General features: G+C 38.4%; 66 protein-coding genes and 2 riboswitches (1 of these 68 only partly in view). Of the genes, 25 read left to right on the forward strand and 41 right to left on the reverse strand.

All coding sequences use genetic code 11. From position 1 onward, the window contains the following. The 3 genes in view from ggt to allC are tightly spaced (at most 43 nt apart) and all read right to left on the reverse strand, a layout consistent with a single transcriptional unit that may run on beyond the window. Positions 1-1,059, reverse strand: partial view of a gamma-glutamyltransferase gene (ggt, locus tag ACO1DI_RS27375; protein WP_115654275.1) — the 5' portion only. It extends 552 nt beyond the left edge of the window; 1,059 of the gene's 1,611 nt are visible here — the first part of the coding sequence; it begins with the start codon at positions 1,057-1,059; its stop codon lies beyond the left edge, outside the window. Positions 1,060-1,102: 43 nt separating this feature from the next. Further along, entirely contained in the window at positions 1,103-2,353 is a 1,251-nt protein-coding gene (locus ACO1DI_RS27380) for a pyridoxal-phosphate-dependent aminotransferase family protein (protein WP_423145775.1), read from the reverse strand. Positions 2,354-2,365: 12 nt separating this feature from the next. Further along, complete coding sequence (allC, locus tag ACO1DI_RS27385) at positions 2,366-3,607, reverse strand: allantoate deiminase (protein ID WP_226555592.1); 1,242 nt, start codon at positions 3,605-3,607, stop codon at positions 2,366-2,368. 306 nt (positions 3,608-3,913) lie between these two features. Between allC and ACO1DI_RS27390 the strand changes: the two genes are divergently transcribed. Next, entirely contained in the window at positions 3,914-5,497 is a 1,584-nt protein-coding gene (locus ACO1DI_RS27390; protein WP_423145776.1) for a PucR family transcriptional regulator, read from the forward strand. Positions 5,498-5,562: 65 nt separating this feature from the next. On the opposite strand, the gene ACO1DI_RS27395 is transcribed toward ACO1DI_RS27390, so the two are convergent. Further along, entirely contained in the window at positions 5,563-5,877 is a 315-nt protein-coding gene (locus ACO1DI_RS27395; RefSeq protein WP_014459445.1) for an MTH1187 family thiamine-binding protein, read from the reverse strand. A gap of 124 nt (positions 5,878-6,001) precedes the next feature. After that, a complete protein-coding gene (locus ACO1DI_RS27400; protein ID WP_182420928.1) occupies positions 6,002-7,177 on the reverse strand; it encodes a peptidoglycan-binding protein in 1,176 nt (391 codons plus the stop codon). 451 nt (positions 7,178-7,628) lie between these two features. Between ACO1DI_RS27400 and ACO1DI_RS27405 the strand changes: the two genes are divergently transcribed. Further along, positions 7,629-9,323, forward strand: a complete 1,695-nt coding sequence (locus ACO1DI_RS27405) for a catalase (protein WP_423145777.1) — start codon at positions 7,629-7,631, stop codon at positions 9,321-9,323. Positions 9,324-9,370: 47 nt separating this feature from the next. Here ACO1DI_RS27405 and ACO1DI_RS27410 read toward each other — a convergent pair whose 3' ends face one another. Further along, on the reverse strand, positions 9,371-9,772 hold the full coding sequence (locus ACO1DI_RS27410; protein WP_013057709.1) for a hypothetical protein: 402 nt from the start codon (positions 9,770-9,772) through the stop codon (positions 9,371-9,373). Positions 9,773-10,077: 305 nt separating this feature from the next. Then, positions 10,078-11,415, reverse strand: coding sequence for a sodium-dependent transporter (locus ACO1DI_RS27415; protein WP_014459442.1), 1,338 nt, complete (start codon positions 11,413-11,415; stop codon positions 10,078-10,080). 172 nt (positions 11,416-11,587) lie between these two features. Here ACO1DI_RS27415 and ACO1DI_RS27420 point away from each other — a divergent pair, with 172 nt between their 5' ends. Then, a complete protein-coding gene (locus ACO1DI_RS27420; protein ID WP_013057711.1) occupies positions 11,588-12,040 on the forward strand; it encodes a hypothetical protein in 453 nt (150 codons plus the stop codon). Positions 12,041-12,082: 42 nt separating this feature from the next. On the opposite strand, the gene ACO1DI_RS27425 is transcribed toward ACO1DI_RS27420, so the two are convergent. Next, positions 12,083-12,508, reverse strand: a complete 426-nt coding sequence (locus tag ACO1DI_RS27425) for a DUF6843 domain-containing protein (protein WP_014459441.1) — start codon at positions 12,506-12,508, stop codon at positions 12,083-12,085. A 189-nt stretch (positions 12,509-12,697) separates the two neighbouring features. Here ACO1DI_RS27425 and ACO1DI_RS27430 point away from each other — a divergent pair, with 189 nt between their 5' ends. Further along, entirely contained in the window at positions 12,698-12,844 is a 147-nt protein-coding gene (locus tag ACO1DI_RS27430) for a hypothetical protein (protein ID WP_014459440.1), read from the forward strand. A gap of 18 nt (positions 12,845-12,862) precedes the next feature. On the opposite strand, the gene ACO1DI_RS27435 is transcribed toward ACO1DI_RS27430, so the two are convergent. From ACO1DI_RS27435 to ACO1DI_RS27515, 17 genes are all read right to left on the reverse strand, one after another. Continuing rightward, complete coding sequence (locus ACO1DI_RS27435) at positions 12,863-13,279, reverse strand: DUF350 domain-containing protein (RefSeq protein WP_013057713.1); 417 nt, start codon at positions 13,277-13,279, stop codon at positions 12,863-12,865. Between the two features lie 14 nt (positions 13,280-13,293). Further along, on the reverse strand, positions 13,294-14,553 hold the full coding sequence (locus ACO1DI_RS27440; protein ID WP_209366954.1) for a glutathionylspermidine synthase family protein: 1,260 nt from the start codon (positions 14,551-14,553) through the stop codon (positions 13,294-13,296). After that, on the reverse strand, positions 14,553-14,873 hold the full coding sequence (locus ACO1DI_RS27445; RefSeq protein WP_013057715.1) for a hypothetical protein: 321 nt from the start codon (positions 14,871-14,873) through the stop codon (positions 14,553-14,555). Before ACO1DI_RS27445 ends, ACO1DI_RS27440 begins: the two co-directional genes overlap by 1 nt. Then, positions 14,873-15,331, reverse strand: coding sequence for a hypothetical protein (locus ACO1DI_RS27450; RefSeq protein ID WP_115654282.1), 459 nt, complete (start codon positions 15,329-15,331; stop codon positions 14,873-14,875). The genes ACO1DI_RS27445 and ACO1DI_RS27450 overlap by 1 nt, the downstream gene beginning before the upstream one ends. Before the next feature lie 115 nt (positions 15,332-15,446). Next, positions 15,447-15,908, reverse strand: coding sequence for a hypothetical protein (locus ACO1DI_RS27455; protein WP_013057717.1), 462 nt, complete (start codon positions 15,906-15,908; stop codon positions 15,447-15,449). Between the two features lie 374 nt (positions 15,909-16,282). Further along, positions 16,283-17,170 carry a sulfite exporter TauE/SafE family protein gene (locus ACO1DI_RS27460; RefSeq protein WP_014459435.1) on the reverse strand — a complete coding sequence of 296 codons (888 nt, stop codon included), beginning with the start codon at positions 17,168-17,170 and terminating at the stop codon, positions 16,283-16,285. Between the two features lie 246 nt (positions 17,171-17,416). Beyond that, complete coding sequence (locus ACO1DI_RS27465) at positions 17,417-17,848, reverse strand: hypothetical protein (protein ID WP_423145778.1); 432 nt, start codon at positions 17,846-17,848, stop codon at positions 17,417-17,419. A gap of 27 nt (positions 17,849-17,875) precedes the next feature. Then, entirely contained in the window at positions 17,876-18,511 is a 636-nt protein-coding gene (locus ACO1DI_RS27470) for a hypothetical protein (RefSeq protein WP_423145779.1), read from the reverse strand. Between the two features lie 90 nt (positions 18,512-18,601). After that, positions 18,602-19,156, reverse strand: a complete 555-nt coding sequence (gene lepB / locus ACO1DI_RS27475) for a signal peptidase I (protein ID WP_014459433.1) — start codon at positions 19,154-19,156, stop codon at positions 18,602-18,604. Between the two features lie 254 nt (positions 19,157-19,410). After that, complete coding sequence (locus ACO1DI_RS27480) at positions 19,411-19,845, reverse strand: CBS domain-containing protein (RefSeq protein WP_014459432.1); 435 nt, start codon at positions 19,843-19,845, stop codon at positions 19,411-19,413. A gap of 29 nt (positions 19,846-19,874) precedes the next feature. Beyond that, the gene (gene kdpDN, locus ACO1DI_RS27485; protein ID WP_014459431.1) at positions 19,875-21,023 is read right to left on the reverse strand and encodes a KdpD-like non-kinase potassium sensor; all 1,149 of its coding nucleotides are present in this window, start codon (positions 21,021-21,023) and stop codon (positions 19,875-19,877) included. Between the two features lie 53 nt (positions 21,024-21,076). Beyond that, positions 21,077-21,643, reverse strand: a complete 567-nt coding sequence (gene kdpC / locus ACO1DI_RS27490; protein WP_014459430.1) for a potassium-transporting ATPase subunit KdpC — start codon at positions 21,641-21,643, stop codon at positions 21,077-21,079. Positions 21,644-21,656: 13 nt separating this feature from the next. Further along, positions 21,657-23,732 (reverse strand): potassium-transporting ATPase subunit KdpB, encoded by a 2,076-nt coding sequence (kdpB, locus tag ACO1DI_RS27495; RefSeq protein WP_406866357.1) that lies wholly within the window; start codon positions 23,730-23,732, stop codon positions 21,657-21,659. Between the two features lie 21 nt (positions 23,733-23,753). Further along, positions 23,754-25,415 (reverse strand): potassium-transporting ATPase subunit KdpA, encoded by a 1,662-nt coding sequence (gene kdpA / locus ACO1DI_RS27500; RefSeq protein WP_182421063.1) that lies wholly within the window; start codon positions 25,413-25,415, stop codon positions 23,754-23,756. Positions 25,416-25,439: 24 nt separating this feature from the next. Next, a complete protein-coding gene (kdpF, locus tag ACO1DI_RS27505; protein WP_423145795.1) occupies positions 25,440-25,520 on the reverse strand; it encodes a K(+)-transporting ATPase subunit F in 81 nt (26 codons plus the stop codon). A 297-nt stretch (positions 25,521-25,817) separates the two neighbouring features. After that, a riboswitch (cyclic di-AMP (ydaO/yuaA leader) is annotated at positions 25,818-25,958 on the reverse strand. A 15-nt stretch (positions 25,959-25,973) separates the two neighbouring features. Continuing rightward, on the reverse strand, positions 25,974-26,111 hold the full coding sequence (locus tag ACO1DI_RS27510; RefSeq protein WP_014459426.1) for a hypothetical protein: 138 nt from the start codon (positions 26,109-26,111) through the stop codon (positions 25,974-25,976). A 72-nt stretch (positions 26,112-26,183) separates the two neighbouring features. Then, a riboswitch (cyclic di-AMP (ydaO/yuaA leader) is annotated at positions 26,184-26,326 on the reverse strand. Positions 26,327-26,485: 159 nt separating this feature from the next. Further along, on the reverse strand, positions 26,486-27,553 hold the full coding sequence (locus tag ACO1DI_RS27515) for an undecaprenyldiphospho-muramoylpentapeptide beta-N-acetylglucosaminyltransferase (protein ID WP_042992053.1): 1,068 nt from the start codon (positions 27,551-27,553) through the stop codon (positions 26,486-26,488). 178 nt (positions 27,554-27,731) lie between these two features. Between ACO1DI_RS27515 and ACO1DI_RS27520 the strand changes: the two genes are divergently transcribed. Continuing rightward, positions 27,732-28,067, forward strand: a complete 336-nt coding sequence (locus tag ACO1DI_RS27520) for a CHY zinc finger protein (RefSeq protein WP_014459424.1) — start codon at positions 27,732-27,734, stop codon at positions 28,065-28,067. Positions 28,068-28,086: 19 nt separating this feature from the next. On the opposite strand, the gene ACO1DI_RS27525 is transcribed toward ACO1DI_RS27520, so the two are convergent. Next, entirely contained in the window at positions 28,087-28,401 is a 315-nt protein-coding gene (locus ACO1DI_RS27525; RefSeq protein ID WP_013083811.1) for an ArsR/SmtB family transcription factor, read from the reverse strand. A 203-nt stretch (positions 28,402-28,604) separates the two neighbouring features. On the opposite strand from ACO1DI_RS27525, the gene ACO1DI_RS27530 reads away from it, so the two are divergent. The 4 genes from ACO1DI_RS27530 to ACO1DI_RS27545 all read left to right on the forward strand — a co-directional run bounded on the left by ACO1DI_RS27530 (position 28,605) and on the right by ACO1DI_RS27545 (position 30,982). Further along, complete coding sequence (locus tag ACO1DI_RS27530) at positions 28,605-28,889, forward strand: putative quinol monooxygenase (RefSeq protein ID WP_014459423.1); 285 nt, start codon at positions 28,605-28,607, stop codon at positions 28,887-28,889. Between the two features lie 29 nt (positions 28,890-28,918). Continuing rightward, the gene (nfsA, locus tag ACO1DI_RS27535) at positions 28,919-29,656 is read left to right on the forward strand and encodes an oxygen-insensitive NADPH nitroreductase (RefSeq protein ID WP_014459422.1); all 738 of its coding nucleotides are present in this window, start codon (positions 28,919-28,921) and stop codon (positions 29,654-29,656) included. A 92-nt stretch (positions 29,657-29,748) separates the two neighbouring features. Further along, positions 29,749-30,186 (forward strand): hypothetical protein, encoded by a 438-nt coding sequence (locus tag ACO1DI_RS27540; RefSeq protein ID WP_014459421.1) that lies wholly within the window; start codon positions 29,749-29,751, stop codon positions 30,184-30,186. Between the two features lie 115 nt (positions 30,187-30,301). Then, positions 30,302-30,982: a DUF4397 domain-containing protein gene (locus ACO1DI_RS27545; RefSeq protein ID WP_014459420.1), complete on the forward strand. Its 681-nt coding sequence runs from the start codon at positions 30,302-30,304 to the stop codon at positions 30,980-30,982. A 35-nt stretch (positions 30,983-31,017) separates the two neighbouring features. On the opposite strand, the gene ACO1DI_RS27550 is transcribed toward ACO1DI_RS27545, so the two are convergent. After that, positions 31,018-31,551, reverse strand: coding sequence for a GrpB family protein (locus tag ACO1DI_RS27550; RefSeq protein WP_014459419.1), 534 nt, complete (start codon positions 31,549-31,551; stop codon positions 31,018-31,020). A gap of 557 nt (positions 31,552-32,108) precedes the next feature. Between ACO1DI_RS27550 and ACO1DI_RS27555 the strand changes: the two genes are divergently transcribed. Next, positions 32,109-33,860: an SH3 domain-containing protein gene (locus ACO1DI_RS27555; protein ID WP_423145780.1), complete on the forward strand. Its 1,752-nt coding sequence runs from the start codon at positions 32,109-32,111 to the stop codon at positions 33,858-33,860. A gap of 29 nt (positions 33,861-33,889) precedes the next feature. On the opposite strand, the gene rpsN is transcribed toward ACO1DI_RS27555, so the two are convergent. Then, positions 33,890-34,162 (reverse strand): 30S ribosomal protein S14, encoded by a 273-nt coding sequence (gene rpsN, locus ACO1DI_RS27560; protein WP_423145796.1) that lies wholly within the window; start codon positions 34,160-34,162, stop codon positions 33,890-33,892. A gap of 410 nt (positions 34,163-34,572) precedes the next feature. Here rpsN and ACO1DI_RS27565 point away from each other — a divergent pair, with 410 nt between their 5' ends. From ACO1DI_RS27565 to ACO1DI_RS27575, 3 genes are all read left to right on the forward strand, one after another. Beyond that, entirely contained in the window at positions 34,573-34,848 is a 276-nt protein-coding gene (locus ACO1DI_RS27565) for an AbrB/MazE/SpoVT family DNA-binding domain-containing protein (RefSeq protein ID WP_013057736.1), read from the forward strand. Positions 34,849-34,968: 120 nt separating this feature from the next. Beyond that, positions 34,969-35,430, forward strand: coding sequence for a DinB family protein (locus ACO1DI_RS27570; protein WP_014459413.1), 462 nt, complete (start codon positions 34,969-34,971; stop codon positions 35,428-35,430). 188 nt (positions 35,431-35,618) lie between these two features. After that, the gene (locus ACO1DI_RS27575) at positions 35,619-36,386 is read left to right on the forward strand and encodes a class I SAM-dependent methyltransferase (RefSeq protein WP_014459412.1); all 768 of its coding nucleotides are present in this window, start codon (positions 35,619-35,621) and stop codon (positions 36,384-36,386) included. A gap of 15 nt (positions 36,387-36,401) precedes the next feature. On the opposite strand, the gene ACO1DI_RS27580 is transcribed toward ACO1DI_RS27575, so the two are convergent. Further along, the gene (locus ACO1DI_RS27580) at positions 36,402-37,082 is read right to left on the reverse strand and encodes an FHA domain-containing protein (RefSeq protein WP_014459411.1); all 681 of its coding nucleotides are present in this window, start codon (positions 37,080-37,082) and stop codon (positions 36,402-36,404) included. 288 nt (positions 37,083-37,370) lie between these two features. Here ACO1DI_RS27580 and ACO1DI_RS27585 point away from each other — a divergent pair, with 288 nt between their 5' ends. Beyond that, positions 37,371-37,535, forward strand: coding sequence for a hypothetical protein (locus ACO1DI_RS27585; protein ID WP_155727968.1), 165 nt, complete (start codon positions 37,371-37,373; stop codon positions 37,533-37,535). Between the two features lie 59 nt (positions 37,536-37,594). On the opposite strand, the gene cobT is transcribed toward ACO1DI_RS27585, so the two are convergent. Further along, positions 37,595-38,632, reverse strand: a complete 1,038-nt coding sequence (cobT, locus tag ACO1DI_RS27590; RefSeq protein ID WP_014459410.1) for a nicotinate-nucleotide--dimethylbenzimidazole phosphoribosyltransferase — start codon at positions 38,630-38,632, stop codon at positions 37,595-37,597. Positions 38,633-38,794: 162 nt separating this feature from the next. On the opposite strand from cobT, the gene ACO1DI_RS27595 reads away from it, so the two are divergent. Together ACO1DI_RS27595 and ACO1DI_RS27600 are read left to right on the forward strand one after the other, a co-directional pair. After that, positions 38,795-39,661 (forward strand): YitT family protein, encoded by an 867-nt coding sequence (locus ACO1DI_RS27595; protein ID WP_423145781.1) that lies wholly within the window; start codon positions 38,795-38,797, stop codon positions 39,659-39,661. Between the two features lie 66 nt (positions 39,662-39,727). Continuing rightward, positions 39,728-40,084: a hypothetical protein gene (locus tag ACO1DI_RS27600; RefSeq protein ID WP_014459408.1), complete on the forward strand. Its 357-nt coding sequence runs from the start codon at positions 39,728-39,730 to the stop codon at positions 40,082-40,084. Positions 40,085-40,412: 328 nt separating this feature from the next. Here ACO1DI_RS27600 and ACO1DI_RS27605 read toward each other — a convergent pair whose 3' ends face one another. Then, positions 40,413-40,859, reverse strand: a complete 447-nt coding sequence (locus tag ACO1DI_RS27605; protein WP_014459407.1) for a GNAT family N-acetyltransferase — start codon at positions 40,857-40,859, stop codon at positions 40,413-40,415. 186 nt (positions 40,860-41,045) lie between these two features. Beyond that, positions 41,046-42,215, reverse strand: a complete 1,170-nt coding sequence (locus tag ACO1DI_RS27610; RefSeq protein ID WP_042992052.1) for an MFS transporter — start codon at positions 42,213-42,215, stop codon at positions 41,046-41,048. A 23-nt stretch (positions 42,216-42,238) separates the two neighbouring features. Here ACO1DI_RS27610 and ACO1DI_RS27615 point away from each other — a divergent pair, with 23 nt between their 5' ends. Together ACO1DI_RS27615 and ACO1DI_RS27620 are read left to right on the forward strand one after the other, a co-directional pair. Next, the gene (locus ACO1DI_RS27615) at positions 42,239-42,421 is read left to right on the forward strand and encodes a hypothetical protein (RefSeq protein WP_014459405.1); all 183 of its coding nucleotides are present in this window, start codon (positions 42,239-42,241) and stop codon (positions 42,419-42,421) included. Positions 42,422-42,572: 151 nt separating this feature from the next. Continuing rightward, positions 42,573-43,136: a YitT family protein gene (locus tag ACO1DI_RS27620; RefSeq protein WP_014459404.1), complete on the forward strand. Its 564-nt coding sequence runs from the start codon at positions 42,573-42,575 to the stop codon at positions 43,134-43,136. Between the two features lie 28 nt (positions 43,137-43,164). Here the strand turns inward: ACO1DI_RS27620 and ACO1DI_RS27625 are convergent, their stop codons facing one another. After that, positions 43,165-44,049, reverse strand: coding sequence for a diacylglycerol/lipid kinase family protein (locus tag ACO1DI_RS27625; RefSeq protein ID WP_042992051.1), 885 nt, complete (start codon positions 44,047-44,049; stop codon positions 43,165-43,167). Positions 44,050-44,237: 188 nt separating this feature from the next. On the opposite strand from ACO1DI_RS27625, the gene ACO1DI_RS27630 reads away from it, so the two are divergent. Beyond that, positions 44,238-44,702 (forward strand): DUF4306 domain-containing protein, encoded by a 465-nt coding sequence (locus tag ACO1DI_RS27630; protein WP_223260182.1) that lies wholly within the window; start codon positions 44,238-44,240, stop codon positions 44,700-44,702. Positions 44,703-44,756: 54 nt separating this feature from the next. Here ACO1DI_RS27630 and ACO1DI_RS27635 read toward each other — a convergent pair whose 3' ends face one another. Then, a complete protein-coding gene (locus ACO1DI_RS27635) occupies positions 44,757-45,860 on the reverse strand; it encodes a citrate synthase/methylcitrate synthase (RefSeq protein WP_014459401.1) in 1,104 nt (367 codons plus the stop codon). Between the two features lie 409 nt (positions 45,861-46,269). On the opposite strand from ACO1DI_RS27635, the gene ACO1DI_RS27640 reads away from it, so the two are divergent. Then, complete coding sequence (locus ACO1DI_RS27640) at positions 46,270-47,184, forward strand: LysR family transcriptional regulator (protein WP_014459399.1); 915 nt, start codon at positions 46,270-46,272, stop codon at positions 47,182-47,184. 239 nt (positions 47,185-47,423) lie between these two features. On the opposite strand, the gene ACO1DI_RS27645 is transcribed toward ACO1DI_RS27640, so the two are convergent. The 3 genes from ACO1DI_RS27645 to ACO1DI_RS27655 all read right to left on the reverse strand — a co-directional run bounded on the left by ACO1DI_RS27645 (position 47,424) and on the right by ACO1DI_RS27655 (position 49,516). Further along, entirely contained in the window at positions 47,424-48,248 is an 825-nt protein-coding gene (locus ACO1DI_RS27645) for an STAS domain-containing protein (protein WP_014459398.1), read from the reverse strand. Further along, positions 48,235-48,900, reverse strand: a complete 666-nt coding sequence (locus ACO1DI_RS27650; protein ID WP_014459397.1) for a cobalamin B12-binding domain-containing protein — start codon at positions 48,898-48,900, stop codon at positions 48,235-48,237. Before ACO1DI_RS27650 ends, ACO1DI_RS27645 begins: the two co-directional genes overlap by 14 nt. Positions 48,901-49,252: 352 nt before the next feature. Then, entirely contained in the window at positions 49,253-49,516 is a 264-nt protein-coding gene (locus ACO1DI_RS27655; RefSeq protein ID WP_014459396.1) for a hypothetical protein, read from the reverse strand. Between the two features lie 152 nt (positions 49,517-49,668). On the opposite strand from ACO1DI_RS27655, the gene ACO1DI_RS27660 reads away from it, so the two are divergent. Next, on the forward strand, positions 49,669-50,451 hold the full coding sequence (locus ACO1DI_RS27660; RefSeq protein ID WP_014459395.1) for an STAS domain-containing protein: 783 nt from the start codon (positions 49,669-49,671) through the stop codon (positions 50,449-50,451). Between the two features lie 237 nt (positions 50,452-50,688). Then, on the forward strand, positions 50,689-51,522 hold the full coding sequence (locus ACO1DI_RS27665; protein ID WP_014459394.1) for an STAS domain-containing protein: 834 nt from the start codon (positions 50,689-50,691) through the stop codon (positions 51,520-51,522). A 36-nt stretch (positions 51,523-51,558) separates the two neighbouring features. Here the strand turns inward: ACO1DI_RS27665 and ACO1DI_RS27670 are convergent, their stop codons facing one another. The 3 genes from ACO1DI_RS27670 to ACO1DI_RS27680 form a co-directional block, all read right to left on the reverse strand. Beyond that, positions 51,559-52,041, reverse strand: coding sequence for a hypothetical protein (locus tag ACO1DI_RS27670; RefSeq protein ID WP_423145782.1), 483 nt, complete (start codon positions 52,039-52,041; stop codon positions 51,559-51,561). Positions 52,042-52,179: 138 nt separating this feature from the next. Next, entirely contained in the window at positions 52,180-52,656 is a 477-nt protein-coding gene (locus tag ACO1DI_RS27675) for a hypothetical protein (RefSeq protein WP_014459392.1), read from the reverse strand. A 141-nt stretch (positions 52,657-52,797) separates the two neighbouring features. Further along, a complete protein-coding gene (locus ACO1DI_RS27680; RefSeq protein ID WP_115654295.1) occupies positions 52,798-53,562 on the reverse strand; it encodes a GNAT family N-acetyltransferase in 765 nt (254 codons plus the stop codon). Positions 53,563-53,760: 198 nt separating this feature from the next. On the opposite strand from ACO1DI_RS27680, the gene ACO1DI_RS27685 reads away from it, so the two are divergent. Together ACO1DI_RS27685 and ACO1DI_RS27690 are read left to right on the forward strand one after the other, a co-directional pair. Then, on the forward strand, positions 53,761-54,024 hold the full coding sequence (locus tag ACO1DI_RS27685; RefSeq protein ID WP_013083841.1) for a GlsB/YeaQ/YmgE family stress response membrane protein: 264 nt from the start codon (positions 53,761-53,763) through the stop codon (positions 54,022-54,024). A 190-nt stretch (positions 54,025-54,214) separates the two neighbouring features. Continuing rightward, a complete protein-coding gene (locus tag ACO1DI_RS27690) occupies positions 54,215-54,367 on the forward strand; it encodes an aspartyl-phosphate phosphatase Spo0E family protein (RefSeq protein ID WP_258873835.1) in 153 nt (50 codons plus the stop codon). A 43-nt stretch (positions 54,368-54,410) separates the two neighbouring features. Here the strand turns inward: ACO1DI_RS27690 and ACO1DI_RS27695 are convergent, their stop codons facing one another. Further along, the gene (locus ACO1DI_RS27695; RefSeq protein WP_014459389.1) at positions 54,411-55,226 is read right to left on the reverse strand and encodes an STAS domain-containing protein; all 816 of its coding nucleotides are present in this window, start codon (positions 55,224-55,226) and stop codon (positions 54,411-54,413) included. Positions 55,227-55,576: 350 nt separating this feature from the next. Here ACO1DI_RS27695 and ACO1DI_RS27700 point away from each other — a divergent pair, with 350 nt between their 5' ends. Then, positions 55,577-55,846 carry a GlsB/YeaQ/YmgE family stress response membrane protein gene (locus ACO1DI_RS27700; RefSeq protein ID WP_013083843.1) on the forward strand — a complete coding sequence of 90 codons (270 nt, stop codon included), beginning with the start codon at positions 55,577-55,579 and terminating at the stop codon, positions 55,844-55,846. Positions 55,847-55,917: the final 71 nt, after the last annotated feature.

Raw genomic sequence — 55,917 nt, forward strand, 5'->3', positions numbered from 1 at the left:
GCTATGAGACGGCTGTCCCGCTTCGGGAATAAGCGCTTTTTCACCAATCAGCCCTCTGCGCTTGTTTGCATAAGAATCATTCAACAAATCTTCAACTGCTACTGTCATTTGATCAGCATCTGTAATGAATTTTTGTCCATCTGCAAACGCTAGCTTCATGGCTTCAATTTGCTTGTGGTATGTATCGACAGAATCTTTGGCATCGAAAGAAAAGCCTTTTAGCGTATTTAAAGCTAAAAGTGCAATAAGGCCTTGGCCGTTAGGCGGAATTTCCCACACATCGTATCCTCGGTAAGAAGTTGAAATCGGCTTTACCCACTCTGCTTTAAAAGCTGCTAAATCTTCTTTTGCTAAAAATCCGCCGTGTTTTTTCGAAAAAGCTGCTATTTTATCAGCTAAATCCCCTCTGTAAAAAGATTCTCCATTCGTTTCGGCAATTTCAAGCAGCGTAGCAGCGTGGTCTGGTGATCGCCACATTTCCCCTACTTTAGGAGCAGATCCATTGTTGGTAAATGTCTCAAACCAGTGCTTATATTCGTCACCTTTTAATGCGTGTGTAAATCGTTCAAACGCTCGTTCCCAATTGTACCCTAAAATCGGGGAGATTGGGAACCCTTCTTGTGCATATGAAATAGCAGGCTGCAGCACTTCTTTTAACGATAACCGGCCAAAGCGTTTTGACAGCTCCGCCCACGCACTCGGGGCACCTGGGACCGTAACAGGAACAAAACCGCGAGCGGGCATCTCTTTTATCCCCATGGCACGCAGCGCCTCAATAGAGATAGAAGCAGGAGCAGGACCGCTCGCGTTGAGTCCGTATAGCTCTTCATTTATCCACACAAGAGCAAATGCGTCTCCGCCAATTCCATTTGACGTAGGCTCTACAACCGTTAAACAAGCCGCGGAGGCAATAGCAGCATCTACCGCATTGCCTCCTTTTTTCAACATTTCAAGACCCGCTTGAGCGGCAAGAGGCTGACTAGTTGCTACCATTCCGTTTTTTCCAAACGTACACGTACGCTGCGATGCATAGGGGTGTGTAAAAAAGTATTCGCTCATAGAAAATCTCCTCTTTTCTTTATATGATGAATAAAACGAATCTTTACAGACTAGACAACGCTACCTCTTCCTCGTAAACTTCTAATGCTGCTTGCAAAGCAGCACCTGCATTCACGCCTGCCCCGTTTCGAATAAGCACTGCTTCAAGACCAGCCAATGTAAATAGAACGTTGTCTTTTCGACAGCTGTATCCCATTGTACCGATACGCCATATTTTTCCATGCATCGGTCCAAAAGAACTTGCAATTTCAATCCCGAATTGTTCAAGAAGCGTAGAACGAACTGCCTCTCCGTCAATACCTGGGGGAATTAAAACACAAGTAACGGTTGGAACTTTTGAATCCTCATCTCCGAATAAAGATAATCCCATTGCTTTAATACCGGCTACAAGTGCTTTTTCATGGAGGCGATGCCTTGCAAATCTTTCCTCTAATCCTTCTTCTAAAACAACGCGCAGCCCTTCTCTTAAAGCATAGAGCATCGACGTTGCTTCCGTGTGATGATTTAGCCTGCGCTCACTCCAATAGTCTTGAAGCTGACTTAAATCGAAATAGTTGCTGATAATATTCGGACGCAGACGAACAGTTTCGGCATCCGCTTTTGTGGCAATTCCTTTTTCAACTTTTTTACGTTCCATGATAATTTTTTCAATACGATCATTGTACGTAATAGGCGCCATACCCGACGGAACAGATAAACACTTTTGTGTGCCTGCAATCAATGCGTCAATGTTCCACTCATCTACTTTTACATCCGTACCGCCAATAGTGGCTACTGCGTCGACGATAAATAAAACATCTTGGTTGCGGCATGCAGCTCCAATTTCTTTAAGAGGCTGCATTCTTCCTGTAGACGTTTCACCATGAACCATTGCAACAATTTTCGGATTTATTTTTTTAATTTCATGGATAACTGTTTCAGGGTCAAACACTTCTCCCCATTCGCATTCAATATTGTGTACAACAGCTCCGTAGCGCTCGGCAATTTCTGTTAATAAATAGCCGAAGCGGCCGAAAATAGGGACGAATACTTTATCGCCAGGCTCAATTACACTTGCAAGAACTGCTTCAATCCCAGCTCTAGACGTTCCATCGACGGGAAAAGCCCATTTGTTTTTGGTTTGAAATAGTTCACGAAGCATTTCCATCGTTTCGTTCATAATGTGCGTAAATGCGGGGTCAAACTGACCTAAAATAGGTGTTCCTAATGCTCTTAAGACGCGTGGATCTGCTTCTACGGGTCCGGGTGTCATAATCGTACGCGGCGGTGTATGAAGCTGTTTTGTTATAGTCATGTCAAATTCCTCCTAGTAGGCAAGTTTATATAATAGTTCTATTAAGACCTTTACTCCTTTTTCTAACTGTTCTCCTTTGGTGAATTCCTTTGGGGAATGGCTGATTCCATCTTGGCTCGGTACGAATAACAAACATGTGGGAACTCTTCGCCCGAATACTTGCGAGTCGTGTCCTGCACCGCTTACTAATTCTCGTGAGGAGATATTCTTTTCCGAGGAAATAATTTTGGAAAGTTCAGATAATTCCTTGCTCATGGCTACAGGTTTTTCATCCATCCAGCAGTTGATATTCACTTCTAAATCCCCCGCTGTTCGCTTTATAATTTCCTTCATTTCTTGTTCTGCTTCTTGTAAAACCTCATACTCATGATGTCTTATATCGACCGTAAATTCTACATATCCTGGTATTACATTCGGTGCATTTGGAGAAAGTGTAATTTTGCCAACCGTTACGTATAAAGCGTTATGATATTTTTCGCTTAATTCAATAAATGCTTTAGCGAGTTTGCAACTCAAATAAAATGCATCTTTTCTGATGTTCATCGGGGTTGTGCCCGCATGGTTACTTTCACCTTTAACAGATACTGTAAATCGTTTCTGCCCGACGATACTAGAAACAATTCCGATATCGCAACGAGACATTTCAAGCTGCTTTCCTTGCTCGATATGCAGTTCAATAAAAGAAGCGATGTCCGTGCGGTATGGCTCGCTGTGGAGGCCTTCTCCGAAATTGAGCTGTTTCATTGCGTCATTCAGCTTAACCCCTTCTTTATTTATAACATGTTTTGCATCACTTTTGCTGTGCAATCCATTCATATTACCTGAACCCCAATACGTCAGCGGAAATCTGCTACCTTCTTCTTCACAAAGCGATACGACCTCTAAGGTTTTTGTAGGGGAGCCGTAATGCGCATATAGGTACTGCAGAGCAATGATACCTGCCACAACACCAAATGCCCCGTCATATTTTCCTCCGTTTATCACGGTGTCGATATGGGATCCTGTTAAAATCACTTGTTGTTCTGAACCCGTTCCTTGCAACCGTCCAAATAAATTTCCTACATCATCGTAATACGTTTTGAGGTGAAGTCCCTTCATTTTTTCTTCCAATGCTTTTTGAGCTGCATTCCACTGTTCCGTATATAAAAGCCTCGTGACGCCTTCTTTTTCATCTAACCCAAACTGCGACAACCAGCTAATGTTTTCTTCGATTTGCTGACAAAGCTTAGATTTTCCCGTCATATCTGCAACCATTGCTATCCCTCCTGCTATCTTCATTTTAAGAAAATGACTGATTGTTTTCATTGACACTTCCTACAATGATTTAGTGTTTTTTTGGCTATTATCGCTAAATGCGTAAAATTTTATATACGTCATTTTTTCTAACATTATATGTTATTTATTTTATCTTACAGGATTAAATACACTTCTTCATTAACAATTTATACATTTTTTTCTGAAAATTTTATTTATTTTAACTAAACTTTCTTATAAAATAAAAGATAGATAAAGATATGCGCAGGGAAATGTGAGAATTTTTAACAAAAGGAGTAATGAATAATGGAACTACAAACTCTTTTACGCATTCCAATTTATGAAAAAGCATCTGTAGTAGCCGGGCAAAAAGGAGTCACCCGCAAAGTACATAACGTCAATATGATGGACGCACCCGATATTTTATCTTTTTTAAAAGAAGGAGAATTTTTAATTACAACGGGTTATCATTTCAAAGAACATGAAGAAAGCTTAGCAAAACTTGTAGAAGGAATGGCTAAAAAGAAGTGTGCAGGATTGGCCATCAAAACAAAGCGCTTTTTCGAACACGTGCCTGCTTCTATTTGTCAGCTAGCTGATGAACTTCACTTTCCAATCATTGATTTCCAAACGGACGAAACGTTAGGCGCGGTTATTAACCAATCTCTCAGCTTTATTTTAGATAAAAAAACAGCTGAGCTTCAGCAAGCGATGGTTACACATCAGCTATTTTCCTCGTACATCTTACAAGGAAAAGGCATTGAGAAAATTATGCAATCTATTCAAACGTTATGCAATGCTCACGTTGCCCTTTTTGATACCCATGGCCATGAACTCTTTTATACAAACAAACGCGAACCTTTTTCACTCCCGATGGAAGAAGCGGTAGCGGGCGCTAAGCAGTTGTTTTTACGAACGTCAAAATATACAACCTTTTCCTTTTTACACACTAAAAAAACCGTTACGCTTTTTCCGATTGCTACTCATACAAGAAAGTACAGTTATTTACTTATTGAACACCAAGTTTCTTTATCCAATTCAGCGCTCCTAACGATTGAACAAGCGACAAACGTTTTATCCTTCGAAATGATGAGACAGCAGGCTTTGTATGAAGCTGAACGACGACGAAAAAATGATTTTTTCAATCAGCTCGTTAACAATTATTATAAAACGCTTGAAGATGCTTCCTTTCAAGCACAGATGATGGGCTTATCAGCAGGAAACAGCTATATTTGCGCCGTTGGGAAAATCCACTCTACATTCACGCCTTACAGCGATGATGATATGATCTATGAGCTCCTTCAATATGAGTTATCTACAGGTCATACAGAGGCCATTTTGTTTTTCTATGACAATCTTTATATTCTTTTGTTTACACCTCATTCTCAACCTATGATTATAGAATGCTTGCATCGCTTGCAGGAAGCTGTTTACCGTCACTACGATAAGCGAATGTCATTTGGAATTGGAAACCAAAGCCAATCCCTACTTACAATCGCTGACTCATATAAAGAAGCTGTTGAAGCTCTTGAAACCATCCATTTTAAAGATCAGTCGAAGCTTATTCAATTTTATCAGCCAAAACAGTTTAAAGAACTGCTGAGGTTGCTTCCAGCAAACGATTTACAGGATTACTATTCTCAAACATTAGAAGGTTTGCTGCAGTACGATAAGAAAGATCGCTCCATCTTACTTGACACGCTGGAAACATATCTAAATTCCAATTGCCAAATCTCAGAGACTGCTAAACAGTTATTCGTTCACCGGAACACGGTGATCTATCGAATCGAAAAATGCGAAGAGTTATTAAAAAGGCCTATTCACACGTCGGAGGAAACTCTTCGGCTGCGCGTAGCTTTTCAAATTTTTTCTCTTGTGCACGCTAATTAAGTATAAATACAATAAAAAAACGCCTGAGTGGATACTCAAGCGTTTTTTATTATAGTGCATATTATTTAGTTCGCTTCTAATTTAGACTGTACTGATTGTAATTTCCCAGCCATCGTATGATTTTCTTTATCACGGCGATCATCAATTCGTAAATTTGTACATACGCGCTGAATACCATTTTCAAAAGGTACTTCATGCATCTCTTGAACAATTTTTAGCAGCGTGCTTAATTCCCCTTCAATCAATGTATTCATAGGGGTTAATTGATATGTAATTTCATCTTCATGCTTGGCCAGCACTTTTTGAATATCCGCTACATACTGACTCACGCTTGGCGTTTCCGTACCAACCGGAATAATGGTTACATCTACAATAGCCATGTTATACACTCCTTTTGTTTATTCCCTAATTATCATACCAAACGGCACAAAAATTTCCTACTTTTACGTTTATGGTGCATAGAAAAAAGGAATAGTTCTACAACTACTCCTTTTTGTTACACTCTTATAGGTAACGCTTTGCTCCTAAGTAACGTTTTGACCAGTAAGAGTTGCTTAGTGATGTGATTGTCACGCCTGTTGAAGAGCCTGCGTGCATGAATTGACCGTTTCCAATATAAATTCCAGCATGACTAGCTCCTGGTTGGTACGTTTCAAAGAAAACGATATCGCCAGGCTGAGGTGAGCTTACACGCGTACCAGTTTGATAGATGCTAGCAACTGTACGAGGAAGACTTACACCTACTGCATTGCGATATACATAGTTAAGGTAACCACTGCAATCAAAGCCTCCAGGCGCAGCCCCACCCCAAACATAAGGTGTTCCCATAAAACGTTTACCATATGAAATAACTTTTGAAGCAGAGCTTGAGCTTGTGCTGCTTCCTGTTGATGTTGAAGGTTTTGAGCTGCTAGAGCTGCTTGAATTTAATTTATTCAGCGTATCTGGACCCGCTTCTCCGTCTACTAATAAACCATTTGCACGTTGAAATGATTTTACTGCACTTGTTGTAATTGAGCCAAAGTAGCCTGTTACACCAGCTGAGAAGTAACCTTTATTTTTTAGTTTTTGCTGAAGGCTGCTTACTGCTGAACCTTTCATACCTTGACGTAAAATAGTTGAGTTGCTAGAGCTAGAACCACCAGTTGAAGCGCTAGAACCGCCATTCTTTAATTTACTTAACGTAGCTGGACCTGCAATTCCGTCCACAGACAGTCCGTTTGCACGTTGAAATGCCATTACTGCATTTTTTGTAATTGAACCGAAGTATTGAGTTGTAGTTCCTTTAAAATAGCCTTTATTCTTTAGCTGCTGCTGTAAAGATTGTACGTTTGCTCCAGTTGAACCAACGCGCAGCAATGAACTTGAGCTAATTGATGAACTTGATGAGCTTCCGCTTCCTAGCAGCTTATTAAATGTAGATGGACCTGCAATACCATCTGCAGATAAGCCATTTGCACGCTGAAACGACTTTACTGCGCTAGTCGTGATTGAACCGTAATAGTTTGTTGTTGTACCGTATGTAAAATAACCTTTGTTTTTTAATTTTTGTTGTAATTCTTTCACATCTGAATTACTTGTTCCTGGGTGCAGCGTAGCATCTCCTAAAGCAGCTTCACTAATTGTAGGTACTACTGTTAAAGATCCACATAACGCTAACGAATATATCAACTTTTTCATAAAAAAAGGTTCCTCCAATGCCATAATCTACTAATCTATAAGACGTTTACATTGTAACAACACATTATTACAAAATAACATCACTAATATTACATTTATGTTACAGGAAACGACAGAAGCATAGCTGTATGGTGTATATTGTCGTAGTTTCTTGTCGTTTAACACTTAATAAGTTCGACAAAAAAGCTAATATATTCCAATTTTATTCCTTTTCCTACACTAATAATAGGTAAAAAATCACCCGTAACATTATCTTTATATTTCAAAAAAAACAATTTATTTTTTTTTGAAATGTGAAACTTTTTTAAAATTTATTCGTTTAGCGGATTTGTTCCCCTCTTTAGTAAAACAGTTTTCTTCTAAAAATTTATATTATTTCCATATTAATGAATAAAAAAGCGAAGGCTGAAAAAAATAGTCTTGTTATGTTTGAAACAAGGAGGATTATTTTATGAGCCATAAAGGCATTCATGGTACAAATATTAGCGGATCAGGTGACTCGGAAGACAAACGCTATGCAGCAGGAGAAAACAAGCAGACGCTTACGACGCGTCAAGGTCACCCCATTCGTGATAACCAAAATTCTCGAACGGTAGGCAACAGAGGACCTGCTACTCTTGAAAATTACCAGCTGATTGAAAAACTTTCGCATTTTGATCGTGAACGTATACCGGAACGTGTTGTTCATGCCCGGGGAACGGGAGCTCACGGATATTTTGAAACGTACGGAAAGCTTGGAGACGAGCCCGTTGAAAAATACACTCGCGCAAAAGTTTTTTCAGGAGCAGGCAAACAGACGCCCGTTTTTGTCAGATTTTCTACCGTAATTCATGGAAAGGACTCTCCAGAAACGATGCGAGACCCAAGGGGGTTTGCTGTAAAGTTCTACACAGAAGACGGAAACTGGGACTTAGTAGGAAATAACCTTAAAATATTTTTTATCCGCGATGCTATTAAATTCCCTGATTTGATTCATGCTTTTAAGCCCGATCCTGTGACAAACCGTCAAGATACCGAGCGTATTTTTGATTTTATTTCTCACACCCCTGAGGCTATGCATATGATTACTTTTTTATTTTCACCTTGGGGTATACCTGCTAACTATCGGCAAATGCAAGGTTCCGGTGTTAATACATATAAGTGGGTAAACAAAGATGGCGATGCGTTTCTTGTGAAATACCATTGGGAACCAAAACAAGGAATTAAAAATTTGACACAAAAGCAAGCAGAAGAAATTCAAGCTAAAAATATCAGTCACGCCACTCAAGACTTGTATGAAGCGATTGAGAGCGGTAACTACCCCGAGTGGGAACTTTGTATACAAATTATGAAAGATGGAGAGCATCCTGAACTAGATTTTGATCCGCTTGATGACACGAAAATTTGGCCGGAAGACCAATTTCCATTTCTCCCAGTAGGTAAAATGGTCCTAGATAAAAATCCAAGCAACGTATTTGCTGAAACGGAGCAAGTCGCATTTGGTACGGGTGTGCTTGTAGACGGGCTAGATTTTTCTGATGATAAAATGCTGCAAGGAAGAACGTTTTCTTATTCCGACACGCAGCGTCACCGGGTGGGAACAAACTACTTGCAGCTGCCTATTAACGCGCCGAAAAAACATGTAGCAACAAATCAACGCGACGGTCAAATGGCCTATCATGTAGATGCTGCTCCGGGTCAGAACCCGCATGTAAATTACGAGCCTTCTTCTCTTGGAGGTCTTCAAGAAGCGCATGACCATCCAAAGCCTCATCAGCCTTATGTTGAAGGAAATGTAAAAAAAGAAAAAATTGATCGTACAAATGACTTTAAGCAAGCTGGTGAACGCTATCGTTTACTAGAGGACTGGGAACGTGATGAGCTTATTCAAAATTTAGTAGACGGCTTAAAATGTTGTCACCATACAGTTCAAACAAAGATGATTAATCTTTTAACTCAATGTGATTTTGACTACGGCAATCGAGTAGCAAATGGCATTGGTCTTCTGATGCATGATGATGGTTCCCTAGAAATTGAAATGGGAGCAGAAATGACTCCTGCATACGGGAAATTGCCAAAAGAAGGCGGTTCACCGTTAGGAAGCAACAAAGCTGCTGATGCGGTAGAAGAAGCTAATGAAAAAGGAAACGATGCTCATCCTTATTAACAAAAAACATCCTGCAGCGACAGCAGGATGTTTTTTGGGTTAAACGCTTATGACCAAGTAACGGCAAACACGTGGTAGTCATTTTTTAACTGTGGCGCATCAATGGGTGTCCCGTGCTGATATCCTTGTTTCACTCTTTTAGGATGTAAGGGTTGAACCCATTCTTTCACTTGCTGTTTTGTACCATTTGCTAAAATATATACACAATCAGAAAATGCCCCGTCATTGTTTGGACTATCAACTTTTAGTACTTCCACTAACACATCTTGGACACACGTTTTTCTCTGAATACACATAAGCGTATGGTAGATAATATCAGCGGACACATCGTTATTTAAACGAAAGCCCACCTTTTTTTGTTCAAAAAAAGACGAGAATGAGACGATTGGTAATGTCTTTTTTTGTTCATACGCTTGAGATAAAATCTTGACAAGAACTTCTCCACTCAAGATGATCCCTCTTTCTAAAAAACGCTTCATCACAACATATGTGAGCATTGATTATGCTCATAGGATAATATATTATCATAGTTTAATTCTGTGGTGTTAGTCTTTTTTGGGGTTTTTACACTGGGAATTATACCCGCCTATTTCTTGCGTTTCCCTGACGTTCTCGCTACTAGCAACAGAATTATTAATAAAATAAATACCCCTGCCCCTACAAACATATCATACAAGAAATCAAGCATCATACTCCTCCTCTTCCTTCAAAAAAAAACGCTGTTAAAACCAAGCGTTTTAACAGCGTTTTTTCGTTAGATAAAGCCTAGCATATTAATAAATACAATGATAATTAAAACAGGTGCAATGTATCGAATGGCAAGAAGCCATAAAGAGAACCAGCGCTTCACATTCGTTGAACCGTGCTTAAATTCTTCAATTAGTACATCTTTTTTCATTTTCCAAGGAACAAAGATGGCAATTAAAAGAGCACCTAGTGGCATAAGGATATTACTTACAAGAAAATCGAAAGCGTCAAAGATGCTTTTTCCAAAGATCGACACGTCACTTAATAAACCATACGATAGCGCTGAAGGTATTCCTACCACGAAGATTAGCAAGCCCGAAATCCAAGATAGCTTTATACGCTTATGCTGCTCTCCTTTGGCTAAAGAAGCAACAATAATTTCTAACATCGAAAACGCAGATGTCAAAGTGGCAAATAAAAATAGCGCCAAAAAGAAAGTTTGAAACACAATTCCGAACGGAAGCTGTTCAAAAATAGAAGGCAATACAATGAATAAAAGACCTGGTCCTTCCGTCGGTTTTACACCCATTGAGAAGACCGCAGGGAAAATTGCCAGTCCTGCTAGTAAGGAAATCAAAATATTTAACGCTGAAATTGAAATAGCCGATTTTGGCAAGTTTTGCTGCTTAGATAGATACGAACTGTACGTAACCATAACTGAAACGCCTACGCTAAGTGAAAAGAATGCTTGTCCCATCGCAAACAAAATGGTTTGGGATGTAAGCTTTGAAAAATCTGGATACAAAAAGAAAGATACGCCTTCCATCGCCCCGTCTAATGTTAAAGAACGAATAATGATAATAATAAATAAAATAAAGAGAGCAGGCATTAAAATTTTGTTTGCTTTTTCAATACCATTTTGAATACCTCTTGCGACTACAACAATTGTTAAAAGAAGAAAAACAAATTGAGAGATAACAGCACTTGTTGGATTAGCAATGGTCGAGTTAAATAAACTCCCGTAGTCACTTACTCCATTCAGCTGACCGGTGACGCTTGCAAAAATATATTGTAAAATCCACCCTCCTACTACACTATAAAAAGATAATAAAATGAAGCATGTAATCACACCTAAATACCCGATTCCTTTCCATAGAGAACCGGGAGCAACTGCATCATAAGCACGAATTGCTTCTTTTTGTGTATGTCTACCTAGTACAAATTCAGCAAGCAAAAGCGGCAAACCAATAATTGCTGTAAACAAGATAAACAGTAAAAAGAAGGCCCCTCCTCCGCTTGTTCCGGCTACATAAGGCAGTTTCCAAATGGCTCCGATTCCAATTGCGGAACCGGCAGATGCCAAGATAAAGCCGAGTTTTGATGTCCATTGTTCGTTTTGACTCATTTTTTCTCACCATTTTTCTTTATTTATTCTGATTTGTCATACTATATCACACAACCCTTCTGTCGAAAAGGGTTTTTGTTGTTTTAACCCCCATCATGTGTTATGAATAGTATGTAGGTTTCATTATTTATTTTCGTAACTAAAAAAAGTTTGACAGTTAGAGGTACAAAAAATGACAAATCAGCAAGTAATACAGCAACAATTTTTAGATAAGTTCCTTGACTTTATCTTAGTAAAATGTCCAAACTGCGAACTATGTGCGCGAGTTGTAAAACTGGATAAAAAATTGAGCGGGTCAACGCACTCATGCACGTGTCCTCACTGCGGTTATCTAGACGTAACCAATGCTGATAGCCAAGGGCCGTTAGAACTTTCTGAAGCAGTAGATCCTTTTTTTCAGCTTCCGCTTTACTTAGAAACGATATGCCCTGAACGTCGACTTTGGGCTTATAACTTAGATCATCTTCAGTATATTGAATCTTATATTGAAGTTAAAACATGCGGGGCTTGTTTCGACGAGCTGTCGGTTGAACATTCATTGCCAGATTGGGTAATTCATAAGCAGAAAGAAGCATTAAACGAAATTCAACGTTTAAAAGACACCGTCTTTTGCACATTCAAATGAAGATAGAAAAGAAACGTTGCTGAAGAGGCAACGTTTCTTTTTTTACGAAGAACTTTCTTCGGTAAGTTTTCTTCGATAGTCTCCGGCCTTGTCGAACTCTTTTGCGGTGCCAACAAAAAAGTAGGTTACCGTATGATTTTTGTTACCTTGAGTCGTTCCATGAATCATCTTCCCCTGCTTCAATTGCTTTCGCTCTCCATTTTTATTTACATAGAAATATTTATTTCTTGCCCAGCCGCCGCCGCTTAAAAGCGTTTTGGTTTTCCCGACTCCTTGGTCATTTACTTTAAATACAGTGTAGTCGCCTTCTGTCTTGCTGGGATTTCCGTTATCTTTATCATATTCGACCATAACCCATCCTTTGTACCCTTCTGGTATAAGGAAAATGCTCGGTTGAGACGTTTCATCTGGGCGTCCACATCCAGCTGCGATTATAATCATTAAGCACAAAATGAGCCACCTTTTCACTTTTTTCAACTCCTTTCTCAATAAAAGACGTGCTTCTATACTGCTTTTAGTTTTTGTTGAAGGTAAGATTATATTCTTTTTGCGTCCCTCAATTTTTTCCAGTTCATCCAATCAAATATGCTATATTTACGTATTGTTTGTCACACACTATTAGCAGGCGTTTACAATTTACATGGGAGGATAACAAAAATGAGCTATGTTTTTTTATTTATTTTGCTCTTTGTCATTCCGCTTTACACACAGCAAAAAATTGTTCGTGCCGACCGTGAAAATACACGTACATTATTACTAAGTGAACACGAGCAATCTGCACATAAAAAAAGCGATTCCCCGTAAAATAGGAATCGCCTTCTTTTAATATGTTAAGCTTCCGGCCACAATAAGGCCGACGGCAACCGACGCTGCAAAAAGAGTTACTCCAACCGCTACATTTCCTTCTTCTACTTTTTTGGCTAGGCTCGTTTTAGGCGTCATGATAAATTCAATAACCCAATATGCCACTACTTGAGTAATGATACCTACTACTCCCCAAAGAGTTGCATCTACCAAATTTAAGCTGTTGCTCCATACAGTAAAAATGACAATAGCAAGCCCAATTCCTTTTCCCCATAACTTCAAAGCGACCGCCACATTGCCTTTTTTTATGAGTTCACGGTCATTAAATTTTGTTGTTAATTCAAATACCATGACTCCGATAAATAATAGCCCTAACCCTACTGCTACGTGAGATAAAAAACTTCCTATACTAGCCCAATCAATCCATTGTGTCATTTTTATTCCCCTTTTCATTTTAATCCAATCGGCAAATAGTATGATTCGTTATCCGTAATTTGATTTCCAGCTCGTATTCCTACTGCGCTTGCTTTTCCATTTAATAAAAAGCAGCCGTACATGATATGAGCCTCTATTGTTTGCGTTTGAGTCTTCATCGTTGCAGCTGGCAATGGAATAAACTGTTGATACACAGCCGTGTATTCTTGATATGTCTTATGCTGATCTTCTTCTATTTTGATTCCATCTTCATTATAAATTTCCACGGTATCTCCCTCACGACCAAAAGATGGTTTCTTCACAAATGCTTGTTTTCTTTCGATAAATGGATCTTCTTCTAAATACGTTGGTAAAAAGTACGTTTCAATGATGTGATGCTCTTCTTTAGTGAAGAAAGGATGATGTTGTTCATACAAAGCCCAAATGAGTGCTTGCACGGCTTTGGACTGCAGTAAAAATGCAGAAGGCGGATTGATTATGGCTACTTGTTTTTGCTGTGCCAATGTTAAAAGCATGTGTCCGACTTTTTCATGCGTGCTCGGATCTTCATCTTCAATTAAATGTTCAAGCGGATACGTTTGGCGATAAAGTACGTCTATTTTTTGTCCATATTGATCATACACGCCTGCTTCTATATGTTCACCTTCTTCCACTGTAGAGGAAGGGACAATTCGAAGCTGCGATAATGGAACGTATGTAGCATCTACATCGGCTAGCTTCATTAAATACAGAGTCGTTAGCTTATCTTCTTCATGTGTATGATGAGAAGAAAAAACGACGTTTGGATAGTTTGTTCTATCGAGCTCGTTATAAGCTTCAAAAATGGCGTGTTTTAATGCTAAAGCAAGCTTTTTTTCCTCAAGCTTATTAGGGTTTTGTACTTGAAAATGACGACAGACTAACTCATTTACATGAAATAATTCTTTAATGAACGTAGGCGTATCCGCATTTAGTTCTAAAAGCTTAATTTGATCAGTCGTAACAGCAAAATCAAGGCGCGAAATCACACTTTCTGTTTCCATCGTTTTCAGTCGTAGGTACGGGATGCTGTCTTTTGGAAATCCTAAAGAAAAAAGAGTCTGATCATCTAACGAACGAAGTAAAGGTGCGGTTTTAAAAAATAATGCCCCAATTTGATTTGCAGCTTCTTTAATAGAATCAATAATATAAGAAGACTCTATATGTACGTCATAAAGAGCATACTCTGTTCCGTATAAATCGTGCCAAAAATCTTCAATTTCTTTATAAAACATTTCTCGCTTTTCTTTGTGCATTACCCGCCAAAACCGCCTTTAGAGCCGCTCCCAATTCCAGATTTATACGAGCTGCTTGATTTAAATGATTTATAGGCCGATGATGAGGTCAACTGTTTTTTAGAGCCGTAGTAGCGGCCTCCGTGATAATATGAGCCGCTGTGCGAAGAAGAAGAATCTGAACAGTAGTACGTTTGCGTATCTTCATCCCATTTCCACTTGTCACACGATTTATCTTTCGGTTTAGCTGGTCTTGCCTGATCAGTTGAACCACAGGCAACGAGCGATGTCATTAAAGCTGTGGTCAAAACCCCGGCCATCATTTTTTTTGTTTTTGACATTACGCCTTTCCCCCTTTATACGTTACGCCTGTTTTTGTTACATATAAACTGTACACGCTGCGATCTTCATCAATTTCCGCAGAGTCTCTTTCCCATTCCCATCCATTATAGTAGGTATAAACTGTTCCGATATAACTTAATACGTCCAAGTGCGTATAAAATGAAGAGACGAATAAAATCGGATGTCCTCGAAGAGAATTCAGTTCGCGGACTTCTAATATAATCTCTCTGTGATCATCTTCTGCTTGCTCTTTCGGTCCATGTTCATGTTCTTTTACATAAATAATATGGATATCATCTTCGACTGCAGATGAAGTTTGTTTATACGTTACTCCTTCTTTAACAAAAAATTCGCATTCTCTTCGTGCTAAAACTTGTTCAAGTTCAATAGATTGATAGTGATAAATAGATACAAATGTATCATCAGGCTTTAGCAGTCGGTATTCTAACTTTCCCATTGTGCAACTCCTTTTGTGACTTTTTTGTGAACGTTCTTTAATAAATACGCACAGATTTTCAAAAAGTTTCAATTTTTCTCATATTAAAAGGCTTAGCTTTAAATAAGCTAAACCTTTATTTTTTTATCACATCTGTCACAACTTCATAACCGCCTGTGTATGGGTCGAATACATATTCAAGCATGCCGTTTCCACGATTGACTTTAAATAGATAACGGTATTTTTTAGGGCTGTCTTTTGCTGGATATACGTATTTTCCTTTTTGGAACTGACTTAGCAAGAGCTGTTCTCTTTGCGCAAGCATTTTTTTTGCTTCATTATAACCATACAGGGGGAGATTTTTGGCATAGAGAACCGGTACGAATACAAGCACAACGACTGAAATCGTAATAAGCCCTTGTTTAAACCACCGCATAAATCTCTTTGGATTTCGCGAAAGCAACATCGTGATGACAATTACTACTAACAAAGGAACAATATATACTTGAACATACGGAATGTTTGCAAATACAGGTCGATTAATCAATAAGACAATTACTTCGATAGCTGCTACTAATACTAAAATAAAATAGACCACTTACTCTTCACACCTCGACGATTCAATGAATTTTATATGTGTTAGAAAGTATTCCCACTCATGAATGAACTCGTCTATTGTATCATAAGACGCAAAAAAAATATCTACGCTCATCTATTTTGCAGAATTTAGATGATAAAAGGGAATGAGAAAAATAATCTAGTACGGATTACTTTGGTACACCGCTGTTGATTTCCGCGGGCGGCCGCTTTGAGACTTCGCTTTGCCCTCCAATCAACAGCTAGAAGCCACTACATACATGAAACTTACATTCACCCTAACCATAAAAAAATCTGAAGATGTTTGATTCTCCATCAAGAATCAAACATCTTCAGATTTTCCTTTAACTAAGCTATTTTTATTCCATCCTTTTATTACGAAACTTCTACGTTTCGATTTTGATTATATTTTTTCCCTTGTAACAGTGAGTAAATGATCGCTGCTGCCCATACAATAAGTATGAATGCATATACAGCTATCTGAGTTGAGCTGCTTGATACCCATGTGTTTAAGAGTGTACGAGCATTTGTTAAAATGATAAACCCACCAACAAGCGAACCAAGCAAGTGAGCCGGGATGATACGAACAAACCATGCAGCAATCGGAGCCGCGATAATTCCGCCAATCATAAGGGCGCCTACCCAGAACCAGTTTACTTGCTCCCACCCAAGAGAAATTAAAAAGCCAAGTGTAGCCGAGACGGCAATAGCAAATTCACTCGTATCTACGGTTCCAACGACTTTTCGTGCTGTTGTGCCTTTTTTAGCTAGCAATACAGGCGTTGCAATCGGCCCCCAGCCGCCTCCTCCTGTAGCATCCGCAAATCCAGCGATTAATCCTAACGGAATGGACTGCTTCGTTGATAAAGGTTTAGTGTTCTTTTCTTCATTTGTCTTAAACGTAAATAAAAAACGAAATAACACATAAACTCCTAGGAGCAATAAGAATGTTGAGACGTAAGGCCTTACTGCATCTCCGGGTAAATTACTTAGAAAGCAGGCTCCTACAAAAGCCCCGATGGAACCAGGGATAATCAGTTTTAAAACCATCGCTTTATCTACGTTTCCGAATTTAATATGCGAAACACCAGACGCTGCTGTTGTTACAACTTCTGCTAAGTGAACAGATGCCGAAGCCACAGCTGGTGCAATTCCAAAGGTTAAAAGTAGCGTAGTTGATGTTACGCCGTATGCCATTCCGAGTGATCCATCAATTAACTGAGCTAAAAAGCCAATAAGTGCAAACGTAATTAACTTTTTCATGTTGTCCCTCCACTTTCATCTTCTGTTAGAAAGCACAAAAAGGCCTCCAACAGTTGTTTGCTAGAAGCCTTCGGTATGTCCGATCAGCTGTCCGTTTTATGAATAAGTTGTTTATATTGTAATCCTAACTATTCCTAGAAGTCAACTGTGTTTTTAGTTTTTCTTTTAGTCTATGCGTGCTGCTTGGTTATAGTATCAGTAAAATAAAACTCTTCTTGTTAAATCAACAACATAAAAACGACCGTCTTAATAATGGCGGTCGTTTTTATGAAGATCTTTCCAGTGAACTAGTACTTCAGGTGGCAAACTCACATCTTTATCTAATGACGTCACATCCATAGAAGCGGGTTCATCGCTATTTATCACTTTTTCTACCCAATCTGGCTGTACAACTAATGCTTGTTCAATCGTAATTAGAGCCAGCCCTTGCTCAAAAGCTTCTGCTACTTCTGTTGCCGTAAGTCCTCCTGTACCCACAAGAGGGACCCGGTGATTGACGTGCTTAATAATTGAAGAAAGCAGTGAGCGATTTTCTTCACTACTTAAGGTAGGTTCATGCAAAGCACTAATATGTAAATAATCAATTTCTGTATAAACAAGACGGTCAATCCATTCAAATGTATCTTCCACTTTATTTCCTAAATAGCCTTTTTCTTTGGGCGCTAATGTATACCCCACAATAAATGGTTTGCCCGCATGTGCTGCTCAACGCGTCACTTCACGAATAACTTCAAGTGCAAAAGTGAAGCGGTTTTCTGCGCTTCCACCATAAGAATCACTTCGTTCATTGGCTTGCCTTGATATAAACTGCTGCAGTAAACATTCATTTCCTCCGTCAATTTCTACTCCATCAAACCCTGCTTCCATAGCTCTTGTGGTAGCTTCGCCAAACGCTTGAACCATATAAGTTATATCGCGCTCGGTCATTTGAACAGGCTTTTTGCCTTTACGTTTGTGAGGCTTTTCACTCGGGCTAATGGCTTCCCATTTATTTTCCATTTCTACACACTTTCTTCCCCCGTGCGATAGTTGAAGAATCGCTTTAGCTCCTCTTCTATGAATCATTTGGGTTAGTTGATGAAGCTTTCGTATGACCTGATCACGATGAATTCCGATTTGACCAGGTGCTACTTGGCCATTTTCTGTGATAAACGCGGGGCCGATAATTACCGTACTGACGCCCCCTACTCGTTTTTCGTAAAAAGTCAGATCGATATCGGATATTTCCCCGTTTTCCCGTGAAGCGTATGTGAGGATAGGTCCCATTGCTAATCGGTTTTTCATCTCAAGAGCATCAACAAATTTAAAATGTTTAAATAACTTTTCATAGGCTGTCTTCAATTAATTCACACCTTTTTTCCTTAGCTTGCCCATCTAGAAGCCGAGTAGACATAGGCACAAAAAAAGAAATACCTTCGCCGGCCTTTCTTTTTACGTCGTTTTTCTTATTTTTTTGACGGGGTAAAATACAAATTCGCTTTTTCCGACAATCCGTTTTTCATCAATGAGACCTAGACCGTTGCGGCTATCCATACTGTACAGACGGTTATCACCCATTACAAATACTTCGTTTTTGGGTATTTGAACGGGTTCAAAATCTCCTGTTAGCTCCATATCCATGTTATTGGCAATTTGACGATTGGTTTTTAAATAAGGTTCACTTACTTTTTTATCATCAATATAAAGCTGATCTTTTTTCATTTCGATTTTTTCACCTGGCAGACCGATTACTCTTTTTACATAATGCTTATTCTTAGCCTCATCTTTAATAATCACAATATCTCCGCGGCGAAGATCATGGAGCGAATACGACAGTTTATTCACAAACAAACGCTCTCCGTTATGCAGCGTTGGGTTCATTGAAGCGCCTTCTACAATATACGGAGAAAATAAAAATGCGCGAATCATAAATACTAGAGCGATAGCGAAGATAATAGTTTTGAATATGCTGCGTAATTGATCGCTTTTTGTTTTTTCCGTAGTCAATATACTTTGTCTCCTTTGTACAGCTCACTTTTCTTATGTAAAAAAGCAAGAAACCTCTTACTTTAACACTTATTCTAACTTAACCATAGAAAGAACTGAAATCAAATGTTTTATGTTATGTAAAAAAAGAACCTCTAACAAATGTTAGAGGCTTACATTACGCAAGTTTCGTCTTTACATCTCTTATTATAACATTAATTATATAAAAAGAGACTACCTTTTATGTAAAAATTATGTTTTTTACGCAAACTTAACTAAATCTTCACATTTAAAGGGGCTTCTTCATGTATAAAAAATTGGGAGATGCAATACTCTATAATCTCTCTTCGCCGCACGAGTCCAATAAAAATGTTTTGATCATCTACAACCGGCACAAAATTTTGTTCAGACGCGCGTGATAAAATACTTTCCATTTCATCATTAATTGTAATAGCTTCATAATCGCGATGCCTTGGGACTTCTTCAATTCGTAGATGTTCTAGCTCATGGAGTTCTATATGCTCTAGGCTTTTTAGCTTCCATAGCAAGTCTCCTTCTGTCAAAGTCCCTACATATTCTCCTTTTTGATTAATAAGCGGTACAGAAGAGTAGCGATGATACTCCATTTTCTCCAATGCTTGACGGATTGTTGACCGTGTCGATAGGGTAACCACTTCTTTTTTAGGAAGTAAAAAGAACGCAATATTCACTCATATTCTCCTTTTGTTATATATGCATTTTATTTTTGTTGTTTTGCTGAATCTGAAACAATATGAATATCGATGTCATGAGTCTGTCGCATAATTGTATTTACAATAGAGCCTTTTCGAATCTCTTCCCATCTTGTCCTCGCTGATTGCCCTAGTAAGATTTGAGTAACGCGATACTGCTTGGCTACGTTCACAATCACTGCGGCTGGTTTTTGCTTTTTAGCTTCTTCTACAATTAACGATGCGTGAAAGCGGTCAGCGAATGCCTGCCACTGTTTGATTTGTGTTTTCTGCCTCTCAGTCTGCTCGCCTTTAAAAACATGGAGCAGCAGCAAATCTGCTTTCAATCGGTTCGCCATTCTCCAGCCTCTTCGAATCAGTTTTTCAGCTGTTTCACTGTATTGAATGCACACTAAAATACGTTCGCAAATACCTGTTACACCAATTTCATGGGAATGAATGAGCTTGCCGTCCACTTCATCCGCTATTTCTCTGAGCGTTAATTCACGAAGGGCATGGAGATTTGCTAGCTTAAAAAAAGACTGCAGGCTTTGTTCAATTTTATGGACTTCGTATATTTTGCCTTCACGAAGACGCTTTTGCAGCTGTTCCGGTGTAACGTCGACAAGCTGAATTTCATCTGCTTGCTGAATAAATAAATCCGGCACCGTTTCACGAACTTTTACCTGGGTAACAGCATATACGAGGTCATGTACGCTTTCCATATGCTGAATGTTCATTGCTGACATAACTGAAATACCTTGGTTGAGCAGGTAAGAAACATCTTCAAAACGTTTTTTATGGCGGCTTGTCGGTACATTTGTATGAGCGAGTTCATCGATAAGGACAACTTTTGGTCGCCTTCTTACGATCGCCAGTAAATCAAGCTCTTGTAATTCTTTTCCTTTATAAAAAACGGTTTCTCTTTGGATCACTTCTAGATTTCCGATCATTTCCTTAGTCTCATTCCTGCCGTGTGTTTCTACATATCCAATTACGACATCTACGCCTTCTTTGACTAAGTCATGGGCATCTTGAAGCATTTTATAAGTCTTTCCTACTCCCGGTGCGGCACCGATGTAGAGTTTAAGCTTTCCACGCTTATGATCATGAAGTTCACGCAATAGTTCTTCCGGAGTTTTTCTTCGAAAGTATGGATGAGCTTCTTTTTCTTTCATTGTTCGGGCTCCTTTATCACACTCGCTTCAGTGCATGAAGCGAGTGCGTGTAATTAGCGTTCTCGTTGAACAGCTAAATTTAGCTCTACTACATTTACGCGTTTTGCACCAAAAGCCCCTTGCTGAGTATGTTTTTTGATTAGCTCTTTTAGCGTCTGGGTTTTAATATGGGCTGCTTTTGCCACGCGCTCTACTTGTGCATATGCAGCTTGTGGCGTAATATCCGGATCGAGTCCAGAAGCCGAATTCGTGACGGCATCAATTGGAATCCCTTCCTTTGGTACCTCGTTTTCTTTTTTCCAAACCGCTACGGATTTCTCGATACGATTCGTAAGATCTTTATTTGAAGGTGCTAAATTCAACGAGCCAGACCCTGCTCCGTTATAATCAATACTAGAGACTCTGCCGTGAAAAAATGCATTGCTTGTAAACTGCTGCCCAACCAGCTTAGAACCGATAACTTGATGATTGTTTGAATAGATTAGGCTGCCGTTTGCTTTACTTGGAACAGCTGTTTGAGCAATACCTGTCATCACAACAGGATAAATAAGACCACAAAGTATCATCATCATAATCGTTAAGCGAACAATAATGCTTCCCGTTCGTTCTGTTTGTATCATCGTTTCTTCTCCTCTACATTACAAATGAAAGTATAAAGTCAATCCCTTTAATCCCAATGAATGGAACCAATACTCCACCTAACCCGTAAATGAACAAATTTTTTCGCAGCAGGGCGTTCGAACTCATCGGCTTATACGCAATACCCTTCATGGCTAAGGGAATTAGAAGCGGGATAATGACCGCATTAAAAATGAGCGCTGACAACACGGCAGATAGAGGTGAATGAAGCTTCATTACGTTAAGAGCCTCCATTTGCGGAATCGCCAGGGTAAACATCGCTGGAATAATCGCGAAATACTTAGCAATATCGTTTGCGATGCTGAATGTAGTTAAGGCACCCCTTGTCATTAATAGCTGTTTTCCAATTGAAACGACTTCAATGATTTTAGTGGGATCAGAATCCAAGTCGACCATATTTGCTGCTTCTTTAGCAGCTGAGGTTCCGCTGTTCATTGCTAAGCCAACATCAGCTTGAGCAAGTGCAGGGGCATCGTTTGTCCCGTCACCTGTCATGGCAACTAGCTTTCCTTGCTGCTGTTCGTATTTAATCACTTGAATCTTGTCTTCTGGCTTGCATTCCGCAATAAATTCATCTACTCCCGCTTCTTTTGCAATGGTTGCTGCGGTTAACGGATTATCTCCTGTACACATGACTGTTTTAATGCCCATTTTACGAAGTTCATCAAAGCGTTCTTTCATTCCTGGTTTTACCGTGTCTTTTAAATAAATCAAGCCATAAATTTTATCATCAGCGGCGACGGCAAGCGGCGTGCCACCAGCTCCTGCAATTTCATTTGCTTTTTGCTGTAAATCAGAGGGAACCATCCCGCCCTTTGACTCTACCCATGCCGTGACGGCGTCCACTGCCCCTTTTCGTACAGATACATTCTGTAAGTCAATGCCGCTCATTCGCGTTTCCGCTTTGAATTCAACAAACGTTCCTTCGGTTTTTCTAAGATCTTCTACTCCCATGCGATTTTGAATAAAATCAACAACTGAGCGCCCTTCTGGTGTTTCGTCATAAAGAGAAGAAACAAACGCCCATTTGTAAAGGTCACGTTCGTCTATGCCTTCTACAGTCGTTAATTGATGAGCCATTCGGTTTCCAAACGTAATGGTACCGGTTTTATCTAAAATAATTGTGTTAATGTCACCTGCTGCTTCTACTGCTTTTCCTGACATAGCAATCACGTTAAACTGCGTGACTCGGTCCATCCCAGCAATTCCAATGGCCGATAATAAGCCTCCAATTGTTGTAGGGATGAGACAGACGAGCAGTGAAATTAAAATGGCCGTGTCGAGCTGAAAGTGTAGGTAGTTTGTAAAGACAGGAAGCGTCACCACTACTAGTAAGAAAATAATCGTCAGACTTGTCAAAACCGTATTTAGCGCAATTTCATTTGGTGTTTTTTGACGCTGTGCTCCTTCAACAAGCGAAATCATTTTATCTAAAAACGATTCACCTTGCTCACACGTAATTTTAATTGTAATTTCATCACTGACAACTCTTGTACCTCCAGTTACAGAGTTAAAGTCCCCGCCTGCTTCTTTCATAACAGGTGCCGATTCACCCGTAATAGCCGATTCATCAACAGACGCCAGTCCTTTAATGATTTCTCCATCTCCAGGAATCATCTCACCTTGTGAAACGACGACGATGTCTCCTTTTTTTAGTTGCGATGCCGAAACTTGTATCATCTGCCCGTTTTGAAGCTGATTAGCTGTAATATCGCCTTTAGATTTCTTCAATGAGTTTGCCTGTGCCTTTCCTCGTCCTTCTGCTAATGCTTCTGCAAAATTAGCAAAAACAATGGTGAAAAATAACACGAGAGATACGGCAATATTAAAGCCTGCGCTTACTGTACTTTCTCCGAAAAGGTCTGGAACAACGGCTAAAAAAAGTGTAATAACAAACCCGATTTCTACTACGAACATGATAGGATTTTTTATCATTGTTCTTGGACTTAGCTTGATAAAAGCCTGTTTTAATGATTGAATAAAAATGGATGAAGCTTGTTTATCTACAGAACCTTGAATGGGACTGTTGTGATCCAATTCAAGATCATTTGCAAAATTCCGTTTATTCATTATGATCCTCCGCTTTCTTTATTACAGTGTTAAATACTCAGCAACCGGTCCAAGTACAAGCACTGGGAAAAACGTAAGTGCTCCTACAATAACGGTAGTTCCAATTAAAATGCCGCTAAATAAAGACGTATCCGTTTTAAATGTCCCAGGTGTTTGGGGAACAAGCTGTTTGGATGCTAGTGAGCTCGATACCGCCAGCATTGTAATTAGTCCGAAGTAACGTCCAATATACATAACAATTCCCGTAGAAATGTTCCAAAACGGCGTTGCGTCACCTAATCCTTCAAAACCGGATCCATTGTTTGCTGCTGACGACGTAAATTCATACAGTGCCTGACTTAACCCGTGAAAGCCTGGATTTGATATACCTTCCATTCCTAAATGAGTGGTAAGTGCTACAGCTGTTCCTCCTAAAATTAGCAGCGGCTGCAGAATAAGCGTCACGGCGATTAGCTTCATTTCTTTTCCTTCAATTTTTTTACCTACGTATTCTGGTGTTCTTCCAACCATTAAACCTGATAAAAATACGGCGATGATGACGTACATCATAACATTCATAAATCCTGCTCCGACACCGCCAAATACGGTATTTAACATCATATTTCCAAGCGTTAACAACCCGGTAAGAGGCGTCAGGGTATCGTGCATCGCGTTCACCGCGCCTGTTTCACTTGCTGTCGTCACGATGGCGTACAGCGTTGACATACCGACACCAAACCGGACTTCTTTCCCTTCCATATAACCGCTCGCTTCATTTAAATGAAAAGCATCAAGTCTAGGGTTACCGCCCCACTCTGTTACAAACGCTGTGCTTAAGATAACGATAAACAGCATACTCATCGATACAAACAAGATGCGACCTTGTTTACGCTGTCCGATCATTTTTCCGTATGTGAAAGGAAGTGCGGTTGGTAATAAAAGCATAAGGACAATCTGTAACACATTGCTCCACGCATTGGGATTTTCAAATGGATGGGCTGAGTTGACACCAAAAAATCCCCCTCCGTTGTTGCCTAGCTCTTTGATTGAAAGAAAAGAAGCAACTGGTCCCCTTGCAATTTGCTGTGTTGCCCCTTCTAATGTATGGGCAGTCACCGTTCCGCTTAACGTTTGAGGGACACCTAAAAACGTAAATAAAATACCTGTTATAAAAGCAATAGGAAGTAAAATACGCGTAATTGATTTTACAAAATCAACAAAAAAGTTTCCCATTTCTTTCCCTGCTAGCCCGCGAATAAAAGCGATTGCTACTGCAAGTGCTGTTGCTGGTGCAGCAAACATCATAAATACAATGGCGGCCATCTGTGAGAAATAGGACAAACCTGACTCACCGCTGTAGTGCTGCAAGTTCGTATTTGTCATAAAACTAATGGCTGTGTTAAAAGCAAGGGCCGGATCCATTCCTTTTATGTGGCTTGGGTTTAGCGGCAGTACCCCTTGGAATCGGAAGATAAGGTACACCACAAAAATCATAAACGTATTCGCCAACACGAGAGCCAATGCATATTGCTTCCACGTTTGATTAAGCCCTTTAATTCCTGCTGCTTTAAACATCACTGTTTCTATCTTTCCTATCAAGCTAGTGTTTTTATCGTTTGAAAATACATTCGCTATATAAATACCTACGGGCTTTGCAATAAGCGCTACAAAAATAAGCAGCAGCGCAACTGATAGTAGAAAAATCCCCACGTTTTATTCCTCCGCTTATTAAAATTTTTCTGGATTTAACAGTACATATACTAAATAAATTAAAACGGTAATTGAAATACCTAACAAAATGAACGACATGTTCACTTCTCCTCTCTGTCGTCTACTACATGAGACGACCAGCGAATAATTCCGTACATAGCAGTCGCTAATAAGGCAAGCGTTCCAAGCATCATCATATCCAAGTTGCTTCCTCCTAACTGTTTCCTGACAAAAATGATAGCTTCTAAGTTTAGTGACGGTTTCTTTTCATAAAGCATCAGGTCCAAAAAAGCTAACCGCGAGACGTGATGCTATTTTTTTCCACTAAAAAACCGCAGAAGAGAGTTCTCTTCCGCGGTTTAATGCACGACAAATAAGCCGTGATTGACACGAATTTTTTACTCCCAAAACGCTTACGGAGTTAGCTGTCGGATTCGGGTTATGGAAGTAACCCTACTCAGTTAAGAGATTCACCCCTAGTACATACGTACAAAATATTGGGTCCCCCGCTCATAATTGATTAAGCGTATATTTGTTATTTAATTTTTAGACTTAATGATGACTTTTACTGCTGCGTTTAAAACTTTGATTAGCCAACGTAGACAAATAGCGGTTTGCTAGATCAAAAGATTGCTGGTCGCACATTGCCCGATATTCAATCATTTGAATCATTTGCTTAGATAAATGCATCTGGACGCTCCTTTCACCTATATTTTGAAAGGAGCGTACTATCCGCTGTTATAGAAAACGACCACGATTACACCATCCTCTCTCTTAACGCTTACGAAGTTAGCTGACGGGTTCGGGTCAAGAAAGTAACCCTACTCAGTTAAGAGATTCACCCCTAATAATTGGGTCCTCCGCTCTTTCCCTCTCTTTCAGGAAAGACTCAGCGTTTCACTGTGGAACGTTTCATGAGAGTAATCTTACTCCTGTTAAAATTTACTGTCAACAACATTTTTTGAAATTTTAAAAGCTTTATTTTTCTATATTTATTCATTATTTTAAAATAATAGTTTTGAAAGAAAAAAAGCGTTCTTATCTCCTCGATAAGAACGCTTTTTTTAGCTCATTTTCTCAATTTCATTTACAAGAATTGAAATGGCATCCGTTTTTGTTGCTTCACGCATTGTACGCTTCATTGTACTTGCCTGCTGCTGAAGCTCATTTACTTCACGCAAAAACAGTTCTTTTGTTAACTGTTCTTCTTCTACAACCATACAGTAGCCTTTTTTCTTAAAGGATTGTGCATTTAAAATTTGATCTCCGCGACTCTGTGCCTTTGATAAAGGAATAATCATCATCGGTTTATGAAGAGCTAAAAACTCAAAGATGGCATTGGATCCACCGCGTGTAATCACATAATCAGTTGCCGCTAAAACATCCGGAAGCTGTTCATTTACGTATTCTAACTGACGGTAGCCCGACTCTTTTTCAAGGCTTGTATCAATATTGCCTTTTCCGCAAAGGTGTACAATTTGAAATTTCTTTTGCAATTCAGGCAAAGACTCTCGAACAATTTCATTGATGCGGCGCGCTCCTAAACTTCCGCCCATAATGGTTAAAATTGGGCGCTTATCATAAAAGCGAAGCCAGCTTTCCCCGTTCGCTGCGCTTCCGCTAAATAACTCTTTTCGAATAGGTGAACCAACAACCTGCACTTTTTCTTTTGGAAAGTAGTTTGCAGCTTCATCAAAAGAAGTGAAAATTTTAGTGGCAAATTTCTGCGCAATTTTATTTGCTAGTCCCGGTGTTAAATCACTTTCATGAATGAACACGGGAATGTTTAAAGATTTAGCAGCCATTACAACAGGAACTGTGACAAAACCGCCTTTTGAAAAAACAAGAGAAGGCTTTAGTTTTTTCAGCACGCGACGCGCATCGCCAACCCCTTTTGCTACTCGAAATACATCTTTTACATTTTCCATATCCACGTAGCGACGAAGCTTCCCGCTTGAAATTGCATGATATGGAACGTTTAATTTAGCAATTAATTCTTTCTCAATACCATTGTGAGAACCGACATAATGGATATCCCATTTTTCACTGTCTAATTCTTTCATAATCGCAATGTTTGGCGTTACGTGCCCCGCTGTTCCGCCTCCGGTAAAAACGATAACTTGCTTACTCATTTTTTCTTCCTCTCTTTGCATCACTTAATCAATCTGTTTTGACATTAATTTTTTATCTAATCTTTTTAGCATGTAATCTGACATGTAAAACGATGGTTTTATTATAGCATTTTTCTTTTTACATATGTATGATAAGGCGTATAAAAGCATGCTATACTTTTCATAAGGAGTGATTATAATGAACAAATCTGTACCTGTGGTAAAAGGTGACACAGTGGATTCAGAAACGCGCTGTGTGCACTATTATACTGATAAAGATATTATTGCAATAAAATTTTATTGCTGTAATACATATTATCCATGTTATCAATGTCATAATGGACATGCTAATCACGACATTAAAAGATGGCCAAAATCTATGTTTAATGAAAAAGCTATTCTTTGCGGAGTATGTAAACATGAGCTCTCAATTAATGAATATTTAACCTGTAACTCGACTTGCCCTCACTGTCGTTCTTCTTTTAATCCCGGATGCAGCCTGCATGGACACATTTATTTTGAACAAAAAAGCTGAACGAAACATCGTTCAGCTTTTAAAATAACTGCTCATCTATATTGATAATGGAAGGAAGCAGACCTGGGAATAATTCCTCAAGTTCTTCTAATCGCAAAGAATAATAGTGCTGCGTGCCTTCTATACGTAGTTTGATAATTCCAGCTTCGCGAAGTACTTTAATATGATGTGATAGCGTTGATTTCGATACATTTAATTTTTGATAATACGAACAGGTCTGCTCCTTTCTTGTCGCTAAACACTGTACAATACGCAGCCGGTTAGGATCACTCAACGCGTGTAAAATAGGCGTTAATTTAATTTCAGATTTCGGTGGTTGATAAGGTTTTCTCATGCTTAAAATATAACACAGCTTCTTTTGTGTATCAATGTTCGATATCTTTCGAACTAAATCCTTGCACTGTTATTTAATTGGTGTTATAGTTTCATTGTTCGATGATATTCGAACTTATCTTCATTTTAATCATAAATTGAATGAAAGATTAAAAACAAAACAAATAATATAAAGCACCATCATTATTAAAGGAGGAATCATCCATGATTCATTTACAAGCTTCAATGAAAGTTAACCCAGAAAAAAGAGAACAATTTTTAGAAAACGTACAAGAACTAATTAAGCATTCTTTACAAGAAGAAGGAAACAGCAACTATCAGCTATTTGAAGATGCTTTTACACCTAACACGTTTATGATGATTGAAGAGTGGAAAAGCGAAGAAGCAATTCAAGCGCACAATAAATCAGCTCACTTCCAAAGTTTTGTAGCATTTGCTCAAACTGGCGTACTTGTAGCACCTTTAGATGTAAAAACATTACAAGGTTAATCATAACTTCTTTGAAAGGATGAAGCATCATGAATGAAGCAATTCGTACAATTCAAGATCATCGTTCTATCCGTCAGTATACAGATGAAGCAGTAAGCGACGAGCATTTAGATACGATTATTCAATCTGCTCAGTCAGCTGCTTCTTCTATTAATGGACAGCAAGTGACTATTATTAGCGTCCAAGATAAAGAAAAGAAGAAAAAACTTTCAGAGCTTGCCGGCAACCAAGCGTGGATTGACCAAGCTCCTCTATTTTTAATCTTTTGTGCAGATTTTAATCGTGCTAAGATTGCAGCTGAGCTTAACGATGCCCCTCTTGGCGTAACCGATGGGCTTGAATCAATTTTAGTCGGGGCAACTGATGCTGGAATTTCGTTAGAAGCCGCAACAGTTGCAGCAGAATCACTCGGTTTAGGTACAGTACCAATCGGAGGAATTCGCAGAAAACCGCTAGAAGTCATTGAACTGCTGGATTTACCGGAATACGTATTCCCAGTAAGCGGTCTTGTGGTTGGACATCCGGCAGATCATTCTGCGAAAAAGCCTCGATTGCCACAAGCTGCCGTGCACCATCGTGAAAGCTATAATCACGACTTAAAGTCATTGATTCAAGACTATGATGCTGAAATGGCAGAGTATATGAAAAACAGAACAAACGGTGCTGATGACCGCAACTGGTCACAAACTGTATCAGCTATTTATAAAACCATTTATTATCCAGAAGTTCGAGCGATGCTTGAAAAACAAGGATTTAAATTCGAATAACCAAAAGCTGCGATGAACATCGCAGCTTTTTTATCTACTTTAACAGCGTGCTGAATAGACTAAAAGTAATACTCAATAAATGAGGTGTTGATATGGAGTTTATTTTAATTTGTAATTTTCTTTTAGGTGCAACGGCAGCGTTTTTATTAGTGCCGGCTTTTACAAAAAAGCACACACTTCACGTGACTTTGCTCTCTCTTCTTTTCCTCCTTTCAATTGTCCCGACTTTTCTTCTTGCTAATCCACATATCGGCGTTTTACCTTGGGCTATTCGAGACGGTCTTCTATTGTTCTCCGCTTTCCTTTTATTGTATTTAACTTTCACTTCAAGCAGGTGGAAAACGCTTTTGTTTCCTTTTCTATTTTTGCTGTCGATTGCTCCTCTTGCCTACGTCGTATATGATGATTTCACGCATACGTATATAGATGCCAATATCGGGCTTGGCCTAGGCTTTTTATTGACGTGGCTCTTAACAACTCTGTACAATATTTTGGCTATTCTTCGATTTTTCCGTCAGAAATCTCAGTAAACACGTCAAAAGTTAACAAACACACGAATAGTTGCTTTTATTTAGTATACGCTAACAACTGCACAGTTCTTCTCTTTACATAAAGCTGTGTATACTAAAAAAGGAGTGATACTTGATGAAACGACTATTCGTAATGGTAGCAGTGATTGCCTTCTTGGCACTTAGCCGCATGTTAGTATTTGCCGCTGAAACACCCCCTGCTGCAGATGACCGAACAGCTCAAAATGCGGAAGTTCGCATTGTTCATGCTTCACCGGATGCTCCGGCTGTAGACATTTTTGTGGATGACAAAGCCTTGGTAGAAGGAGCAAAGTTTAAAGATGTCTCTAATCCCCTGCCTTTGTCAGCTGGTTCTCATAAAGTAGAAGTGTACGAAGCGAAGACAAAAGGTACAAAAGATTCGCTCATTGAAGCTACCCTTGTTGTAGACGGTGGAAAATCATATACAGTAGCAGCCGTAAATAAAGCGGAAAATCTTGAACTACAGGCTTTCACGAATAATAAGCAAGGAATGGATGGAAAAGCAAGCCTGCGTATTGCTCATTTATCTCCTGATGCTCCTGCAGTAAACGTAGGCCCTAAAGGTGCTGCTCCTTTATTTAAAGATCTATCTTTTAAAAGCATTTCAGGTTATCAAGTAGTAAATCCGGGTTCGTACGATCTATCTGTTTCCACAGCGGATGGAAAAGAGGTACTAAGTCTTCCTGGAACAAATCTTGAAAGCGGTAAAAACTATACGGTTCTTGCAGTAAATACTGCTGACAAGCTTGAAACAATTGTTTTACAAGATAATTAACTTAAAAAACGTCATTTCAATTGAAATGACGTTTTTTATAGACTGCTCTGAATAAATTCCTCTTTTTTGTACTCATAGGTAGAAATGTCGTTCCACAATCGTTTTGAAAGCTCGTATTTCATACCTTCATATTTTTTTCTAGCACGTTCGCTCGAGCGTAACTGCTCCCTGAAATTAATTCGCTCGTTCCAGTAAGGAGATTCACTGACCGTTACATACACATGACTTCTTCTAGCATCATGTGGAATGAGCCTACGGGCATTTTTAGCTGTCATAATTGGAGGATAGTGCGCAGCTGGAACGCCTTCTTTTAATAAGACAAACATCTCTTTTTCCGCTACATATACGTGAGATTTATTTTTTAATATAGCCCGCACTTCATTTATGTCTTCTTCGCGTTTGACTCCGATTAAAATATCAACGATTGGTGAACCTGCCAATCCTGGAACGGACGTGCTTCCAATATGTTCGATGTCTACTGAAAAGTCCTTTAGTGTATTAAGCAACGCTTCTTTTTCCATTTGATACAAAAGCGACCACTTTGTTTCATACTGAACAATCTTTCGCATATCAGTTTCCACCCTTTCACTTTTTTATACTGTACCATGTTTCAAAGTAAAAAGAAAGAATTTTCTAACTATTTACTTTTAGTTTATGCTACGATCTTTACAGCAATATAGACAGGCTTTTTATTATTTTATATATTTTTGTTATTTTTATTCTAAATGTTTCATAATTGTGGATGTTTCCTCCTTCAAAAGATAGATACGATTTCATCTGCTATCTCTCCTCTATCCTATTCACATCCGGCTGCTTTATACTATTTTACATTTTCTCTAGTATAAAACACGTCCTCAAAATGTAGATAAACAAAGGACTAAATGCTTTTAATATCTCTAAATTCAACCTTTAACATAATTATATTTTACATTAATGTAAAATTTTATCGGTAAGGATGGCAGATAGTTCAAATTCATTATACAATTGAATTTCGACATATAGTATGATGGATAATATCGGTATTATGAGATAATAGTAGATTTCACTCAAAATTTTGGACTTTTTGCCGATATATGCTTTGTATACCAATAAACTTATGTTGAAATTAATTTGCAAGGAGGAAAAAATGAATAAAAAACATGTCATGTACACAGCCGTTTCTTCTGTTCTTTTAAGCTCTTCATTGCTTTTGCATTCCATTGATGCAGATGCAGCTGAATCGGCCAAAGTAACTGCTACATCGTTAAATGTACGTGCAACGCCTAGTACAAGCGGTGCTATCGTTGGGAAAATAACGAAGGGAAACACCGTTAATATAGTAGATGAAAGTAAAGGATGGGCTAAAATTACCTATAACGGTAAAGACGCTTGGATTTCATCTCAATACATAAATAAAACGCAAACAAACAGTACTTCTACCGAAAATTCGACATCGAAGTCAGCGATCGTTAATGCGAGCTCATTAAACGTTCGGTCTTCTGCAAGCACAAGCGCATCCATCGTGACAAACTTATCGCGAGGTTCCAAAGTAACGGTGGTAAAAGAAAGCGGGTCTTGGTCACAGATTAAAACGGCAAGTGGTCAAACAGGCTGGGTAGCAAGTCAGTACCTACAAGCAGGATCCGGTTCTTCTACACCGAATAAAAACTCGGGTTCTACTTCATTCAAGTCAGCGACCGTTAACGCCAGCTCACTAAACGTTCGTTCTTCTGCGAGCACAAGCGCGTCTATCGTGACGAACTTATCGCGAGGTTCCAAAGTAACAGTGGTAAAAGAAAGCGGGTCTTGGTCTCAGATTAAAACGGCAAGCGGTCAAACGGGCTGGGTGGCGAGTCAGTACCTACAAGCAGGATCCGGTTCTTCTACACCGACTAGTAACTTGGGTTCTACGACATCCAAGTCAGCGGTTGTTAACGCTAGCTCATTAAATGTTCGCTCTTCTGCGAGCACAAGCGCATCGGTCGTGACGAACTTATCCCGAGGTTCCAAAGTAACGGTGGTAAAAGAAAGCGGGTCTTGGTCACAGATCAAAACGGCAAGCGGTCAAACGGGCTGGGTGGCGAGTCAATATTTGCAAGCTGATTCCGGACAGTCTTCACAAACAGCCCAGTCTATTCAAATTACAAAAGCTTCAAATTTACGCAGTCAGCCGAGCTTAAGCGCGGGAATTATCCGTGTAGCAAAAGCAGGCGAAAGATTCAAAAAAGTAGGCGAAAAGAATGACTGGGTGCAAATTCAGTACTCTGCAAGTCAAACAGCATGGGTATCAAAAGGGCTAACAGCTCCGGCTGGTTCCACAACTTCAGCTAGTTTGCCTTCCCCTTCTGCTGCTTTAAAAGATAAAATTATTGTAGTAGACGCTGGGCACGGCGGATATGACCCTGGTACTTCAGGTAAATCATCAATTGAGAAAAAACTAGCGCTAACAACAGCAAAACTTGTAGCAAGCCGCTTAGCTAATGCTGGAGCAAATGTATTTATGACTCGTTCAAACGATACTTTTATCTCACTAAGCGGACGAGTGAACGTTAGTGAAGCAAAGCATGCAGATGCATTTATCAGCATTCACTATAACGCTTCTACTTCATCTTCTGCAAACGGCATCGCATCATTTTATTACAGTGAAGCCAAAGATAAAGAATTAGCAAAATACATTCAAGAAAGCATGGCTGAAAACGCGCCTTCTATGAAGGATATGGGAGTTCATTTTGGAGATTATTATGTTACTCGAGAAAACAACCAGCGTGCTGTACTTCTTGAATTAGGCTTTTTATCAAATGCTCACGATGAGCAAATTGTTTCTTCTAACGCGTATCAGCAGCAAATATCTACAGGCATTTATCAAGGAATTGCTCGATATTTTGCAGCTAATAAATAATAAAAGCCCTCATTATGAGGGCTTTTATACTACCAGCTTGCTTTTTTAACACCTGGAATTTGTCCTTTGTAGGCTAATTCCCTAAATGCGATGCGTGACATTTCAAATTTTCTAAGGTAGCCTCTAGGACGACCGGTAACGCGGCAGCGATTATTTAAGCGCGTTGGTGAAGAATCTCTAGGCAATTTTTTTAACGCTTCGTAATCTCCTTTTTCCTTCAGCTCTTGGCGCAATTGCGCGTACTTCGCTACCATCTCTTGACGCTTTTGTTCTTTTACAACTTTTGCTTTTTTTAGCCAAATTCTTTGTCATCCTTTCGTTTTATTACTTTTTTATTTGAAATACGTAATCATTACGATTTAATTATTTTGAGCAAGTTATTCTCTGATTTAATCATATTTTCTTCATTCTTTCAACTTATTTGCTTCCATACTTACATGTAGCCTATCCCCAAGCTGCTGTATAAACATAAATAACATTGTATGTCAAATGTAATTAATTCCTTCATCTCCTATATCATACAAAGAGCCCTACATATTCCATATTGTAGGAGGATTTGTATTTACAGATAATATTTCAATAATATTACAGTTCATTTACATATTAATAACTTCGACAAATTTAGCGGTTATCTAGTATATAATCATCTTAGAAATTCCAAAAATAATATTTTGCGTACTCAATAAAATATAAAAGTAAAGGTGATTAAAAAATGAAATCGACTGGTATTGTAAGAAAAGTAGATGATTTAGGTCGTATCGTAATTCCGAAAGAGTTAAGACGTGTTCTTGAAATAGATGTAAAAGATCCTGTTGAAATTTTTGTCGAAACAGATCGAATTATTTTAAAGAAATATGAGCCGAACGGTGCTTGTGCGATTACTGGCGAAGTATCTTCTGACAACGTAACAATCGCAGATGGCAAATTAACTTTAAGCCGCGAAGGTATGGAGTTATTGCTTGAAGAGTTAAAACAACGTAATTTCTAATAATATGAAAAGCAGCTGCTCATATGCAGCTGTTTTTCTTTTTGATAAAGTTTTTTCTTCGCTTTCTGATTTTCAGATGCTATACTCAGAAGCGAATACATAATAAAGGAGCCTTTTATCATGACAGTTGAACAAATTACTCATCACTTTTTAGCACATCGAAACGTAACTAATGAATTAATCAACAAAATTGAAGCAGGTCACTACGAATACAAGCCTGCCCCGACATCTATGTCCGCTTTTGACTTATCTACGCATATTTTAACATCCTTTTATGCATTTGCATCAGTGGTAAAATCCGGTGATTTATCTCCACTTGGTCAAAAAGCTGATTTTAGCGGTAAGTCATTATCGGACCTTGCAGCTGAATACACGAAAAAAACAGTAGACGTATTACGCTCACTTAGCGAAGATGATTTAAATAAGACGATTGACGCAACTGCAGCGTTTGGAAGAAAGCTTCCCGGAAGACAACTTTTACAAATGGCGATTGACCATGAAATTCATCATAAAGGAAATTTATACGTCTACGTACGTGAGATGGGTCATACAGATCTTCCTCTATTTGTTCAGTTCGGTTAATGGTTATAAAATAGTTCGTGCTTGTAAGCGCCCAAGCTAGAAGTTTGGTGCGCTTTTTCTTTGGAGTTTTCGGCATAATAAGTAAGATATATGGTATAATTCTATCAATAACTTCATATCTACTATTCAAAGCTTGTTTCTTCTTATAAAACGATAGTCATCATCTTTTACAAAGGAGGAATCACTTCATGAGTCAAACTGTTAACCAACAAAAAATTGCTCAAGTGTATCATCTTCCGTTTGTTTCTTCATTTGGAGGAAGTGCTATGAACCTTCTTTCTCCTCAAGCTGGCGAACATATTTTAGATATTGGCTGCGGCACTGGCGAATTTATTTCGCAGCTCAATAAGCTTCATGTCCATGCGACGGGCATCGATTGCTCTGAAAATATGATTGAACAGGCTCGTCATCAGTACCCAACTCTATCCTTTGAACAGTTAAATGCCCTTAACCTTCCTTATTACGAACAATTTGACGCAGTTTTTTCCAATGCAACTTTACACGACATCCGTCCCCCTCACCTTGTCATTAAAAACATTTACAATGCTTTAAAACCAAATGGCCGATTTGTAGCAGAATTTTGGGGAAAAGGAAACATGGACGAAATTTTCACAGAAATCATTCGTCAATTTAAAACGTTTGATATCCCTTATAACGATGTAGATTTCCCATGGTACTTTCCTTCTGTAGCTGAATATTCTTCTCTTTTGGAATCACAGAATTTTCAAGTCACCACGGCCATTCACTACAGCCGTCCCTTCTTGTTAAAAGGGGAAAACGGCTTGCGTAATTGGCTAGAAATAAATGCAGCCCCTCTTTTTGCTCACGTGACGACAGAAACTAAAAATGTCCTCATCACGCGCTTAGAAAATCGAATGCAAGATAAACTATTTCAAAATGGATCTTGGCTAGCAGAAGCTAAACATATACGTGTACATGCTGTAAAACGAGATTAAAAAATGGACGTGATTCTATTCACGTCCATTTTCGTTAAAGTGCAGCCAATATCCTTTTCCTCGAATCACTTCGATTTCTAAATATGTTCCTATTTTTTTGCGAACCCGGTAAATCAGCGCATTCAGCTCCTCCGCTGCTACTAGAATTTCTCCATTTGACTCTACTCGTTCAGGCCAAACGCTTTTTTTTAACGCTTCTTTTGAAACAAATTGATTGTTGTATTCTAGAAGATAAGCTAAGCACGAGTATTCTTTATCTGACAGAATATATGTTTCCTCTTTTACTTTTACTTTCTGCAAAATTGGATCTAATGTGTAAAATGGCTTATTTATTTGTTTTAGCAAAGGTCCTAAATCGAGGGTTGCATCCATATCATCATTTCTAAATACTAAGGCTGCCTCTTCATTTGCTAAGGTAATGACATCCTGCTCTTTCAATAAACGAGGAGTTCCAGGCTGTAACTCTTCTCCGTTTACTTTTGTCCCGTGTTTACTAAACAAGTCTGTAATGAAAAATGTATTGCTTTCGTACGTTACTTCAAAATGCTTCCGTGAAATGTAAGCACTTTGAAAGGCCAGATAAGGCTCCCATTCTTCACTGCTTCGCCCGATAATACAGGCTTTATCTTTTGGAATAGGCACGGAAGCTCCTTCATAAAAAGGAGCACCGTTCCGAATAATCAACATACCGTTCATTGTTTGCTCACACTCTTTTTTTAAATTTTTCTGACTCTTATTATGTAATTATAACACTCACATTTATTGAGATTTCTTCCAACTTTGGATAACATCATAGTATAGTCAGTTATATGATAAAGGTTGTTGTCATGTAAGTAAACCTTTAGGGTATTTCTTTTCTCATTAGAAGAATACGTATTCTTTGTACTGCTGTAACGGGGATACAATTTTTTATAAAATAATTTGATTTTTAGTAACTTTGACATATGTTCTCTCTTTTTAAAGCGGAGTAAAATAGGAAAATACGTGAAATATTTACATAATGGAGGAAGACCAATGGGACGTTTGCCAAAAGATAGAGAAATTCAAGCGATTAAACGACGCGTTGCACTGGTATTGTTAATTATTGGATCATTCATTTTAACAGGTGCTAGTTTTAGCATTTACTGGTTTATGATGTTAAAAATATAAGGTTTTTTTATAAAATAAAGAAAAAAGACATGGTTTTCTTCCCATGTCTTTTTTGAGTTTTATTCTTTCTCAGACACTCCTGCAGATTGAAACGTGGCCATGTTGGCAATCATCAATGAAGCTGAGTGCAACAGCGGAAATGTAATAGCAGCCCCACTTCCTTCACCTAACCGAAGATTGAGATTAAGAAGAGGCTTCTTGTCAAGAAGCTTCATCGCACACGCGTGACCTTGTTCAACGGATTGGTGACTAGCAAACATATAGTCTCTTGCTTGTATATTGATTTCTGTCGCTAAAAGGGCTGCAACTGTACAAATAAAACCATCTACTAAAATAGGAATACGATGAGCAGCTGCCGCCAGCATAGCACCTGTCATTCCGGCAATTTCAAGCCCCCCTATTTTACTGATAATATCAATCGGATCTTGAGGGTTAATGTGCCTATTTTGTAGGGCTTCTTCAATCACGTTCACTTTGTGGCGCAGTTGTTCGTCAGAAATCCCTGTGCCCATTCCTGCAAGCTTAGCAACTTTTTCCCCTGTCAATACAGCTAAAATAGCCGTGCTTGACGTGGTATTTCCGATGCCCATTTCTCCTACAATTAAACATTTAATTCCTTGGGCAATAAGCTCTTCAGCTTCTTCATATCCTACTTGAACAGCCTGCTCTGCCTCACTGCGCGTCATCGCGTCTTCTTTATGAAAACTTGCTGTGCCCAGCTTCACTTTGCGTTGTACAAGATCCTTATGGGAAAGGTCAGAAGCAATGCCGATGTCAATCAGTTTGAACTGTGCATCTATTTGCTGACTAAACACGTTAATAGCTGCTCCTCCCTGCAAAAAATTCAGCGCCATTTGTGCCGTTACGTCTTGCGGATAAGCTGAAACTCCTTCTTTTACAATTCCATGATCGCCTGCAAAAACGAGGACTCCTGGGGGCGTGACTGTCGGAAAAGCTTCCCCTGTCATGGCCGCTAGTTCAACTGCTATTTCTTCAAGTCTCCCAAGGCTTCCTATCGGTTTGGTTAATGTATCAATATAGCGTGCCGCTTTTTCGCCAGCGCTTGTTTGAAGCGCTGGAATATAAACGTTTATCATATGTACAGCTCCTTTATTTCAGCAAATGTCTACCGTTTAATTTAACAGGATTTTGTTTATTCTGGCTAGTCTTTTTTAAAGTAGATAATTGGATAGAGTTCCCAAGACTTAGTTATACTAGTAAGAGTTGCGTATAGGCAGTATTTTGAAAGGAAAGATTTTATGACAACGAAACACCATAAAAAGGAAAAGGCAGGTCGGCTCATTTATCGCTACATTATGATGTTAATTGGGGCTTCCTTGGCTGCCGTTTCTATCGAATTATTTTTAGTCCCAAATTCCGTCATTGATGGCGGTATTATCGGTATTTCTCTAATTTTAGTTTACTTAACAAAATTGCCGTTCAGTCTTCTTATCATCATCTTTAATCTCCCTTTTTTATATAGTGGATACAAACAAATTGGTCGTAGCTTCTGCTTTTCATCTATGTTTGCAGTTGTTGCTTTATCCATTGTAGAATCTCAATTGCACCATGTTCCAGCTGTAACATCTGAACCGCTTCTTGCTACTGTATTTGGCGGGCTGCTGTTAGGAGCAGGTGTAGGAACGGTCATTCGTCACGGTGGAGCGTTAGACGGAACTGAGATTTTAGGTATTTTATTAACAAAAAAAATCCCGTTTTCTGTAGGCGAATTTGTGATGTTTTTAAATATCTTTATTTTCGCTTGGGCAGGGTTCGTGCTAGGTTGGGAACAGGCCATGTACTCGATCCTTACGTACTATATTGCTTCTAAAACAATCGATGCGATTATTCAAGGGCTTGATGAAACAAAAGCAGCTTTTATTGTTTCAAATCACTATGAAGAGCTATCAGACGCTATTACGCATCGTCTAGGCCGCGGCGTGACGAAACTGTATGGTAAAGGCGGATTTGAAGGTACAGAAAAAGAAGTCATATACGTAGTTGTGACGCGTTTAGAAATTACCAAGCTTAAAACTATTATTTCTGAAATTGATCCACATGCATTTACAACCATTATGGATACCCAGGAAGCGCAGGGCGGCAAATTCAAATCAGCCATTCACTAACTATACATAAGCGTGGATTTCTCTGAGCATGCTAATAGCTGACTACCCGTAAAGGAGCTCACCACAATGAAAGAACAAATGTCCAACTTATTTCATCAATTAAAACAGTCGGTTTCCGATGTATCTGATAAGTTATATGACAAAGTACATACGCTGCAATCATCACCAGGAGTCAGTGTTTTTGAACTGTATGAATGGATTAAAGAAAATCCAAGCACAAGCGTACAAAAGCAAACGCTGCTCGGAATTTCGTACTCTTTCTATACACTCCACGCAGACGGCGTTTTTTTCTATATAGAAACGAAATATGATTATTTACTTTACATGACTATTTATAGTCCAACACGTCATTATTTCACCTATCATTCTTACAGAGATTCTTTATCAACAGTGACTCCCTTGACGTTTCCTATTACTAAATAATAAAAAGCTCCTCAATCGAGGAGCTTTCTTTATATGGTTATCTTCCTTTTCGGACTTTAAAGATAAACAGCGCAAGTAAAAAACCGCTCGTCGCAGTTACTATTTTCCACGCGTTTAAGATTGGATTTTTTTTCAAGGTCCTGCTCCTTCCTTGCGGCTATACTAAAAATAGGATGGCCGCCTTTCAAACAGCTAGTCCAACTTCTCCCTACTATTGATACGATCATCTAACATATAGCCCACCGACATTTTCATCAATTTCACTTTTCATACTATAACATATTTTTGCCATTTAGTAGAAGTCTTAAAAGTAAAAGCTGTACTTCTCTTAAAAAAAACGGTATTGAACCCCTTCATTTTCTTTACCGTTCATTTTTTGATAAAGGTTTTGAGCAACTTTATTTTCACTGCTGCACTCAGCGGTCATACCTGCAAACTCATACTTTTGAGAATAGGCAAGGCAAATCTTAAACAAACGTTCACCAATTTTATTTCCTCTGTTTAAAGGAGATACGTACAAGTCTTTTAAGACGGCTGTTTCTTTAAAATAATGGGTGCTCCACGATACGTACACCGTCGCAAAACCTACTAGTTTCCCTTCCAATTCAGCAACAAATTGGATACCATAGGAAGGATTATTCAATAGACGCTTAATATGTAAAGTTAAAGCTTTCCGGGAAGGGTCAGGCTGCTCACAGAATTTCACTATATATTCTTGCATTAACGTAGCCAGTCGCTCTCGATCAGTTTCAACCGCCTGTCGAATGACAACCATTTAATCACTCCTTTTAGCTCAACGCTCTTAACATAATTCGATAGCTATACTTTTTTTCCTTTCGTTTTCGTGAAAAGCTTCCTACTTTTACACAAGGGGGTATTTAAAGCAAACAACCTTATACGGCTTATGGTTGAGGAGAGAAAATACGCTGTTTTAAAAAAAGGTTGCAAACAGCAACCTTTTTTAGTTAGCAAGCGCATAATTCCGTAAGAATAAACCTACACAGCCGCTGATTACAATCAGTCCTCCTGCCGTTAGAAACGCCGCGGTCACATTTAGCGAAGCAACAGCGCCAAGCAGCAGCACCGAAAGCCCAAACGTCACATATGAAACGCTCAGCGTAGCGGAAAGCACCTTAGGAAGCTTTTCTAAAGGAACGGCCGTTTGTGTAAGCGTGTAAGAACACGTAGCGCTTATTTGAAGGGCAATGCCAATAGCGAAACTAAGTAAAAGTGAAAGAAAAGGCACAGATATCACTCCGAACAATAATGTAAAGAAACCTGAAAAAAGACTGCCTAGTATTACGATATGATAAAGACTTCTCTCTTGCTCAACTGAAATCTTCAGCAAAACGAAACCACCAAGAACCGTTCCAACAAAAAAACTGCTGTTAATATATCCCCACCAAGCTTCATTTTTATTTAATATCTCTTTCACAAACACGTAGACAATTGCTGATGCCCAAACGCCGGCAGCCATCCCTTCTAAAACCTCCATGACTAATAAAACCCGCAGGCGCGGATAATGCCAAATTAGCTTCCATCCCTCTTTTAACCCTTGTTTTTGCTTCGTTTTAGAAGAATGAGCGTTCATGCGAATGGCCTGCATAAATATGATTGACAAACTGAATAACGAAAATGACAGCCATAAAAGGCCAGTAGCATCCCAGCTAATGATCAGAAAGCTTCCAAGCGGATAGGCTGCAATCTGAATCGTTTGATCGGTGACATTAAACATACTGTTCCATTTTAACAGCTTCTCTTTATCTACTAAATGAGGAAGCATAGAGCTTTGAACCGGAGCTGCCCACCCATCGAAAAAAGCAATAAACGCCACGCAGCACAGCATGCTGATAAGCGACATATGCCACAAGAAAAACATAGACAAAACACTGGTTTTTAACAGCTGAGACACAACAAGAATACGCTTAGCCCTGTAGCGATCTATAAGAAAAGGCACAGTAAAACTGCTCAAAAACTTAGCAGCCGTAATGGTAAACGGAATGCATGAAAGCAGCACAGGAGAACTATTTTGAGCATAAAGAATGCTGATTAACGCAACAATATATAATACATCTGCTAAATTGGCTTGGCTTTGACCAAACCATAAAAAAAGTACGGAACGATTTTTCACGACAATCCCTCTTTCTTTTTAGTATGACTGAAAAGAAAGAGAATCCTACACGTAATCAACCCCTTTATATAGCGGCTTGCTTTTATCGACTTATTACAATCATATGCTTTTTGCACAACACAACTTTTTTATATATTAAAAAATACAAACAGTTAAACAGTATCGTAAAAAATCAAGAAATTGTCGTGAAAACGAAGTTAGATTAACTATAGAATATCAGAGTTATAGAATCAATACTTTTTACATAATTTTCTTTTTTCTTCTTTACTTCTAAATAACCTAAGCTTGCCATATACATAGATGGACGAGTACTCCTATTAAAATTTAACGTATAGGGTGAGGAATATTTTTTCGAGAGTGGTTTCGATTTGCTGTGGCAGCTTATTAATTGGACTAGGGCTAAACGGATTTATTGCTCCGTATCACTTACTAGACGGTGGACTTATAGGATTTGGGCTTATCGTATATTATGTGTTTGGAACTCCTATCGGAATGTCCATTTTCTTTTTGAACGTACCTGTCTATTTATATGCTTTTTTTCGTCATCGTCAAAACTTTTTTTATGGAAGTATAGGTTTATTTGTTTCTTTTTTTATGACAGAATGGCTGTCTATTCTCGAAGGCACGTTGGAGCTTCCTTTGCTCTTTAGCTCATTGCTTGGAGGCGCACTCGTAGGAATGGGAATAGGACTGATGCTTCGCTACGGCATCAGTTCGGATGGGCTTGATTTAATTGCTATTATTGTATCAAAAAAATGGAAAATCAATATAGGAGTAACCATTTTTATCTTAGACAGTACGATTATGATAGTGGGCTTACATATTATCGGATTTACTGCTTTTTGCTATTCCATGCTTGTTATTACGATGAGCAGCATAATGATTATGCTCTTTACTTCTCCCCGATGGCTCTCTTCATAAAAAAAACGCTGGAAGTTCCAGCGTTTTTTTATCTGTTTCCGACTATCATATTTATGTGATTGTGGAGAACCGTAATCGTTGAAGGTGTTGTCGTTTCTTTTTCTCCATCACAATCTACCGTTTTTTCAGGAGTAGTTTCGATATGGACTTCTTTTGCACGAAAATGCATAAGGTTGCTGTCAGGGTTAAGCTGTTCCTCATCAGGGCTTGTTTGTAACCATGCCATCACGGGCTCGATTCCCATTTCTTTAATAACGAATACATCTAATAATCCGTCTTGAAATGAGCTGTTTCCTAGCATAGCGCGAGTTCCTCCTAAAAAAGGACCGTTCCCAATTAACACCATAACAGCTTCTCCTTCATAGGAAGCTTTTTCGCTCGTCATTTTTAGGTGAAAAGGCTCTGCTTGATTTAAAGTTCTACCTACGCTCATGTAGTAAGAGAGCTTACCAAATTTCTCTTTATTTTCTTCTAAAATATTTTCAGATACATCAGCTACGAGGCCGATTCCCCAAAAGTTTAAAAAATAATCTTCGCCATGTTTTCCAACATCCACTGCCTCCGTCTGCTTTTCTATAATTTGCTCCACTGCTTTTAAAGGATTTTGATTCATTCCAATTGCACGCGAAAAGTCGTTGCACGTTCCTCCAGGTAAAATAGCAAATACAGGGCGTTGCTTCAGCGGAGCAAGAGCGTTGATCAGCTCATAAATTGTCCCGTCTCCACCTGCTCCAATAATGACATCCGCTTTGCCTTCCAATTTTCTTACCAGATCGGCACCATCTCCAGGTTGCTCTGTTTTATATAAAGTAACCGTCTCAAATGCAGTGTTTAACCGATCACATATAAAGTCAATTTCATTTACTAATTTTTTGTTTCCTGCGTTTGGATTCAAAATCACTGCTGCCTTCATCTTTCTCTCTCCTCTATTCATATCTTTCGTTTCACCTTTTTTCCCTTTATTTTAAAAAAACAAACCTTTTCAAATATGAACGTTTTATGAAACCATTCCAATAGTACTTTTTTTACTTTCAAAACCTGCTATAATAATTTTCGGACTTGTATTAACAAAAGATGGTTATTGAGAGGAGCTTTCTATACGTGTCAATAAAATGCATGACGCAGCTATTTGCAAGTTGTTTTGTTTTTTTACTTTCCTCAGTCGCTACTTGGTATAACGGCTCTTCGATGCTTGAAGGACCTTTATCAGCTAGTTTGACCGGAGGGCTAACAAAGTCCTCGGCGGTTCATCACTATTCTCACATCGATTATTTGTTATATACAATTAAATTCCACCCTCAGTTTCCAATTATGATGATGGTGAGCGGAATTTATTTGATTGTATTACTATCTATTATTGGCTTCAAAAAGCGGTATGGATTGATTAGCTCCTGCTGTTTATGTATCACAGCTCTCTTATGCTACAGCAGCTATAAACTTTCACATACCCCTACCGAAGGTGAGCACGCCATGATTACCTCTAGCTTAGCTGCAGCAAGTTTATGCTTAGCAGTCGGATTATTCTATTTATTAAAGCGATTTTATTCTCAAAAAGAATATATTTAACCATATGAAAAAACGTCGGATCTACCGACGTTTTTTAGGTGAAACCGAGTTTATTTATTGATTTTGTTCAACTGGCGTATAACCTATATACGCAGACTGCGGTCGGTAAATACGATTATTTTCTGACTGCTCTACGACATGAGCTGTCCAGCCAACTACACGGCTTGCTGTGAAGGTTGGGGTGAATAGTTCAGACGGAAGCTCAACCGCTTTCATAACTGCTGCAGCGAAATATTCTACATTGGTATAAATGCCTCTACCCGGCTTGTATTCATTGAGTAACTCAATGGTTTTATCTTCAATTTTAACAATTAAATCAAATAGCCCATTGTCTCCTGAAATTTGTTTCGATACTTCTTTTAATGCTTCTGCTCTTGGGTCATGTGTGCGATAAACGCGATGACCAAATCCCATGATTTTCTCTTTATTATCTAATTTTTTACGAACCCAAGGCTCAATATTCTCTTCACTCCCAATTTCATCAAACATGGTAATAACACCAGAAGGAGCTCCTCCATGAAGCGGACCTTTCATCGCGCCAATTGCTCCGCATATAGCTGAAACCATGTCAGATTCGGTAGATGAAATAACGCGTGATGAGAAGGTTGAGGCGTTCATCCCATGCTCAATTGTCAAAACAAAATATGCGTTCAGCGCAGTAACCAAACTTTGATCTGGAATTTCTCCGTTAATCATGTATAAATAGTTTGCTACATGATCCAAATGCTCGTTAGGCTCTACTACTTCTAAATCATTCATTTTACGATACCAATAGGCAATAATGGTAGGTGTTACAGCTGTAATCGCAAGCGCCTGCTCTTTTGTCGGAGGCCAGCTGTATGAAGGGTCTCCTAATGCTGAGATACATGTGCGAAGCGCGCTCATCACTTCTGTATCTTTTGGCAAACAGTCCATTAACGCAACAATATTAGCCGGAAGCGTACGATGAGTCACCATTTTTTGTTTAAATGCTTTTAAATCATCATGATTTGGCAGCGTGCCGTTCCAAATTAAATAAGAAACTTCTTCAAAAGAATAATTGATCGCCAAATCTTTTGCCCAATATCCGCGATAAATCAGCTGACCTTTCTCTCCATCAACATGCCCTACTTTTGTTTCAGCTGCAACGATTCCTTCTAGTCCTTTAACGTATGTCATCTCAACCACTCCCCCAATTATTTTTAACAAACCAGCCCTTTTTTCTATGTACGGCTCGTTTGCAGAATGAATAGACTCACCTTAGTGGTGCACTATACCATTTTATTCCTCTTTCTTAATTGTCAGAACAGTATACAAAATGAACATTTCAACACGTGTTATTTCTGCGCTCGCGGCTTTGTTTTACGGGAGAAAAAAATATTTTTCTAGGATTTTCTTCGAGGGTGCTTTTTTGTTAACGCTTACAAACATGCGGATTTCTAACGTATTTAGAGGAATTTGATGTGCTATATTTAGATGAATCACTATTCACTTCCTTATGTAAGAGTTTACATTTATTTGAATCATAAGTAAAATAGATAAATAGAATAAATAGTATGAAAACTAAGAATACTAGTGAGGAGAATTTATGGATATTCGAGAACTGCAACATTTCATGGAAGTAGTCAATCAAAAAAGTTTCACGAAAGCAGCAGCTGCAATTCACTTGTCTCAGCCAGCATTAAGTAAAATTGTAAAGAAACTAGAAGAAGAACTCGGCGTAGATCTTTTTGATCGCTCTACTCGAAAGCTGACGTTAACCGATGCAGGACAGATTGTGTATGGGCAAAGCCAAAAGCTGGTATCCACTCTTCACGAGCTGCATGCTCTGTTAGATGATTTACGGAATCTGCCTACAGGAGATATTAAAGTAGGAATTCCTCCTTTAGTAGGGACTGTTGTTTTCCCGATGATTGCAAAAAACTTTACAGCAAAACATCCTCAGGTGAAATTAGAGCTTGTGGAGCTTGGCGCAAAGCGAATTGTCGAACTTGTAGAAAACGAACAAGTAGACCTTGGCATTATCGTGTTGCCTATTCAAAACCCTCTTTTTCACATCTATCCGTTTATTGAAGAAGAGTTTAATTTATACATTCATCATGAGCATCCGCTGGCAGCTAAATCAATTGTTGCTTTGAGCGAGCTTAGAGAAGAGCCGTTTGTCCTGTTCAGCAAAGATTTCTCTCTTCATGATCGCATTATTCATGAGTGCATTCAAGCGGGCTTTCATCCAAAAATAGCGTACGAAAGTTCTCAATGGGATTTGATTATTGAACTAGTTGCTTCTGAATTAGGTATTGCTATTTTACCAAAGTCCGTGTTTCCAAAAATCAATAACCCTTTTATTAAAAGTATTCCAATTGCCGCACCTACTCCAATGTGGGAGCTCGGCATCATTTTGAAAAAAGATCGCTATATGTCATATGCTACACGAGAACTTTTGTCCTTTCTCGTCGACCAAGATATCATTTTACCGTCTCATACGATGTCAGCAAACTCTTAACAAAAAAGCCTCTTCTTTCATTAGGAAGAGGTTTTTAGTCATCTTTGCTATCTTCTTCAATCTTTTTTGTCATCCGATTGACTAAAAAAAAGCATCCCCCTAGCAGAACTAGCAGCGCAATCCATTCTTCTATGATCATCTTACCCCTCCGAATATGATTTAATAAATGTTTAATTGTAACAAAAGAAGTGTATACAGAAAGAGGAGAAGAAAGTTATTCTTTCTTCTCCTCCACTCTTTTAACTCACATTTTTATTCACGGCAATAATTTCACTCAGGTTATTCATATAAATAATTTGATCACCAAAGGTTCTATTTTTCAAAGCAGCCGTATGGTGCGGCTTCATGCCAATAATATAGCATGTGATACCCATGAGATAGAAGGACTGCATAAAGCCTGCAAAAGCTTGAATTCCTTCGGTCGTTAATATATCTAGGCCTCCAAAGTCAAATAGAAGCGTGGTGTAATTTCCTTCATGCGCAAAGTTTTGCAAAATGGACGTATTTTCAGCTACAAGAGCTGTATCTAAGTCTCCAAAAAGAGGTATAAGTCCTACTTTAGAGGATAACTTAATAAAAGAAGCGGACAATTGCTTAATTTTTTGTAATGATTTTTCAAGACGTTCTTTTTGTTCAAGCAGTTCAAAATCTGTATCTGCTAATCGTTTCCGATGGTCTTGAACAAGATTCGTTAGCTCTTGTATACGTTCATCTTGGCGAATACAAACTAAATGACCTATATCGCTATCCCATTGAATCAAGCATTCAAAAAGTGAATACGGCGAATCATTGGTTTGCATCACAAGCTCTACTTTCTGAATAGCCTGGCCTCGGCTTTGGACAAGCGTTTGCTCATCATGAGGTTCGTCTACAGACAATTCTCGAGAATCTTTTTGGCGCAAGCTTAAAAACTTTCTCGCCTTTTCTTGACTAAATACGTCTACAAGATCTAAAAAATTAGCTGAAGGCTTAAATAAATGACCTGATTGTTGTGACCATTCCAAAATATTAAATTCAGTATCCACTAAAAAGTAAGGAATTGGAACATATTCAAGCATCGACATTAACTTCCACTCCTTTGTGATAACTGATTAACCAGTTATTTAGTTGGTGAAGATCCGGAATTAGGCGTGTATGCTCAGAACAGTAAGAACGGAAATCAATTTGAGAAACTAAGCGCCCTCCTACCATTACTGTTGGTCTCGGTTCTAATTTGTCCAAAGTTTTGGTATATTCAGCAAGCCTCTCAATATGATAAGGGATGCTGACAGATAATCCTACCATGTGCGGCTTCCATTCTATAGCCATTTTCTCAGCGTATTCCAGAGGTAGATTGGCTCCTAAAAAGCGAGTATTCCAACCATGTTCCTCAAACAATAAAGCCACCATCTTTAAACCAATGAAGTGCTGTTCTTGTTCCAAGCATAGAAGCAGTGCCCTTGGAGCGGTGTCTGAAGCGTGTCCCTGAATTTTTTTATAAAAGCGATAGCGAGTTAGCACATAATCACACGTCGTAGTTGCAACATGCTCATCAGCTACAGAAATGATATTTTCTTCCCACATATCTCCAGTTACTCGCATTGCGGTTGTAATTAAATTTTCATAAATATCTAGGCTGTTCTTTCCTTGTTGGATTTCTTCTAGCACAATTTCCCAAGCGCTGTCTTGATCACCAGCTAATAAATAGCCTACAAATTTTTCTACTTGAGATTTCATTGTTTCACCTCAGTAAACGTAAAGCTTTTAAGAAACTTGGATAAAAGCTTCTCGTCTTTCTTTTTCAAGATGGCCTAAAATGTATACCACTTCTAGACTAACACATGTTGCTAATAGCAACAACCTAAAAATAGAATAATAACTTTTTATTTTACTACACTCAGTAAAACATGACTAGTATTTCTTTAAATATTCTCCTTTCCCTTTTATTTACGAAAAACACCTCGGCATTTTTTACCGAGGTGTTTTTCCAGTTGTCATCATTTCGGCTCAAAGAATGTAAGTTCGTCTCGTTCTCTTTTAAGCATTTCTACTTATCTTCCACTTTCAATAGACTTTCAAACATATGTATTTATGACTCTTCTGCTCCGACCATAATACTGATAAGATAGAGCGCTGTCATAACTGAGCCGATTGTATTCCATATCAAATGAATATATTGGCTGGTCGCCATAAACAAGTATACGCTTAGCGATAGCAGCACCGTTCCGAACAAGAAAGACCATTTAAATAATGGCAGTGGCCGGTTAAACTTTAGATGCAAACAAAAAATAAGAATGAAGCCTACTAGCGCCATCACAAAGAAACTAACGTTAAATAAATTGATAGTTATCACATTTGTTCACACTCCCTTTGCCCCTGAAACTATTATAACATATTTTTCCTTATCTTTATTCTTTATCTAGAAGCAAACGCGTCGAAAATTGTTTTTTAAACGTGTTTATGTCACAATATTTTTATAAAAATTCCAAGGAATGAGGGAATGCATTGACTATACCTGAAGCTCAAGATTCAAAATGGTCCATTTTAAATAAGGCCCTTCATAGCTCACAAACTGGCATTATCGTGACGGATCCTTCTTTACCTGATAATCCAATTATTTACCTTAACCAAGGGTTTTCCCTTATGACCGGCTATAAGGAAGAAGAAGTATTAGGGGAAAATTGCCGTTTTCTACAAGGCCCTCTTACAAACCCGCACCACGTTGATGAAATTCGCAGCGCTATCAGCCGCAATCAGTCAGTCTCTGTTACGCTTGTGAATTACCGAAAAGACGGCTCATTCTTTCATAATCAGCTAACGATTGACCCAACATATATAGAAGAAGAAGATAAATATTACTTTATCGGTGTTCAAAAAGACGTAACCATAGAAATTACAGCCCAAGAACAGCTTCAGCAAGCTTTGGAAGAAGTTGAAAGGCTATCTACTCCTATCGTGCCAATAGAGGAAGGAATCTCTGTTCTTCCATTAATCGGAACGTTAAACGAACGGCGTATAGAAATGCTATTTAATAGCTTCACCTCGCGTAACACAACCAGCAAAGATCGTTATTTAATCCTAGACGTATCAGGGTTAGCGCAATTTAATGATTCATTCGGTCGTGATATTCTTAATATTTACAATTGGCTGAAGCTCATGGGAACTCAGCTTGTTTTAACAGGAATTTCTCCTAACATGGCCATACATATGAGCACTATAGAAGATGATATGTCCTTTATTTTAGTCTATCAAAGCATTAAAGATGCCTTACCGAAGCTAAAGCTATAAGTCCAAAAGTGGTTCTTTATGAAAAAGAGTTAAAATGCATGAATATGTCAGTTAAAAAATGTTTATTTTTTAATAAATTGGGTTTGAGAGTATACAGTTAGGGAAAACAAGGCGTATAGGAAAATAAATGCGCTTCATAATGGATTTATTTATAAGCATCCTCACTCTAGGTCAGGGGATGCTTTTATGCCTTTATTTATAAATCAATCAGACTATACATATATAAGGAGAGTCTTCATGCATAAAAATCAGGACTTATATCATTTTTTCAAAGAACATTCTCTTCAATTAACTGAAGACTGGTACAATCAGGTCGACGATGAAAATGAGTTTTCTGTCTATTCGAGTAAAAATCCAGCAATTGTGAAAGAATTGAAGCAGCAAAATCAAGATTATTTTCAGCATTTATTTGACGTATTTATAAAAGATGAGGAGTATTTTTTTTCGGATTTTCAGCAGTGGTCAATAGAACTAGCGCGTGATCCAAAGCATTTAAGTACGCCTCTTCACTTTATCGTTCGAGAATATTTTAATTCACAAAAAATTGCCATTAATTACTTAAAGAAGTTTATCTCTTTGCATTCGGATGAGATAAGCGTAGATAAGATATTTATGTGGTATGACATTATTGTTAAAGCGTTTGATCTATCTATTTATATCTTTATTCAAGAATATCATAAGAATACGCAAGAACAGCTGAACGCTCAGAAAGAGTTAATTAATGAATTAAGTTCTCCTGTTATCATGCTTCAAAACAAAGTTGCACTTCTGCCTCTTGTAGGAGATATTGGAACGGTCAAAAGTCAGTTTATTTTAGAAAACACGCTTCAGCAATGCTCAGAAAAAGGCGTTGAACATTTATGTATTGACCTGCTCGGTGTAGCTACGATTGACACGATGATGGCACAAGAGATTTTTAATTTGGTAAAAGCTCTTCGTTTAATCGGGGTGCAAACAATTTTATCTGGAATTCGACCGGAAATTTCTCAAACGGCAATTCGTTTAGGGCTTTCATTTGAACATGTCAAGACTACTTCTTCTCTTGCACAGGCGCTTAATTCTATTAGTTAAACATATGGCTCTCTATTACAGCATAGAGAGCCATATCTATGGTGTTTCAAATTTCACTGGGGTATAGTAGGCACGCCCGATTAACTTTTTCCCGTTGTTATCTTTCCAATCTGCTACGAGTATATACCGATCACTGTCACTGTTAGAGGCAGAATCTACTATAATAGCAGATGTTTTTTTTATGTCCTTTTTTTCTATTATGTTTTCATAAATAGACTGATTGCGAATTTGTTTGTAATAAAGCGCATTAGGTTTTTTACCATCTATTTTAATGGACACTTGACCACCTTGAGAGACGGGAATACTATCTTTCATAACAATTTGTCTAAAATTTTTCCGTTCGCCAAAATCAGCTTCACATTCGGTCCAGCAAAAAAATAAAGGCTTGATGATGGCTTCTTTGCCTTCGGCTATTATTTTTATAGCGGGTGGATAAGGATCTTCAAGCGTTTCAGCTGTAGGAACCTGACATGCGGCTAATGAAAATAAACTAAATAGGATAACCACCACTTTTTTCATACTATGTCCTCCCTTTTTTGTGAACGTGGTGCACGTAAGTGAGTGGGTGCATAGTATACTCTTTCGCCTGCAACCAAAAGATTCCTTTTAGAATCAATAAAAAAACAGCTGCCTATTTGTTTAGACAGCTGTTTTGTTCTATTTACTTAGCATACTTATTTCTTTTTTCATATCTTTTTCTACATATTCCATTAAATCAGATACGTAGGTTTGAAGCGGTTTTGTTGCGTCTTTGTGATCATTCATCGTTAATTCATAAATGCTATCGATATTATCAATCATCAGTTCCATATCATCGATGACGCCCGTATGCTTATACATCGTTTTCATCGTAGGATCAAGGGAAGCTAATTCATTATATTCATAGTTTATCGTATTTGAAATATCATCGAGTTCATTGATAAATTGCTTTTTGGTTTTTTTTTCGGCCATAAGCTGATTATACTCTTTAAAAGCAGTTTGAAGGTTTTTCTGAGAGGCAGTCAATACTTTCAGCTGTTCTCGTCCTAAATAATAATCATAAATACTAGTAACAGTAAAATATCCCCCAAATGTGAGCGCGATTCCAACAACCAAACCTATCCAAAACGTGCTCGTTTTAAAAAAATGTTTCATAATGACTCCTTTTATCTGTGTTCTATGTACAACACTAGCTCATGCTGCTGCTTTGTCCTAGGATACACCAAAAACGAAATGGAAGCTACACTTTTTTAAAATTTTGTCGAATTTTGTCTCTTTTTTGTGAACTGCAGCACATTATGTTCCATTCCTATTTCTCCATCTGTATACATCAAATTCGTTAACTGCTGTAAAACCAAGTTTCTCATAAGCTGGCTTTCCTGCACTTGTAGCATGCAAGATACACGTATCCGCCTGTTTTTTTGCTTCAGTAAGAACTTCCTTCAAATATGCGGTGGCCAGGCCTTTTCTCCTCATATGTCTAGCTGTAGTGATACAATACAAACCCGCTGTACCGTCACAAAAAAAGAGAGACCCAGCCACAGCTGGCCGGTTGTGATAAAGACCTAGATATAAGTGATATTGGTCAGTGTGCTGCATAAGCTCCCCAAACCTTTCAAGAAAGTCAGCTTGATATTCTTTTGGTTTTTGATAGCCGTCTATGTATACCGTTATCCATTCTTTCAATTCAGCTTCTGTGTGAACTCGCTTACATCGAAACCCTTCTATTCCTGTATGTATGTATTCTTTTTCTTGAATGTGCTGAATCATTCCGATCCACTTTTCATAAGGAACAAATCCATTTTTATGAAGAACTGGACCAAGGTTATCATATGAAGATGGACCAACAATCCATAGAGGTTCCTCCCCTTTCCGAGAGCATATCCCTAACGCAGGCTCAATATGACGGGTTCCTGCATATATGCCGCGATTGTAAGGAGATGCAGAAATCCATTTAATTTCCGACGTATCCACCTTCACAGATTTCTTCGTATGCTGAAAATACATCCAGTGCTGAATTAAGTGCTGTTCTACTACGTCGCTTTGATTTTTTATTTTCACTTCATGTCTCCTTTCTCTTCTAAACTATGTTCCTTTTTCTATTATATACTAGTTAGTCTATTTTCTATGATTGTATCGCAGTTCTAAAATCCTTTTACAAGTTTTTTTATTTTTTTTTGCTATTCTATGAATAGTTTTCTTTTAAGTGGGGTACTAACCTATATAAGCAATACATCATTAAAAAGGAGGATGATATTTATGTCATTTTTATGGGCACTTATTGTAGGTGGTATTATTGGGTGGCTTGCCGGATTAATTACGGGAAGAGACGTTCCAGGAGGTATTATTGGTAACATTATTGCCGGTTTTATCGGTTCTTGGTTAGGTTCAGCTATCTTTGGAAGCTTCGGACCAGTTGTAGGTGGATTTGCTATTATTCCTGCTATTATCGGATCAATCATTTTAGTGTTAATCGTAAGTTTCATTATGAGAAAAATGCGTGGTAGTCATAAACATGCCTAATAAATTATTATATTAGAAAAAGAACCTCTGTTGAGAAAGAGGTTCTTTTTTTATATAAAAAATTCTTAAAATTTACTATTTTTAATTTCATAATATTGAAAAATAAACCTATTAATGTTAATTTAACCATAATCACTATAAAAAAAGAGGAATTAACATGCTGCTTTCAACCCACTCAAAAGACAAATCCATGTACCAAATACTAATAGAAGAAATCGAACAGACAAGAACGTTAATGATTCAAACAGCTGTCCGTGAAGGAATGACAAGTCCTAACACACTTCAAATTAGTCAATCATTAGATGCTTTATTAAATAAGCTTCAAATTTTCTTCTACCAATAAAAGCCCATGAGTATGTAACCATATCATGGGCTTTTGTGTTATATTAGTCCGCTTGATTAACGTATTCCACTGCTTGGTGAAGGCTACTGAAAGTCGTAATGTCAGCCACGTCTAACCCTAAGTTCACCATCGTCTGAGCAATTTCAGCGCGAATCCCGCTTAAAACCACTTGAATCCCTAATAATCTTAAAGCGCCGATTACTTTAAAAATTTGGTCCGCTACCATTGTATCAATAATTGGCACCGCGTATAAATCAATAATCAACCAATTTAGCTTGTAGTCGCTGCCGTGCTGAAGGGCATTTTCCATTAGAATTTGAGCGCGATTTGTATCTAAATCGCCAACAAGAGGAATCACGCCAATTTCTTTCGTAATGCGTACCACAGGAATTGAAAGTTCATCAATTGCATAGCGAGCAGATTGGATTTTGTTTGCAAAGTCGGTCATATATGATTTACTAACCCAGTGTACGGCCTTATCTACTACTAAGTTGAAACGAGAAATAACTTGATAGAAGGCATCAAACGTAAACGTTTCAGCTTTTGCTTCTTCTTTAATAATTTCCCCGATAATATTTCGGTAATAGCTGATTTCTTCTAATGCTACATCCAACGGAAGCTGAAGGACAACGAGTAAATTCGCTACTTCTCTTCCCCATTCCTCAAGCACTTCAAAGTTTTTCGTATCATTTGTGGAGACAGAATCAGCATATATTTGAATTAAATGAACGCGCCACGGTTCTAACTGTTGTTGAATATCTTTTTCTTCATATTGTTTTTGTTTTGAGAACTCTTCTTTTTTTTCTAGAATTAAATTTGTAATGTGTTTAAGTTTTTCATCTAATAATAATGATTCCATATTGTTCTCCCGTTAAGAATTAGTTTACTTAAAATGATATCATAAATACCGTTAAAAAAAGTAAAACTAGGGGAAAAAGCTTTAAAAAGTAAACCGGATGTCCCTTTTTGCGAATAGAATGAGCTAAATTGAATATAAAACGTACATAAGCTGAACTTCTCTCCTTTATTTTATCGTTACTTTCACGGTGAATTCTCATACATAACTCTTCAATTTAATGTTCGGCTATCTTAGCATATATGATAAATAGATGAAAAAATGTAAAAGGGTTTGCAGCAAGCATGTCGCATGACAAAATGTGTTTTAGGAAAGACTGAAAAGGAATTCCCTATAAAAAGGAGGTTAGGTATATGTCATTTATTTGGACGCTTATTGTTGGAGGACTTATCGGCTGGCTTGCTGGTGTGTTAACAGGACGAGATGTTCCAGGTGGAATTATCGGAAACATCATCGCTGGGTTCATTGGAGCATGGTTAGGCTCTCTAATTTTTGGAGATTTCGGTCCAGAAATCGGCGGATTCGCAATTGTTCCTGCTATTATTGGTGCTGTTATTTTAGTCTTAATTGTGAGTTTTGTTTTACGCAAAATGCGCGGAAATAATAATCATCGACATGCCTGAATAAAAAAGAGAAATCAGCGTCTTGATTTCTCTTTTTTCCTTATTTCTTGTAGCAAAATGTTTTAACAATG

It is taken from the genome of Priestia sp. 40 (assembly GCF_049368575.1).
GTDB lineage: Bacteria > Bacillota > Bacilli > Bacillales > Bacillaceae_H > Priestia > Priestia zanthoxyli.

Bases quoted from the DNA above. Each gene is read 5' to 3' on its own strand.
- kdpC (WP_014459430.1), bottom strand. From the start codon at position 21,643: ATGATACAAACAGAACGAACGGGAAGCATTATTGTTCGCTTAACGATT.
- ACO1DI_RS27395 (WP_014459445.1), bottom strand. From the start codon at position 5,877: ATGGCTATTGTAGATGTAACCATTATTCCGGTTGGTACGGAAACGCCA.
- ACO1DI_RS27700 (WP_013083843.1), top strand. From the start codon at position 55,577: ATGTCATTTATTTGGACGCTTATTGTTGGAGGACTTATCGGCTGGCTT.
- ACO1DI_RS27380 (WP_423145775.1), bottom strand. From the start codon at position 2,353: ATGACTATAACAAAACAGCTTCATACACCGCCGCGTACGATTATGACA.
- ACO1DI_RS27565 (WP_013057736.1), top strand. From the start codon at position 34,573: ATGAAATCGACTGGTATTGTAAGAAAAGTAGATGATTTAGGTCGTATC.
- ACO1DI_RS27665 (WP_014459394.1), top strand. From the start codon at position 50,689: ATGCATAAAAATCAGGACTTATATCATTTTTTCAAAGAACATTCTCTT.
- nfsA (WP_014459422.1), top strand. From the start codon at position 28,919: ATGAATGAAGCAATTCGTACAATTCAAGATCATCGTTCTATCCGTCAG.
- ACO1DI_RS27575 (WP_014459412.1), top strand. From the start codon at position 35,619: ATGAGTCAAACTGTTAACCAACAAAAAATTGCTCAAGTGTATCATCTT.
- ACO1DI_RS27515 (WP_042992053.1), bottom strand. From the start codon at position 27,553: ATGAGTAAGCAAGTTATCGTTTTTACCGGAGGCGGAACAGCGGGGCAC.
- ACO1DI_RS27640 (WP_014459399.1), top strand. From the start codon at position 46,270: ATGGATATTCGAGAACTGCAACATTTCATGGAAGTAGTCAATCAAAAA.
- kdpF (WP_423145795.1), bottom strand. From the start codon at position 25,520: ATGTCGTTCATTTTGTTAGGTATTTCAATTACCGTTTTAATTTATTTA.
- ACO1DI_RS27540 (WP_014459421.1), top strand. From the start codon at position 29,749: ATGGAGTTTATTTTAATTTGTAATTTTCTTTTAGGTGCAACGGCAGCG.
- ACO1DI_RS27420 (WP_013057711.1), top strand. From the start codon at position 11,588: ATGACAAATCAGCAAGTAATACAGCAACAATTTTTAGATAAGTTCCTT.
- kdpB (WP_406866357.1), bottom strand. From the start codon at position 23,732: ATGAATAAACGGAATTTTGCAAATGATCTTGAATTGGATCACAACAGT.
- ACO1DI_RS27550 (WP_014459419.1), bottom strand. From the start codon at position 31,551: ATGCGAAAGATTGTTCAGTATGAAACAAAGTGGTCGCTTTTGTATCAA.
- ACO1DI_RS27580 (WP_014459411.1), bottom strand. From the start codon at position 37,082: ATGAACGGTATGTTGATTATTCGGAACGGTGCTCCTTTTTATGAAGGA.
- ACO1DI_RS27650 (WP_014459397.1), bottom strand. From the start codon at position 48,900: ATGAAATCTCAAGTAGAAAAATTTGTAGGCTATTTATTAGCTGGTGAT.
- ACO1DI_RS27400 (WP_182420928.1), bottom strand. From the start codon at position 7,177: ATGAAAAAGTTGATATATTCGTTAGCGTTATGTGGATCTTTAACAGTA.
- ACO1DI_RS27690 (WP_258873835.1), top strand. From the start codon at position 54,215: ATGTACCAAATACTAATAGAAGAAATCGAACAGACAAGAACGTTAATG.
- ACO1DI_RS27685 (WP_013083841.1), top strand. From the start codon at position 53,761: ATGTCATTTTTATGGGCACTTATTGTAGGTGGTATTATTGGGTGGCTT.
- ACO1DI_RS27675 (WP_014459392.1), bottom strand. From the start codon at position 52,656: ATGAAACATTTTTTTAAAACGAGCACGTTTTGGATAGGTTTGGTTGTT.
- ACO1DI_RS27600 (WP_014459408.1), top strand. From the start codon at position 39,728: ATGAAAGAACAAATGTCCAACTTATTTCATCAATTAAAACAGTCGGTT.
- ACO1DI_RS27670 (WP_423145782.1), bottom strand. From the start codon at position 52,041: ATGAAAAAAGTGGTGGTTATCCTATTTAGTTTATTTTCATTAGCCGCA.
- allC (WP_226555592.1), bottom strand. From the start codon at position 3,607: ATGGTTGCAGATATGACGGGAAAATCTAAGCTTTGTCAGCAAATCGAA.
- ACO1DI_RS27390 (WP_423145776.1), top strand. From the start codon at position 3,914: ATGGAACTACAAACTCTTTTACGCATTCCAATTTATGAAAAAGCATCT.
- ACO1DI_RS27625 (WP_042992051.1), bottom strand. From the start codon at position 44,049: ATGAAGGCAGCAGTGATTTTGAATCCAAACGCAGGAAACAAAAAATTA.
- cobT (WP_014459410.1), bottom strand. From the start codon at position 38,632: ATGATAAACGTTTATATTCCAGCGCTTCAAACAAGCGCTGGCGAAAAA.
- ACO1DI_RS27525 (WP_013083811.1), bottom strand. From the start codon at position 28,401: ATGAGAAAACCTTATCAACCACCGAAATCTGAAATTAAATTAACGCCT.
- ACO1DI_RS27530 (WP_014459423.1), top strand. From the start codon at position 28,605: ATGATTCATTTACAAGCTTCAATGAAAGTTAACCCAGAAAAAAGAGAA.
- ACO1DI_RS27440 (WP_209366954.1), bottom strand. From the start codon at position 14,553: ATGCACAAAGAAAAGCGAGAAATGTTTTATAAAGAAATTGAAGATTTT.
- ACO1DI_RS27445 (WP_013057715.1), bottom strand. From the start codon at position 14,873: ATGTCAAAAACAAAAAAAATGATGGCCGGGGTTTTGACCACAGCTTTA.
- ACO1DI_RS27520 (WP_014459424.1), top strand. From the start codon at position 27,732: ATGAACAAATCTGTACCTGTGGTAAAAGGTGACACAGTGGATTCAGAA.
- ACO1DI_RS27645 (WP_014459398.1), bottom strand. From the start codon at position 48,248: ATGTCGATGCTTGAATATGTTCCAATTCCTTACTTTTTAGTGGATACT.
- ACO1DI_RS27430 (WP_014459440.1), top strand. From the start codon at position 12,698: ATGAGCTATGTTTTTTTATTTATTTTGCTCTTTGTCATTCCGCTTTAC.
- ACO1DI_RS27605 (WP_014459407.1), bottom strand. From the start codon at position 40,859: ATGGTTGTCATTCGACAGGCGGTTGAAACTGATCGAGAGCGACTGGCT.
- ACO1DI_RS27405 (WP_423145777.1), top strand. From the start codon at position 7,629: ATGAGCCATAAAGGCATTCATGGTACAAATATTAGCGGATCAGGTGAC.
- ACO1DI_RS27435 (WP_013057713.1), bottom strand. From the start codon at position 13,279: ATGACACAATGGATTGATTGGGCTAGTATAGGAAGTTTTTTATCTCAC.
- ACO1DI_RS27695 (WP_014459389.1), bottom strand. From the start codon at position 55,226: ATGGAATCATTATTATTAGATGAAAAACTTAAACACATTACAAATTTA.
- ACO1DI_RS27415 (WP_014459442.1), bottom strand. From the start codon at position 11,415: ATGAGTCAAAACGAACAATGGACATCAAAACTCGGCTTTATCTTGGCA.
- ACO1DI_RS27615 (WP_014459405.1), top strand. From the start codon at position 42,239: ATGACTGAAAAGAAAGAGAATCCTACACGTAATCAACCCCTTTATATA.
- kdpDN (WP_014459431.1), bottom strand. From the start codon at position 21,023: ATGAAAGAAAAAGAAGCTCATCCATACTTTCGAAGAAAAACTCCGGAA.
- ACO1DI_RS27595 (WP_423145781.1), top strand. From the start codon at position 38,795: ATGACAACGAAACACCATAAAAAGGAAAAGGCAGGTCGGCTCATTTAT.
- ACO1DI_RS27460 (WP_014459435.1), bottom strand. From the start codon at position 17,170: ATGAAAAAGTTAATTACGTTTGCACTTATTGGCTTTTTAGCTCAGTTA.
- ACO1DI_RS27450 (WP_115654282.1), bottom strand. From the start codon at position 15,331: ATGGGAAAGTTAGAATACCGACTGCTAAAGCCTGATGATACATTTGTA.
- ACO1DI_RS27545 (WP_014459420.1), top strand. From the start codon at position 30,302: ATGAAACGACTATTCGTAATGGTAGCAGTGATTGCCTTCTTGGCACTT.
- ACO1DI_RS27510 (WP_014459426.1), bottom strand. From the start codon at position 26,111: ATGCATTTATCTAAGCAAATGATTCAAATGATTGAATATCGGGCAATG.
- ACO1DI_RS27635 (WP_014459401.1), bottom strand. From the start codon at position 45,860: ATGACATACGTTAAAGGACTAGAAGGAATCGTTGCAGCTGAAACAAAA.
- ACO1DI_RS27555 (WP_423145780.1), top strand. From the start codon at position 32,109: ATGAATAAAAAACATGTCATGTACACAGCCGTTTCTTCTGTTCTTTTA.
- ACO1DI_RS27570 (WP_014459413.1), top strand. From the start codon at position 34,969: ATGACAGTTGAACAAATTACTCATCACTTTTTAGCACATCGAAACGTA.